The 57,671-nt window shown below is 45.6% G+C and carries 57 protein-coding genes, 1 tRNA gene and 1 pseudogene (1 of these 59 running past the window's edge); 35 read left to right on the top strand and 24 right to left on the bottom strand.

Annotated elements, in window-relative coordinates:
- The 14 genes from CALK_RS07295 to CALK_RS07230 form a co-directional block, all read left to right on the top strand.
- A protein-coding gene (locus tag CALK_RS07295) for an FAD-dependent oxidoreductase (RefSeq protein ID WP_022637035.1) crosses the window boundary here: on the top strand, positions 1-923 show its 3' portion. 430 nt of this gene lie to the left of the window's left edge; 923 of the gene's 1,353 nt are visible here — the last part of the coding sequence; its start codon lies off the left edge, out of view; the stop codon is at positions 921-923.
- Between the two features lie 7 nt (positions 924-930).
- Complete coding sequence (gene trmB, locus CALK_RS07290; RefSeq protein WP_022637034.1) at positions 931-1,569, top strand: tRNA (guanosine(46)-N7)-methyltransferase TrmB; 639 nt, start codon at positions 931-933, stop codon at positions 1,567-1,569.
- Between the two features lie 152 nt (positions 1,570-1,721).
- Positions 1,722-3,893 (top strand): S1 RNA-binding domain-containing protein, encoded by a 2,172-nt coding sequence (locus tag CALK_RS07285; protein ID WP_022637033.1) that lies wholly within the window; start codon positions 1,722-1,724, stop codon positions 3,891-3,893.
- An 86-nt stretch (positions 3,894-3,979) separates the two neighbouring features.
- Positions 3,980-4,915: a glycosyltransferase family 2 protein gene (locus CALK_RS07280; RefSeq protein ID WP_022637032.1), complete on the top strand. Its 936-nt coding sequence runs from the start codon at positions 3,980-3,982 to the stop codon at positions 4,913-4,915.
- Positions 4,912-6,363, top strand: coding sequence for a penicillin-binding transpeptidase domain-containing protein (locus CALK_RS07275; protein WP_022637031.1), 1,452 nt, complete (start codon positions 4,912-4,914; stop codon positions 6,361-6,363). Before CALK_RS07280 ends, CALK_RS07275 begins: the two co-directional genes overlap by 4 nt.
- Positions 6,356-7,273 (top strand): GTPase Era, encoded by a 918-nt coding sequence (era, locus tag CALK_RS07270; RefSeq protein WP_022637030.1) that lies wholly within the window; start codon positions 6,356-6,358, stop codon positions 7,271-7,273. Before CALK_RS07275 ends, era begins: the two co-directional genes overlap by 8 nt.
- Before the next feature lie 41 nt (positions 7,274-7,314).
- The gene (locus CALK_RS07265; RefSeq protein ID WP_022637029.1) at positions 7,315-9,456 is read left to right on the top strand and encodes a KamA family radical SAM protein; all 2,142 of its coding nucleotides are present in this window, start codon (positions 7,315-7,317) and stop codon (positions 9,454-9,456) included.
- A 65-nt stretch (positions 9,457-9,521) separates the two neighbouring features.
- Positions 9,522-11,270: a penicillin-binding protein activator gene (locus CALK_RS07260; protein ID WP_022637028.1), complete on the top strand. Its 1,749-nt coding sequence runs from the start codon at positions 9,522-9,524 to the stop codon at positions 11,268-11,270.
- Positions 11,271-11,275: 5 nt separating this feature from the next.
- On the top strand, positions 11,276-12,118 hold the full coding sequence (locus CALK_RS07255) for a cell division protein FtsX (RefSeq protein ID WP_022637027.1): 843 nt from the start codon (positions 11,276-11,278) through the stop codon (positions 12,116-12,118).
- A 53-nt stretch (positions 12,119-12,171) separates the two neighbouring features.
- A complete protein-coding gene (locus CALK_RS07250; RefSeq protein WP_022637026.1) occupies positions 12,172-12,939 on the top strand; it encodes a formate/nitrite transporter family protein in 768 nt (255 codons plus the stop codon).
- An 86-nt stretch (positions 12,940-13,025) separates the two neighbouring features.
- Positions 13,026-13,391 carry a response regulator transcription factor gene (locus tag CALK_RS07245; RefSeq protein WP_022637025.1) on the top strand — a complete coding sequence of 122 codons (366 nt, stop codon included), beginning with the start codon at positions 13,026-13,028 and terminating at the stop codon, positions 13,389-13,391.
- Positions 13,392-13,516: 125 nt separating this feature from the next.
- The gene (locus CALK_RS07240; RefSeq protein WP_022637023.1) at positions 13,517-14,362 is read left to right on the top strand and encodes a peptidylprolyl isomerase; all 846 of its coding nucleotides are present in this window, start codon (positions 13,517-13,519) and stop codon (positions 14,360-14,362) included.
- Between the two features lie 410 nt (positions 14,363-14,772).
- On the top strand, positions 14,773-15,102 hold the full coding sequence (locus tag CALK_RS07235; protein WP_022637022.1) for a hypothetical protein: 330 nt from the start codon (positions 14,773-14,775) through the stop codon (positions 15,100-15,102).
- 102 nt (positions 15,103-15,204) lie between these two features.
- Positions 15,205-16,110: a leucine-rich repeat domain-containing protein gene (locus CALK_RS07230; protein ID WP_022637021.1), complete on the top strand. Its 906-nt coding sequence runs from the start codon at positions 15,205-15,207 to the stop codon at positions 16,108-16,110.
- Positions 16,111-16,910: 800 nt separating this feature from the next.
- On the opposite strand, the gene CALK_RS07225 is transcribed toward CALK_RS07230, so the two are convergent.
- Both CALK_RS07225 and CALK_RS13365 read right to left on the bottom strand, forming a co-directional pair.
- Positions 16,911-18,980, bottom strand: a complete 2,070-nt coding sequence (locus CALK_RS07225; RefSeq protein WP_022637020.1) for a discoidin domain-containing protein — start codon at positions 18,978-18,980, stop codon at positions 16,911-16,913.
- A gap of 97 nt (positions 18,981-19,077) precedes the next feature.
- Entirely contained in the window at positions 19,078-19,200 is a 123-nt protein-coding gene (locus tag CALK_RS13365) for a hypothetical protein (protein ID WP_022637019.1), read from the bottom strand.
- Between the two features lie 29 nt (positions 19,201-19,229).
- Here CALK_RS13365 and CALK_RS07220 point away from each other — a divergent pair, with 29 nt between their 5' ends.
- The 10 genes from CALK_RS07220 to CALK_RS12210 all read left to right on the top strand — a co-directional run bounded on the left by CALK_RS07220 (position 19,230) and on the right by CALK_RS12210 (position 27,503).
- The gene (locus tag CALK_RS07220) at positions 19,230-19,694 is read left to right on the top strand and encodes a hypothetical protein (protein WP_022637018.1); all 465 of its coding nucleotides are present in this window, start codon (positions 19,230-19,232) and stop codon (positions 19,692-19,694) included.
- Between the two features lie 17 nt (positions 19,695-19,711).
- A complete protein-coding gene (locus CALK_RS07215) occupies positions 19,712-20,749 on the top strand; it encodes a hypothetical protein (protein WP_022637017.1) in 1,038 nt (345 codons plus the stop codon).
- Positions 20,742-21,365 carry an SRPBCC family protein gene (locus tag CALK_RS07210; protein WP_034637235.1) on the top strand — a complete coding sequence of 208 codons (624 nt, stop codon included), beginning with the start codon at positions 20,742-20,744 and terminating at the stop codon, positions 21,363-21,365. Before CALK_RS07215 ends, CALK_RS07210 begins: the two co-directional genes overlap by 8 nt.
- A gap of 1 nt (position 21,366) precedes the next feature.
- A complete protein-coding gene (locus CALK_RS12215) occupies positions 21,367-21,939 on the top strand; it encodes a class I SAM-dependent methyltransferase (RefSeq protein ID WP_022637015.1) in 573 nt (190 codons plus the stop codon).
- A complete protein-coding gene (gene pyrF, locus CALK_RS07200) occupies positions 21,905-22,603 on the top strand; it encodes an orotidine-5'-phosphate decarboxylase (RefSeq protein ID WP_022637014.1) in 699 nt (232 codons plus the stop codon). The genes CALK_RS12215 and pyrF overlap by 35 nt, the downstream gene beginning before the upstream one ends.
- 11 nt (positions 22,604-22,614) lie before the next feature.
- Positions 22,615-24,270: a hypothetical protein gene (locus CALK_RS07195; protein ID WP_022637013.1), complete on the top strand. Its 1,656-nt coding sequence runs from the start codon at positions 22,615-22,617 to the stop codon at positions 24,268-24,270.
- 168 nt (positions 24,271-24,438) lie between these two features.
- The gene (locus CALK_RS07190) at positions 24,439-24,786 is read left to right on the top strand and encodes a hypothetical protein (RefSeq protein ID WP_155851826.1); all 348 of its coding nucleotides are present in this window, start codon (positions 24,439-24,441) and stop codon (positions 24,784-24,786) included.
- Positions 24,780-25,490 carry a CDP-glycerol--poly(glycerophosphate) glycerophosphotransferase gene (locus tag CALK_RS07185; RefSeq protein WP_022637011.1) on the top strand — a complete coding sequence of 237 codons (711 nt, stop codon included), beginning with the start codon at positions 24,780-24,782 and terminating at the stop codon, positions 25,488-25,490. Before CALK_RS07190 ends, CALK_RS07185 begins: the two co-directional genes overlap by 7 nt.
- A gap of 84 nt (positions 25,491-25,574) precedes the next feature.
- On the top strand, positions 25,575-26,711 hold the full coding sequence (locus CALK_RS07180; RefSeq protein WP_022637010.1) for a CDP-glycerol glycerophosphotransferase family protein: 1,137 nt from the start codon (positions 25,575-25,577) through the stop codon (positions 26,709-26,711).
- A 12-nt stretch (positions 26,712-26,723) separates the two neighbouring features.
- A complete protein-coding gene (locus CALK_RS12210; RefSeq protein ID WP_022637009.1) occupies positions 26,724-27,503 on the top strand; it encodes a glycosyltransferase in 780 nt (259 codons plus the stop codon).
- Here the strand turns inward: CALK_RS12210 and CALK_RS07170 are convergent.
- The 5 genes from CALK_RS07170 to CALK_RS07150 are packed head-to-tail and all read right to left on the bottom strand — an operon-like array spanning position 27,496 to position 33,142.
- Entirely contained in the window at positions 27,496-28,386 is an 891-nt protein-coding gene (locus CALK_RS07170; RefSeq protein WP_022637008.1) for a lipid II flippase MurJ, read from the bottom strand. The genes CALK_RS12210 and CALK_RS07170 overlap by 8 nt on opposite strands.
- Complete coding sequence (locus tag CALK_RS07165; protein ID WP_022637007.1) at positions 28,383-29,015, bottom strand: lipid II flippase MurJ; 633 nt, start codon at positions 29,013-29,015, stop codon at positions 28,383-28,385. Before CALK_RS07165 ends, CALK_RS07170 begins: the two co-directional genes overlap by 4 nt.
- Before the next feature lie 55 nt (positions 29,016-29,070).
- On the bottom strand, positions 29,071-30,342 hold the full coding sequence (locus CALK_RS07160; RefSeq protein WP_022637006.1) for an O-antigen ligase family protein: 1,272 nt from the start codon (positions 30,340-30,342) through the stop codon (positions 29,071-29,073).
- Positions 30,329-31,519 (bottom strand): Wzz/FepE/Etk N-terminal domain-containing protein, encoded by a 1,191-nt coding sequence (locus tag CALK_RS07155; protein ID WP_022637005.1) that lies wholly within the window; start codon positions 31,517-31,519, stop codon positions 30,329-30,331. Before CALK_RS07155 ends, CALK_RS07160 begins: the two co-directional genes overlap by 14 nt.
- Positions 31,520-31,540: 21 nt before the next feature.
- A complete protein-coding gene (locus tag CALK_RS07150; protein WP_022637004.1) occupies positions 31,541-33,142 on the bottom strand; it encodes an SLBB domain-containing protein in 1,602 nt (533 codons plus the stop codon).
- Between the two features lie 103 nt (positions 33,143-33,245).
- On the opposite strand from CALK_RS07150, the gene CALK_RS07145 reads away from it, so the two are divergent.
- On the top strand, positions 33,246-34,106 hold the full coding sequence (locus CALK_RS07145; RefSeq protein ID WP_022637003.1) for a ligand-gated ion channel: 861 nt from the start codon (positions 33,246-33,248) through the stop codon (positions 34,104-34,106).
- Between the two features lie 113 nt (positions 34,107-34,219).
- A pseudogene (locus CALK_RS07140) lies at positions 34,220-36,352 on the top strand (diguanylate cyclase domain-containing protein); the annotation flags it as partial.
- A 10-nt stretch (positions 36,353-36,362) separates the two neighbouring features.
- Here the strand turns inward: CALK_RS07140 and CALK_RS13280 are convergent.
- The 10 genes from CALK_RS13280 to spoVG form a co-directional block, all read right to left on the bottom strand.
- Positions 36,363-37,106, bottom strand: a complete 744-nt coding sequence (locus tag CALK_RS13280) for an RsmE family RNA methyltransferase (RefSeq protein ID WP_022637001.1) — start codon at positions 37,104-37,106, stop codon at positions 36,363-36,365.
- Positions 37,099-37,302, bottom strand: coding sequence for a hypothetical protein (locus CALK_RS07135; RefSeq protein ID WP_022637000.1), 204 nt, complete (start codon positions 37,300-37,302; stop codon positions 37,099-37,101). Before CALK_RS07135 ends, CALK_RS13280 begins: the two co-directional genes overlap by 8 nt.
- A 112-nt stretch (positions 37,303-37,414) precedes the next feature.
- Positions 37,415-38,803, bottom strand: coding sequence for an argininosuccinate lyase (argH, locus tag CALK_RS07130; protein ID WP_022636999.1), 1,389 nt, complete (start codon positions 38,801-38,803; stop codon positions 37,415-37,417).
- Positions 38,804-38,890: 87 nt separating this feature from the next.
- Positions 38,891-39,343, bottom strand: a complete 453-nt coding sequence (rplI, locus tag CALK_RS07125) for a 50S ribosomal protein L9 (protein ID WP_022636998.1) — start codon at positions 39,341-39,343, stop codon at positions 38,891-38,893.
- 17 nt (positions 39,344-39,360) lie between these two features.
- The gene (gene rpsR, locus CALK_RS07120) at positions 39,361-39,582 is read right to left on the bottom strand and encodes a 30S ribosomal protein S18 (protein ID WP_022636997.1); all 222 of its coding nucleotides are present in this window, start codon (positions 39,580-39,582) and stop codon (positions 39,361-39,363) included.
- On the bottom strand, positions 39,582-39,947 hold the full coding sequence (gene rpsF / locus CALK_RS07115; protein WP_022636996.1) for a 30S ribosomal protein S6: 366 nt from the start codon (positions 39,945-39,947) through the stop codon (positions 39,582-39,584). The genes rpsR and rpsF overlap by 1 nt, the downstream gene beginning before the upstream one ends.
- 39 nt (positions 39,948-39,986) lie before the next feature.
- Positions 39,987-40,556 (bottom strand): aminoacyl-tRNA hydrolase, encoded by a 570-nt coding sequence (pth, locus tag CALK_RS07110; RefSeq protein WP_022636995.1) that lies wholly within the window; start codon positions 40,554-40,556, stop codon positions 39,987-39,989.
- Positions 40,557-40,568: 12 nt separating this feature from the next.
- A complete protein-coding gene (locus CALK_RS12205; protein ID WP_022636994.1) occupies positions 40,569-41,123 on the bottom strand; it encodes a 50S ribosomal protein L25 in 555 nt (184 codons plus the stop codon).
- A 70-nt stretch (positions 41,124-41,193) separates the two neighbouring features.
- Positions 41,194-41,270, bottom strand: a tRNA-Gln gene (locus CALK_RS07100).
- Positions 41,271-41,354: 84 nt separating this feature from the next.
- Positions 41,355-41,669 (bottom strand): septation regulator SpoVG, encoded by a 315-nt coding sequence (gene spoVG, locus CALK_RS07095; protein ID WP_022636993.1) that lies wholly within the window; start codon positions 41,667-41,669, stop codon positions 41,355-41,357.
- 161 nt (positions 41,670-41,830) lie between these two features.
- On the opposite strand from spoVG, the gene argF reads away from it, so the two are divergent.
- The 6 genes from argF to CALK_RS07065 all read left to right on the top strand — a co-directional run bounded on the left by argF (position 41,831) and on the right by CALK_RS07065 (position 45,832).
- Positions 41,831-42,757 (top strand): ornithine carbamoyltransferase, encoded by a 927-nt coding sequence (gene argF, locus CALK_RS07090; protein ID WP_022636992.1) that lies wholly within the window; start codon positions 41,831-41,833, stop codon positions 42,755-42,757.
- Positions 42,754-43,527, top strand: a complete 774-nt coding sequence (locus CALK_RS12200) for an RAD55 family ATPase (RefSeq protein ID WP_022636991.1) — start codon at positions 42,754-42,756, stop codon at positions 43,525-43,527. Before argF ends, CALK_RS12200 begins: the two co-directional genes overlap by 4 nt.
- A gap of 5 nt (positions 43,528-43,532) precedes the next feature.
- Complete coding sequence (locus tag CALK_RS07080) at positions 43,533-43,826, top strand: hypothetical protein (protein WP_022636990.1); 294 nt, start codon at positions 43,533-43,535, stop codon at positions 43,824-43,826.
- Positions 43,827-43,828: 2 nt separating this feature from the next.
- Positions 43,829-44,122 carry a hypothetical protein gene (locus tag CALK_RS07075; RefSeq protein ID WP_022636989.1) on the top strand — a complete coding sequence of 98 codons (294 nt, stop codon included), beginning with the start codon at positions 43,829-43,831 and terminating at the stop codon, positions 44,120-44,122.
- A 3-nt stretch (positions 44,123-44,125) separates the two neighbouring features.
- Positions 44,126-44,500, top strand: a complete 375-nt coding sequence (locus CALK_RS07070; RefSeq protein WP_022636988.1) for a response regulator transcription factor — start codon at positions 44,126-44,128, stop codon at positions 44,498-44,500.
- A 75-nt stretch (positions 44,501-44,575) separates the two neighbouring features.
- The gene (locus CALK_RS07065; RefSeq protein WP_155851824.1) at positions 44,576-45,832 is read left to right on the top strand and encodes a phenylacetate--CoA ligase family protein; all 1,257 of its coding nucleotides are present in this window, start codon (positions 44,576-44,578) and stop codon (positions 45,830-45,832) included.
- Here the strand turns inward: CALK_RS07065 and hydG are convergent.
- From hydG to CALK_RS07030, 7 genes are all read right to left on the bottom strand, one after another.
- Positions 45,829-47,319 carry a [FeFe] hydrogenase H-cluster radical SAM maturase HydG gene (hydG, locus tag CALK_RS07060; RefSeq protein WP_022636986.1) on the bottom strand — a complete coding sequence of 497 codons (1,491 nt, stop codon included), beginning with the start codon at positions 47,317-47,319 and terminating at the stop codon, positions 45,829-45,831. The two genes, CALK_RS07065 and hydG, sit on opposite strands and share 4 nt — an antisense overlap.
- A gap of 129 nt (positions 47,320-47,448) precedes the next feature.
- Entirely contained in the window at positions 47,449-49,233 is a 1,785-nt protein-coding gene (locus CALK_RS07055; RefSeq protein ID WP_022636985.1) for a hypothetical protein, read from the bottom strand.
- Positions 49,233-49,865 (bottom strand): ABC-type transport auxiliary lipoprotein family protein, encoded by a 633-nt coding sequence (locus tag CALK_RS07050; RefSeq protein ID WP_022636984.1) that lies wholly within the window; start codon positions 49,863-49,865, stop codon positions 49,233-49,235. Before CALK_RS07050 ends, CALK_RS07055 begins: the two co-directional genes overlap by 1 nt.
- On the bottom strand, positions 49,865-50,779 hold the full coding sequence (locus CALK_RS07045; RefSeq protein ID WP_022636983.1) for an MlaD family protein: 915 nt from the start codon (positions 50,777-50,779) through the stop codon (positions 49,865-49,867). The genes CALK_RS07050 and CALK_RS07045 overlap by 1 nt, the downstream gene beginning before the upstream one ends.
- Positions 50,770-51,573 carry an ABC transporter ATP-binding protein gene (locus CALK_RS07040; RefSeq protein ID WP_022636982.1) on the bottom strand — a complete coding sequence of 268 codons (804 nt, stop codon included), beginning with the start codon at positions 51,571-51,573 and terminating at the stop codon, positions 50,770-50,772. Before CALK_RS07040 ends, CALK_RS07045 begins: the two co-directional genes overlap by 10 nt.
- Position 51,574: 1 nt before the next feature.
- Entirely contained in the window at positions 51,575-52,564 is a 990-nt protein-coding gene (locus CALK_RS07035) for an ABC transporter permease (RefSeq protein WP_022636981.1), read from the bottom strand.
- A gap of 160 nt (positions 52,565-52,724) precedes the next feature.
- The gene (locus tag CALK_RS07030) at positions 52,725-54,914 is read right to left on the bottom strand and encodes a glutamine synthetase III family protein (RefSeq protein ID WP_022636980.1); all 2,190 of its coding nucleotides are present in this window, start codon (positions 54,912-54,914) and stop codon (positions 52,725-52,727) included.
- A gap of 172 nt (positions 54,915-55,086) precedes the next feature.
- Between CALK_RS07030 and CALK_RS07025 the strand changes: the two genes are divergently transcribed.
- From CALK_RS07025 to CALK_RS07015, 3 genes are all read left to right on the top strand, one after another.
- Positions 55,087-55,686 carry a rhomboid family intramembrane serine protease gene (locus CALK_RS07025; RefSeq protein ID WP_022636979.1) on the top strand — a complete coding sequence of 200 codons (600 nt, stop codon included), beginning with the start codon at positions 55,087-55,089 and terminating at the stop codon, positions 55,684-55,686.
- Between the two features lie 201 nt (positions 55,687-55,887).
- Positions 55,888-56,154 carry an RNA recognition motif domain-containing protein gene (locus tag CALK_RS07020; RefSeq protein WP_022636978.1) on the top strand — a complete coding sequence of 89 codons (267 nt, stop codon included), beginning with the start codon at positions 55,888-55,890 and terminating at the stop codon, positions 56,152-56,154.
- A 582-nt stretch (positions 56,155-56,736) separates the two neighbouring features.
- On the top strand, positions 56,737-57,671 hold a 935-nt coding region (locus CALK_RS07015; RefSeq protein ID WP_155851823.1), incomplete at its 3' end, for a hypothetical protein.

Here is a 57,671-nt window from a genome sequence, read left to right as displayed (position 1 = left end):
CCACGGGAAGCACCTTGACAATCCCCTTCGACACCTCAAAATATACGGGATATCAACCGGGAGAATCCTATTTTGCCCCCCCGCCGAAAAATGTAGGAACACAGGTGGTAATTGCGGGAGCATCCTTTGCCGGTCTTGAACTCGCCCAAATCTACACATCCTTGGGCTACACGGTACATGTTATCGAGAAATCGGACACCGCCCTTGCCTGCTTTGACCGCCCCCTTCGCAGACGCCTATTTTCGGCACTACGCGCGCAAAATATTACCATCTCCCTCTCCACAGAAATTACGGCAGCCCGGAACACCTCCGTTACGTGTATTGGACCGGAAGGACAAACCACTGTACCTGCAGATATCCTTCTATGCTGCTGCGGGAGGACCCCCTCCATGGATGCCCTTCGCCGCCTCCCCCCCCATTCTCCCTTAATCGCTCCCCATGGACAAAAAAACAGGGAAAGCAAAATCTTTCTTCTTGGCGATGTTGTCGGCGCAGAGATGACCGCCCACGGTGCAATTGCAGACGCAGAAACATGTGCAGCCCTGTTGCGTGATGCCCCGCTCCCCCATTATGGATACCCTATTCCCAAAATACTCTACACAACACCGGAAGTGTTCGCGGTAGGACTCACCCAAGAAGAGGCACAACGCCGCAATATTTCCTGCTATACCCGAGATATTCCCCTGGGACATACGGGGAAGTTTTCCGCAGAATTTTACCCCATGAGTGGAACCGCCCGCGCGATCTTTTCTGAAAACAGAGAGGAAGTTCTCGGCATACAAATGGTTGGGGCTGGAGTCAGCGAGCTCTGTACTGCCGCCACCATGATTGTACAGTTAAAAATTCCCCCGAGACAGATACAAAATCTTATATTACCACACCCCACCATGGGAGAAATTTTCAAACCCTTACTGACCCCGTAGGAAGATCATGCGTCAAAGAAATATTAAACACGCCCCGGACGTTCTGGCACAACATCCCACCCTTGTCTGCATGAACCCGGATACAACCTTTCATGCACCCTCGTTTTTTCCCCAATCAGGCCCGCTTCATTTAGAAATCGGTAGCGGTAAGGGGGCATTTCTTGCGGGAATGGCTCATCGCTTTCCCCATATCAATTTTTTGGGTATGGAACGATTCGACTCAATCCTTATTCGCTGTTTGGAGAAAACACTCGCCCTGGCCCTTCCCAATCTCCGCTTTATTAAGATGGATGCTCGCAACCTAACAGATGTATTTGCTCCCGGCCAAATCGATACTATCTATCTTAACTTTAGCGACCCATGGCATAAAAAACGCCATGCAAAGAGACGACTGACCCACACCAGATTTCTTTCGCGCTATAAGGAAGTTCTCTCCCCCAAGGGAGAGCTTATCTTTAAAACAGACAATCGGCCCCTCTTTGAATTCTCTCTTTTGGAAATGCACCGTTTCGGTATGACACTGGATGAGATTTGCCTTGATCTTCACGCGCAAGAGCCGGAAGATAATATCCGAACAGAATACGAGGAGAAGTGGAGTGCCCGGGGAAGCACCATCTATCGTCTCAAAGGATGTTTTAGAAAATAAATTTGACAGGCTATTGCCATGTATTGTATTTTGCACGGGAGATAAATAAGGGTGGACCGCGTCAAAAATGCACTCACCGCTCTACAAAACGACTCTTCATAATCAAATAATGAACAAACAAACGAAATATAAATCTACAAAAAAGGACCTAAATGGTTGAATTTGCTGGCTATATAGAGGATAACTGGGAGCTTCCTTACGAAGTTGCCGAAGAAATTTGTACGCTCTATACCGAGGGAAACTCGAAATATTTTGTACGGAACTACGTTCCCACCGTATCAGCCTTTGTGACGACGGATATACTCTCTGAGATATACCGATTTCTCCGCAAACAGGAAGAGCTTGTCACCTTACGTGACCGAGCCCGTTCTGTCCTGGAAAAGGCTGAACTTCTCGATGAGGAAAATGAAGAAAAAATCATTTATAGTATTTCCGAAGCAGAAATTGAAGACGTCTACATCGGACATAGAACAAATGTGCGCACCAAGGGTCGTGTTGCCCTTGAGCGTGGCTTGCAACCTCTTGCAGACCAGATTCACCGTGGAGAATGTACTGACTTTGACGCTGCAGCCCAGGAGTACCTTCGCCCTGATGAAGAGCTCAAATCAACCGATGATGTTCGCAAAGGTGTTGTGGATATCCTGGCAGAACGTTACGGCTTTGACGAAGAAGTTCGTATTATGCTCCGCGATTTTGCAGAAGATGAAGGAATGGTCTCCCTTCATTTTAAAAAGAAAGCAAAGAAGAAATATGATAAATACACCGATGAGAACATGCTTTTCTCAGACCTTGAGAGCAAGGAAATCCTTGATCTGCGAAAGGATGAAGAAGCTGGTGATATTAAAGTAAAAGTAGCGCTTCCTCCCATTCATGTCATGGAGTTGATGAAGGAACATTTTTGGGAAGATGCAGCTCCAGAAGAAGATCAGCTCATTATGGAATCCTTGGAAGATGCGTGGAACCGCCTTATTTATCCCATGGTGGAAACCAGTGTGAAGGATCATTACTATGAGCAGGCTGAAAATGAGCTGATAAAGGAGATGAAACGGGACCTTCGTCCCATGGTTGAAGAGTATGCCAAGAGCACGAAAAAAACACTTCTCTTTGCCTCGGCTTACTCCGAAGATGCCCTTGACATTCTTGTGGTAGACAGCTTAGGAAGTATGCTACGCTGCACCAGAGAAACGATCCGGCAATACGGACGTCCCTTTGTATCAAAAAAGATCAAACAACTCTTTACTCTCTACCACCCCAACCGCATTGCTGTTTTAAACAATGACCATGGGGAATATGTAGAGTCCGTAATTGATCAAACATCGAAGGTAACAGTATCAAAACCGGAAGTTGAACGCGTTCCTCTAACAACAAAAACCAGCGCACTCATGAAATCTGCCTATTTTATTGAAGAGACCGAAGGCCTCTCAGAGGAGATTTCTAAAAATTTAGCGTACGCTCTCTCCGTGATGAAACCCTTTGCTGTTATTAGTAAAGTTGGGGCGCACTGCTTTTCAATACATCCGCAGGAAAAACTTCTGGACTGTTCTGTCATTGGTGAATTAATTGACGACCTCTATGTTGCTGCAGCCCTTGAATACGGTATTCAAATAAATGGAGCCAACGACTATCTTCTCACCAGTCTCGAACTTGATGAGTCTCAGCTGCGTGAACTTCGCCGTGCAAAACAGCAAAAACGGATCTCATCCAAACAAGACTTGAAAGATCTCGACTGTTTGGACGCAGTGCAATACAATAACATATCCGGTTATATCGTTTTTCCAGAGTCAGATAACCCCTTGGATAAATCGACCGTTCATCCTGAAGAATTCGGCTTGGTACAGTCGGTCTGTGACGAATTGGGTGTTACTCCGGAAAAACTTATTCGCACCACCGCCTTACTTCAGGATTTCCATGCTGACGACAGCAGGGTTGAAGATTTTATTCAACAAAATATTGCAAACCAGTTGAAGGTGGCAAAACGATACATTTCTCTTTCCAGTAAGCCGGCGCGACCCTTGCGAATCAACGAGTTGCGAGAAGGAGCGATTCTCGACGGAAAAGTAACCAATATTACTAATTTCGGTGCCTTTGTGGATATCAACTCCTACTCCGATGGATTGGTTCACATTTCTGAATTGGCCAATGAGTATATTGAGACTCCTGATCAAGTGGTGAGCGTGGGTGACCCTGTGCGTGTGAAAGTTGTAGAGGTAGATAAACGGAAAAAACGAATCTCTCTCTCCATGAAGCAGGTTGAGAATGCGCCACGAAAGGTTCGGCCCTCTCAAACACAGCTGGAAGATCTGGTAAGTTTCTTCAACAAATAAGAAAAACAGTACCGAATACCTGTAAGTGCTGATATTCCGGGGGTAAAAAATGTATATTTTTACCCCCCTTTTATATTGGATTTGCCATGATAACAGTTGTCATACCTCTCTTTAACGAAGAAGCAAGTCTTACTCCCCTCACGGAGAAGATCCGTACTGTTGCACACGAACACAGCTACGATCTGGAGATTCTCTTTGTAGATGATGGCAGTACCGATTCCTCGTTACAAATTATTCAGAAACTTCATAGAGCATGTCCCAGGGAAATACACTATATTTCCCTGGGACGAAACCAGGGTAAATCCGCAGCCCTAAACGCCGGCTTCAGTCACGCCACGGGGGATATTATTATCACCATGGATGCTGATCTACAAGATGATCCTGCGGCAATTCCAGACTTCATTGACGCAATCTCGGAGGGGTGGGATGTTGTTTCCGGCTGGAAGCAACACCGAAAAGATCCCTTTCTTTCTAAGAATCTCCCTTCAAAAGTGTTTAATCGCATCACCTCCCTTTTTGGAAAAATCCGCCTTCATGATTTTAACTGCGGATTTAAGGCCTATACCCGAGAAGCGGCTCGTTCCTTGGATGTGTATGGAGAACGCCACCGGTTCCTTCCCCTTCTTGCTCATTGGAACGGCTTCTCAGTTACGGAGATACCCGTTCCCCATCATAAACGAAAATACGGCAAAACAAAATTTGGCGCAGATAGATTCATCAACGGCTTCTTTGATCTTATAACCCTTATATTCCTTCGCAAATATATGACGAGCCCCCTCCATTTTTTCGGCATATTCAGCCTGATACTTTTCGCCATTGGCGGATCAATACTTACGTACTTTGGCATTCAATGGTTTTCTGGCTCTCCCCTGCATGTCCGCCCCATTATTCTCTTTGCGGTAACAGCCATTATTGTGGCTGTCCAATTTTTTTCCCTGGGGCTTCTTGGTGAGCTTTTTATTCATATGGGGAAAAAACGTGCTCCCATGATAAAAGACCGAAGCAGTGAGGAGTTGGTATGACAAAAAACTATGGACACACTCCATATAAACATCGTCGGTACGGAAAAAGAAACGGTTCTTCAGGCCCTCCCCAAAAGGGGCGTATTCGCCTGGTTCTCTTTCTAATACTCGTGAGCTTTTTCTTTTCCAGGGTCATTATCCCCAGTTTTAGAGGAGAGGTGGAACCTCCCAAGAGAGCAGACCAAACGCCTGTCAAGGACGATGCACGCCCTGACACAACCGAGCCATCCGACACTGTACCAACGCAGGAAGTAGCCCTTGATACCTCTGCCACACTGCCACCATCGTTTTCCCTTACCCATGATGATCTGCCACAATTGCTGAAATCAGCATCACAGGATTTTACGGGCACCCCGGACACTCTCGTCTGGCAAGATCGCTCTATGATAGTACACTACAGTATGAAACCACGCCTTAATCGATTAGGGAAAAGTTTCATGGAAAGTTATCGCCCCCGTTTCGGTGCAGTGGTTCTCTTTCAACCCAAGACCGGGCGTATCCTTTCACTTTCCAGTTACGAAAACCCGGATAATCCGGAATCAATGAGCGAATTCTCTACCCCCGTATATACAAATGCGTCCATCCCAGCAGCATCCATTGCAAAAATAGTCACCGCAACAGCTGCTGTAGAAATATTGGGGCATACCGAACAACATGTACTTCGATATCATGGTGATAAATATACCCTTGAGGAGGATCAGCTTCAGCAACACCTCAGTGCTGGAATTGATATTAGCCTCAGACGTGCCTTTGCCGAATCGATAAACCCAGTCTTTGGCACCATGGGTATTTTTGAATTAGGAGCAAACAATCTCTATACATACGCTCAAAACTTCGGGTTTAATACCAAAATCCCCTTCATGCTTCCCGTAGACACAAGCGTCTTCCACTATCCACAAACAAATCTTGAGATTGCGCAAGCAGCCTCGGGATTCTCCTATACAAATACCATCTCTCCCATTCATGGGGCTCTTATGGCCGGAGCTATTGCAAACCAGGGAATAATGCTTACTCCAACCATTGTTGATTCCGTAATAGACCTTGAAACAGAAAAACAGGTTTACGCCCGCTCAGACAGTTACTGGAGAAGAGCATTTAAGGCAAAAAACTACCCTCCATTAAATGAGATGATGAAGGATGTTTCACGCTATGGCACAGCCACGAGCGCCTTTACCTTTGTACGAGACTCCCCCCGATTTAGGGACTTTCATTACGGCGGAAAAACCGGAACGCTCACCATGGCCGGGTATGGCCTCGTTGACTGGTTTGTGGGCTATCTTCTTGATGAAGATGATGTAGAACAAAATGTTGCCTGCGCTGTGGTAATGATAAAACCCCCACGTTGGCAGGGACGATCTTCCTATATTGGTGCAGAACTTATGCGACGCCATGTCATGAATCTGCAAGAACAAGTACAACATGAACAAAAGGATACTGCTCATGAGTGACTCTCACTCTTTCAAATCTGCCTTTATTGCTCTCATAGGGCGTCCCAACAGTGGTAAATCAACCCTGTTGAATGCAGTGCTCGAGGAAAACCTTGCCATTGTATCGCCCCTGCCCCAAACGACACAAAAAAATATGAATGGTGTCTACACAGAAGAGGACCTCCAAATAGTTTTTGTGGATACCCCAGGAATCCACATGGGAAAGCATCGCCTTAATAAAAGCATATCTCAATATGGCCTTTCTATGCTTCATGATGAAGGTATTACCATCGTCTGCTATCTTATTGATATCTCGAGAAAAGCAGGGGCCGAAGAGGCTCATCTTGCAGCGCTTGCAGAAAAAGCGCGTACATCAAAGCAAGTTGTTCTCATATTCAACAAGGTCGATCTCTTCACACTTCCAGAAGTTGAAGAGCGTATTGCGGCCTTTCTTGCAGATTACCCCGGTCTTACAGAGTGCCCTCGTCTTATGGTGAGTGCAAAAGCACCGGATGCACGGGACGTTTTTGTCGACTTTCTCCGGCCCTTTATTCCCGAGGGACCACGCTACTTTTCTCCCGATGAGATTACGGATGCACACTTACGCTATTTTGCCGCTGAATATGTTCGTCTACAAATTATTGGGCTTACCTATCGTGAAGTTCCGCACGCCTCCCACGTTGAAATCACCTCTTATACGGAGGAGGAAGGGGTACACCATATTAACGCAGACATTCATGTGGAAACAAAGGGACAAAAAGCCATCTTGATTGGAAATAAGGGAACGACCATAGGAAAGATCCGTCGTCAGGCTGAGTGGAGAATGCGTAAACTCACCGGTGAGAAAGTACAATACCAGCTCTTTGTTAAGGTAACACCCCATTGGCGAGATAACGCCTCTCAACTGAATGAATTTGGCTTTATTGAGTAGAACCGATTGGTGCGCCAATCATTTTAGTACGGAGAATGAATATGGATATTACAAAAATGAGTACACACAAAGAGATTTCCTCCTGGGTTACCACCCTGCCCTATCTCTCTGATATTGTCTCTCAGGCAGACTCCTACACGGAATTCAAGATGCTTCTCCAGGATTATGTGGACACCTATTTTTCCTCCAATCCCCATGCTCTCTCCTACAGCAGATATCATACCGTTGGGTATGCAGCCTTTCAAAACCTCAGCTGGCAAGATTATGGGTGTATTACCCTCTACCACCTTCTTGAAAACGAAGGAGAGTCTTTTTTTGATGGGAACTATCGCGAAACCATCACCAGTACACCCTTGAAGTGTTTTTGGGATACCCTGGAAAAAAAGAACAAGTTAAGCAGAGCTCTTTGGCAAGAGTTGCGTCATCTCTTTGAACAAGCCGGCGGACATAACAGCCCTGACACAGTAGGACGCGACCACCTTCATGAATGGATGGATAGACATCCCACCGGTCTTGATGACCACATTATTGCTCGCCGAAGAGAAAACAAGGCACGTATTATCGCTGCCATTACCGATGAAATTGAACGCGGGGAATGTCCCCAAAAATATGCCTTTGATCCATCCCTGTCGCGACAAGAGCGAATCGCTCAGGTAGAACAATGGTGGAAAACCTCTGCCTTTCACCTTGCCTTTGCCGTGCGGGATACGGCACGCCTCTTCTCTCTTTTGGGAAACTCCCTCGATACAAAAACAGCCCGCATTATGAGAGAGGCCGAAGAACGGGGGATCCCCATTTTTGTCAACCCTTACTACCTCTCTCTGCTTAATTGCGGTAACCAACAGGATCTTGGGGATGACCTTGCGATCAGACAGTACATTTTCTACAGTGAAAATCTCAACGAAGAGTTTGGGCATATTCGAGCATGGGAAAAAGAAGACAGCGTAGAAATAGGCAAACCAAACGCCGCCGGTTGGCTTCTTCCCTCCCATAATATTCACCGACGCTATCCTGAAGTTGCTATATTAATACCGGAAACCATCGGACGAGCCTGTGGAGGATTATGTTCTTCATGTCAACGAATGTACGGGTTTCAAAGCGGCGACCTCAATTTTGATCTTTCAAAACTGGCACCGAAACAGTCGTGGAAAGATAAACTTGAGTGTCTGCTGAACTACTATGAGGAAGATTCGCAATTGCGGGATATCCTTATTACCGGAGGTGATGCTCTCATGAGCAAAAATCGCACCTTGCGATACATTCTTACCCGCGTATTGGAAATGGCTCAGCGGAAAAAAGAAAAGAATGCCGCCCTGAAGCGGAATTTTGCAGAGATTAGCCGTATCCGTTTAGGAACACGGCTTCCGGTCTATCTTCCACAACGGGTAGACACAGAACTATGTGATACCCTTCGCTGGTTTAAAACAGAGGCAACCGCCCTTGGTATTGACCAATGTGTAATTCAAACACATTTTGAATCAGCCATGGAAATTACCCCCGAAGCAGAACAGGCCGTGCAGAATCTCTCTGAAACTGGCTGGTATATTACCAATCAGCAAGTATTTACGGCCGCGGCATCACGACGGGGTCATACGGCAAAACTTCGTAAAACCCTGAATGAGTGCGGGGTAATCCCGTACTATACCTTCTCCGTGAAAGGTTTTTTTGAGAATAAAGAGAATTTCGCCACAAACGCACGAATCGTGCAGGAGAAGATGGAAGAGAAGAGTTTTGGCTATACCAAGGACGATCTGTCCTTTCTCGTCACTCGCACCACAAACATGGCCGAAGAGGCCCAGGCCTACATGAAGCAAAAAGATCTCCCCTTTATTGCTGTTGATCGCAGCGTGCTTAATCTTCCCGGGGTGGGAAAAAGCCTTACCTTTCGTACGGTTGGGTTTACTGACGATGGCCGACGCATTCTTGATTTTGATCACGACCACAACCGTGTGCACAGCCCCATAACAGAGAACATGGGGCGGGTGATTATTGTGGAGTCAAAATCTCTTTTGGAATATTTGCAAGAACTTGAGACCATGGGGGAAGATCCACACGAATACAAGGATATTTTCGGATACCGGCTCTGTGAAACTGAGCCACGAAACCCGTTCTACGAATATCCTACATATACCTACTCCGTAAGTGACCATCTAACAAATTTCAAAATGCCCGGGGAAAATTAGAAGAATATGCATTGCTCAGAAAGATATATTACAGAAATGGTACCATCATAATGAAAGGGTAACTCATGAAGTCTGTCCTCTTTGTTTGTCTGATTGTTTTTTCACTTATCGCCGACGATATGGCCGCAACTATTCGCCAACATCTCAGCGATGGCTCCTATGCCACAGCCCAAGAAACTGCCGAAACGGCATTGGAAGATGCGGCAGATCCACAGATTCACGCGCTTCTTCTTGAAAGCCTGCTGCAACAGGAACAGTACGCCGCTTTCGACAGCCTTACAAAGCGCTTTGAAGCAGAGCATTCCGACACACCGGAAATGGCCCGGGTTGCCTATTTAAAAGGAATTGGTGCTGCCAAGCGAACCCTCTTTACGGATGCCTTTGAAGCATTTAATGATGCGGCAAAACGAGTCGATCCCGAGACACGTCGTATGGAGATTCTCATTACAAATGTGGAACGCCTTCTGGAGCAGTATCTTCACCCAGAAGAGGTTCGCGCAATCTCCCATGATGACCTTGCCCCCGCCCTCACGGAAACCGTCACATTCTATCAAGCTATCCACACCAAAAGCGTTGATCACGCCAAGGCGCAAGATGCCTTGCGCGAATTTATGCGAAGGTATGAAGAAAGTGCCTATGACACGAGCTTAGTTATTGGCACCGAAGCACCACCGGCAGACCGTGCACCGCGCAGCACGCTCTCCCTGGCCCTTCTTATTCCCCGCACCGGCAGTGACAGTATCCTGGGAAGACATGCAGAGCAAGCAGTGGAACTTGCCCTTCATTCAATTACCGAAGAGACCGGTTCTGACATATCCGTAACAATTCTTGATAACGCAAGCAACAGTGTTACCACAGCGCGAAAAATGCGTCGCTTGATTGAAGATGATACAGACGTTATTATTGGCCCCCTCATGAGTGACCGCGCAACCCTTGCTGCGGCTATGCTCATGGATCATCCCGATATTCTTCTTATTAGCCCCACGGCCACCGATGGGGGCTTGGCAGAACTGGGGGAAAATATCTTTCAGTTGAATATTACCCCGCAGGTAATTGCCGAGCGTATCGCTCGCTATTCCGTGGAACAACTCTCAATCTACGACTTCGTTGTTCTCTCAGAGCTTACTTCCTACGGCAACATTGTGACAGAGTATTTTATTGACGAAGTTGAACGCATGGGTGGTTCCATACTCCATACAGAGCATTTCTCTCCTTCCGCCAGCGATCATCGAGAACAGTTTCATGAAATTAAACGGTTCTTCGCTCTTCAGGAGCTGGGAAAAGACAAAGAAGATGAGCTGACCTCTCGTGAGCGAACCTTTGTTGAAGAATTTGTGGAAGACTCAACCGTAAATTTCGGAGGACTCTTCATGCCCTCATCCGTATCAAATGCGGTAAAGCTGGCTGCGCAAGTACCCTTTTATAAAATTCAAACTCAAGTTCTCGGAACAAATAGTTGGGACAGCAATAATCTCATTCTGGATGGGGGTGATTATGTGCGAGATATGATTTTCTCCACCGATTACAGCCTTACTGAAGAGCGTGACCGCTGGGATCGCTTCACCGCTTCTTATGAAGAACAGTTTGGAGAATCGCCACAACGCCTTGTTGTTCCCCTGACCTACGATGCAGTTCACCTCATCTTTGAAGGAATGCAACGGGGAAGAAATGTGGAGGATGTGCAAAGCCATCTTGCCTATACACGCGGGTATAACGGCCTCTCCGGCATTATATCTGTTGATCCTGAAAGCGGACGAAATACCGCCGTCATGATAAAGCGAGTGGGAAATCGTGAGTTTATCCGCATTGATTAGGCATAATGAATAAACTGCGGTACTGTATTGTTGAAGCATTCCGCTCACTCCGTGAAGCGAAGATGGTTACGGTCGTGTCTATTATTACCGTTGCCGTTACCATCTTCTTGCTCACGGCGATTCTTCTCAGTCTATACAACCTTCACTCGTGGGTTTCTCTGCAACAGCAGGAGCCGCTTATCTCCGTTTTCTTTACTCCGGAGACCTCCGATGAAACAGGCAAAGATCTCGCACAAGAGCTTCGCCAATTGGATGAGATCGGCACGGTCCGTTTTTCTTCCCGCAGTGAAGAGTATACGCGGTTTACTTCGCTATGGGGAGACGAGTTCGTGGAAGACCTCGACCAAAACCCCTTCCCCCCTGCTCTCTACATCTCCAGCGTAGATGCCTCCATTGCACCGGAAGAACTGGCACAACAGATTCATGATTTTCCGGAAGTTGAATCGATCCACTACGCGCAAGAGTGGCTTCGCACCCTTGAGGAGTTTCAAGGGCGTATCACCCGAGTGCTGCTGGGAGCCTTTGCCATTATCTTTCCCGCCCTGTTTTTTACCATTGCCAATACGGTAAAACTCACCATCTATGCCCGCAAAGACTTAGTAATTAATATGGAGTACCTTGGTGCCTCATACTGGTATATTCGCATGCCCTTTATTATCGAGGGGCTCCTCCAAGGAACCCTCGGAGCAGCGGCGGCGTGGCTTGCTCTGCAAGGAATACGCACCACCCTTCTTCCCATGGAATATCTCCTTTGGTTTGATAACTTTCTGGCGGCAGCCATGCTTATTTTCGGGGCCTGCACGGGCGTATTAGGTAGCATGACCGCCCTTTCGAAAATAACACAATAGTTTTTGTTATCTTTTTCACATAATGTATTTTCCTTTTTTTAAGGAATAGCTTCGTGTATCAGGAAACCCTCCACTACTTCACCCAAAGCGGTAAAACAAAAGCAGCACTTCTCCAAGAAAGCCCCCTCAGCTACTGGATATACGCCATGCTCGCTGGTATGTACATCACCATGGGTATTGCCGTAAGCTTTTCTGCCACTGCCATGGTGCCCGCTTCGTCTCCTCTCCAAAGCTTTCTTCCCCTGCTTATCTTTCCCTTTGCGCTCTCCTTCATTGTAATCGCCGGAGCGGAACTCTTTACAAGCACAATCCTAGCCGTGGGAATTACCTATCTGCACAAACAAATCTCTCTGCCAAGAAGCATCTACCTCTGCACCGTCTGTTATCTGGCAAACGCTGCGGGTGTCATCCTTACGGCTCTGCTCATACAGCAAGCCGGGCTCTTTTTACCAGGTCATGAATCCTTGAGTGCTATTGAACAACTGGCCTCTAACAAGGCACACTATACCTTCCTTCCCCTCTTTTTTCGAGGCATCCTCTGTAATATCTGTATCTGTCTCGGTGTGTGGGCAGCAGCGAGAACAAACTATGAGACCGCAAAAATTCTGCTTCTCTACTGGGCTGTCTTCGCCTTTATGGTGGCTCGTTTCGAACACAGCATAGCAAACATGCCAATATTTCTTATCCCACTGATTAACAGCGACTTACTGACAACAAAACAATGCATGGCAAATCTCATCCCCGTTACTCTGGGCAATATACTGGGTGGTCTCTGTATTGCTGGAGCCTACTCTATATGCCTTCTTCCACGGACACGGTAAAAATGTCCACAGGGAAGAAATAAAAAGGCATACTATTTTCACAGGGTATCCGAAAATATACTATATTGTTCTTTTTCGGGGCGACAATGAAATCGGTACTACTGATTGATGACAGTTCTGTGCAACGCACGGTACTCAAATCATACTTTCAAAAATATTTTCCCTCCGTTGCCATCTCCTTCGGTACGGATGGCCAAAGCCTCGTACGACTTTACGAGGAACACACCCCAGATCTTACGGTCATTGATTTGCACATGCCCTATATCAGCGGCGACGAGGCGGCCATGGATCTCTTATCGGTGTATCCTGACGCACAAATCATCATTAGTTCTGCCGCGGACAGCCCCGAAGACTTCGATCGCATCTCCCGCGCCATGCTCCACGGTGTTGCAGGATACCTGATAAAACCTTTTGGGTATCGTGAATTTATAGAAACAATTGCGGAACTCTAAAGCCCTACACATTCGCGACGTTCTTCTCCCTGCACAATTTCCTCTTTTTTGTAATTTCCTGAGTCTTTCTTTTGCACAGAACATATCTTTTTGCCACGTGTCTTTGTTTCAATAAAGGATGAAAAATGGCAGAAGCAGTAGCTTGGGTAGAGAACCGAGAAATTACCCGTGACGATCTTGATCGCATGGAACAAGCCTTTAAGCAGCAAAATAAGAAAGAATCCGTGACAGAAGAAGAGCGGAACATGCTTCTTGAAAACCTTATCGAAAACAGCTTACTTCAGGAAGAGAGCATTCATCGTAACCTCAGCGTTACCGATGAAATGGTAGAGCGCCAAATGGAACAGCTCTATGCACAATATGGCGGCAAAGAGAAAGTTGTTGAAATGCTTGCAGACAGTGATGTAACGGTGGATACCATTGCAGAAAACATGCGCCGTGACATGTCTGGCCAACTTACCGCCGAAGATGAGGTACAACAAAAGCTCTCCCTTACGGAGGATGACTTACACGCCTTTTATGAGCAAAATAAGGAGCGTATGAAAAGCGGTGAAGCCCTCCGCGCTCAACACATCCTCATCTCTTCAGATACAGAACGGCCTCGTGAGACTGCCGAAGAGATCCATGGAAAAATAGATGCCGGTGCCTCCTTTGATGAGATGGCGCAAGAGCACTCAGACTGTCCTTCTGGAAAAAAGGGTGGTGATTTAGAGTGGTTTGGGACGGGCCAAATGGTCCCTGCCTTTGAAAAAGCAGTGCTCGATCTTTCTATTGGTGAAGTGAGTGCTCCCGTAGAAACTCCCTTTGGATACCATATTATCAAAAAGACAGATCACCGGCCATCAAAGGATCTTTCCTTTGAAGAGGCAAAGGATCAAATTAAAGAGTTTCTCACCCGGCAAAAAAGCCAAGAGATTATTGCAGAGCTGATTAAGGAGCTTCGCAAAAAATATACCGTGACCTATGCCTAAGAAGAGGGTATCAAGGCTCATACAAGAACTCCCCATTCCGGGAGTTCTTTTTTTTAGGTACTGATAGGTGAGTCATCCTCACACGGTTACTTTTCCCCTACCGATAATTTTTCGTCGCAAATAATCACGAGAGCACCGCCAGTTAAAGATGCCCCCGCCCTTGAAACAGAGAATTTTTAATTCTTACCACCATGGTATATACTGGGATAAGTATACATCATGTATCTTACCTACGGATACGCAGTATATCTAACCAGACAAAGGAGGAGCAGGTCAATGTGTACAACTACTCCTCCCATTTTTCAAAGTCCTGTGATGATATATACTCCCCATGCGCTACGCATGACTACTTCCAGTGATCATAATCTGCAACGGTATATATATAATCCATCTACGAGAAAGGAATTATCATGCATGGAAACATTCCTATAATACAGATCTGCCTGCTGTTTTTGCTGATTGGATCTGCAGTCTATGGGCAGAATATCGATAGTCGCCAAGGGGACTCCTTAGCATTGGTGGCAATTCAAACTGAAAATAGGGGAAACGAAACGCAAACATCATCAGTAAGATGTTTTCTTTTTCCCAATGATACAACACCAAGCGTTCTCGAATCATTGGATGTTACAACTCCCATCACGACGTGGGAAGGCGTCTCTATTAACTCTCTGGGACGCGTCGAAGCACTGATACTTCCAAGGCTGGTATTTCCACTCTTCCGAGAGATATGGCCAACTTGAAATCACTTCAAAAAGCTGGACCTTTCAAATGGTACCAAGGGCAACGATACTAGGAGGCATGATGCACTCCCCCCGTTTCAAACAGGATTTGGAGCACCCGCAATGCGGGGAGCAGGAAGTATCTCTTCACCTCACAATCGCAATATACTTACGGAGTTACCCGAAGAAATCGGAGACCTTAGGGCATTGACGAACCTATCCCTTGCATCAAACAGAATATCCGCCCTTCCTCATACTATATCAAATCTCTCGCATCTGAGAAAATTAGACATCTCATCGAACAGATTAGGCAAACTTCCCTCTGAAATGAGTTCACTTACCACGCTTACCGAATTGTATTTAGATAATAATTCTTTCACCTCCTTTCCCGGGGAGATTCTCTCCCTACAAAACCTTGAAACCCTCACACTTCATACCAATACCATAGGATCAATACCGTCGGGAATCGAGAATCTCCGTAATCTTGTGATACTACGACTCTCTTATGGAAAAATCACGGAAATATCCCAAGAAATTGGCGCTCTGCAGAAGTTGGAAGTTCTCTCTTTGGCAGAGAATGATAACCTCGTGCTCCCGTCAAATATCTGGTCTCTCAAGAATCTTACTACTCTTAATCTAAACTCTCTGAATATCACAGAACTACCACCTGAAATTGCGGGGCTTGTCAATCTTCAAGAACTTTCTCTTTTTGGAAATCAATTATATGAATTGCCGGAAGAGTTTAGAAACCTCAAAGCACTAAGACGGTTAAATATTTCAAACAATTCCTATACCTCCTTTCCCCCAGAACTGATAGGCCTGCCAGAATTAGAAATCCTCTCAATCTATTCCAATAGGTTGCAGTTGCTACCACCTGACGTGTATACAATGAAGCGCTTAACCTATCTCTATCTATCGAATAATGAACTAACACAACTACCCAAAACCATTACAAAAATGCCATCCATTCTCGGTATTGATGTATCCCAAAACCCTTGCGTGAATATCCTACCATTGATCAATTCATAACAAAACCGACTCTATACATAACAGAACGGATTGAATAATCACTGCACAAACCTGGTTTACGGCTCACTGCGCATTTAGAGGGTTCCAATGAAACAATCGATAGTACCGTTTCAAGATGCTCTTGTTTTATATACGGCTTGTTGAAAAACATCGTATTGTCTTTGCTGGCTGACACTGGAGAGTTACATCCCCATTTTTAACTATATGTCCACCATTTGCGGGAGGGTCTCAATCAACGACACCGACCTGGAAAAAGAGCTGGATGAGCGCAAAGAGTAGAAGCGCTGCCTGCTTCAGAAGATGTTTGTATGAGGGGGTACACGAACATTCTTAAACGGTGGATACATTGAAGGTTATTCATAAGTATTTCGTGGTTCGTTCCAAACCTTATTGTTTTTATATTGGCTTGTTATTTTCTCAGGGTGATAATGACCGATGATCTTTTTTTCCTGAAATAGTTTCTTCTATCGATATCGTATAATGGAGTTCACAAACATTTTCTTGATTGTGAGCGATTCGGAAAAAAATGATCAGCAATCATCGAAGAAGCTAAAAGTTCTAATGCACCAACAAAAGAAAATGGCATAGGACATACAAGAACCGTCGATACCGTGTTTTTTTAGGATATCCCGTCTTGTTTCCGAGGCTCTTGGTAAGTGCATTTTTTTCACCACAGACATAAGTTAGATGCATCAAAGGGGCTGGTGTGCCTCGTGTACACACAAGGCGGGAGCTGAAGAAAAAATTAAGGCCTCGTTTACAACGAGGCCAAGACGAAATATGCACCAGTACCCACGTCCTTAGGGAGTTATGAGTCGGGAGATCGTGTGTCCCTGAGGTGTATCAAGAGAAATAAGATACACCCCGCGTGAAAGCATTCCTGAAGGAAGGTCGATCTGGGACGCTCCTGCTGATACAGTAAAAGAATAGACTGTTCGTCCCGATGGGGTACGGACAGTGCCCTGCACCGTTTCAGAAAAAGGACGGGAGAGGAAGAGCCTGTCTTGTCCAACCGCAATCTGCACCCTGTCCCGGGACTGTTCATATTTCTGTAATGATACGGGATCGTCCGTGTCATCGGGCATGTACCAAATACCGATATCCGCGGCCGAGGAATTATTGTTCGTGCCCTCCAGGGAACGCAGACGAATGTATCGAGCCTCTTCAAGGGTTGGGAAATATGCATTTTTCACCCCAGCGGTATTCCCCCACTCTCCCACAACAAGGGGGTCTCCCCACGTTTCTCCATCGACACTTGCATACACCTCATAGGAAAGAATACGCCCGTTAACTCCCTCTTGACGCGGGGTATACTCAAGGCCTCCCACAGTATACAGAGAATCTACGGCGAGAACAATATCATGGGGTGGCGGATTATCGCCCCACTGTGAGTGCCAGATTGTACTAAGATCACCGTCCAGTACGTGGGAAGCATCGCCACTGCCGGGCTGATAGCTACTCACCGATTCTATGGAGAGTCGCTCCCGAGGGATGCGTTTGTAGGGAGGAGCAACACGAAAGTAGACAACTCCTCGATCACGAAGCCCGCGACTATTTTCTATTTCGTAGAAAAAGAAATCCTCCGTCCCCCAAGGGGTGTCCCCCAGGTTAATTTGGGGAAGCCCTGCGTCAGAAGAAGTGATAGACAAGCCCTTGGCCGTTGTTGAATCGAAAGAAACAAGGAACAAGGAGTCTCCATTCGCATCATGATCATTTTCCGTCGGGTCAAGCTCAAAGACAGTTGTACCCTCCATTATTTCGTACAGGCCAAGCATGGCATAGGGGGGATAGGAAATGCGTTCCTCTAGGCCCACCGGATGAACGTGGCGATCTGAAAAATAGGTATCCCGATGTGATAAGAAGGTGTGTACCGTGGGGCCACTGATACGTCCAAAGGAGTTACCGCTCATAATTGTTGCCCCTTCGGGCACGCCCCCGTCACTGCTACCGGCATGCCAATCAGCCGCGCCCCAGTTATGCCCCAGTTCATGACGAAAAATCACATCAAAATAGCCGTCGTTTCCCCCGGAATTAATGGAGGCTATACCCGGCATATACGCCATACCTGCCCAGCGGGATGAAACGTAGGCAACATTGGTAAAGGAAGGGGCACTCGCGGCATCTCCCCAAATATCTCGCAGGGTACTTAAGACGTCTCCTTGATCAAGCCCTTCATAGGGACAGTGATCCTGCGAAGTCCGCAGCAAGATTTGCCCAAGACGCGGAGCAAGCATGGCATCTCTCACATAGAGAGTGTGTACCGCCGCAAGGCTAAACTCAATATAGTCCACAACCTCCTGTGAAGTGGAGAAGTCTTGATAATAGTCATAAGAAGCATCCACGGCAAGTATAAAGGAGTACACCTCATCCGTGGAAGATTTATCACGATACTGGGCCATATTGGTGGCGGGAAAGGTAAACTCTGCAGCTTCCCAGCCACGGCGCTGCACCACCGAATCATCCACCACAAAGAGGGTGGCTCCACCCTTGAGATACACCCGTGCATGAACCGAACCATCGGCCATTACAATGGCCGCAGCAGATCCGTATGGATCACCTGCTACGGTGCCGAAATACGTGCGGGACGGCCCCGGGGTGTAGGAGGTACGCTCTCCCGACTCCTCTTCCACAATGACCTCAAACTGTTCTCCCCGTATGGAATATCGTTCTAGTTTGAGGGTGTATTCTCTGCCGTCAGCCAGAAAAGTATGTATGAGAGAATCTTCCTCCGTTGCAGGAGACCCCCCCCCATTAGAACGCCCCCCTTCGCTGTCCATGGAATAGCCCACCGCACCACCATAGGAGTCATGAACCGGCACAGCCCATGTTGTCATAGAAACCATCAAAACCAAAGAAAAAAACAGTACCATAGATTCTCCTCACATAAAAACTTGTTATACCCATGTAGTAATATACTGCATACATATTACGTTGCCCAAATTTTATATACTTGAGAAAAAAAACCACCTATACCCCCATGCCATGGCGTGCAACACTGTCACATTTTTCCCACACTGCCCCGAGGCCGCTCATCTGCATAATAATTACGGATTTCTTTTCTCTTCTCCCCCCGATGAAATATTTTACCATCACTGCTCTTTTTTTTCAGGGAGATCTCTGTGAAACCCGTACTATTCTCTATGTTCCTCCTTCTGGTAAGTATCTCCTGTACCAAGGATACGGTAGAACTGACTCGTACCGATCCAGAGGTGGAACCCACCTATGCAGAGCTACCTCCTGAAGATGAGCATACCTATCCCAATCTTCGGCTCTTTTTTGACTCTCAAAGTACCATGCACGCCTTTCTTTCTCGCATGGAGGAGGCCATATCTCCCGCCATGTGGGAACAATGGAAAATGGGGCAGGATACTCTCTTTATCTCCCGAGCAGACTACGACACCCTTACCATTCTCGATGAAGCGGAGTTTCTTGAGCTTCTTCCCGAAAAAGATTCTGTCAGGGACAGGGAAGACACGACGCACCGCTTTGATACCACAGCACATATCCGCATTGCCACCCCTTTTTTTCCCCCCTCTCCCTTTTCCAAAGTCTTAGTGCTCCCGCTTCGGATGACATCAATATAACACAAAATGGCCGGGAGGTGCACCTCTCCTTTTCTCATCATCTTCTCACAGAGAGCAATACCATTGAGTTGGTAAGCCTCTGGAACAGGCTCTTTCAAAAAGACCCCCCCCTCGCTCAGGCCCTTCTTGGCATGCTTACGGGAATAGAAGATATTTCCACACAAGGACGAATTACGGGCCTGCGCCCCGGTGCACATGACAGCATAACACTCCAACTTACCGAGCCAAAACGACACGGCTTTGCCCCCGCTCTCATAACCTATCTTCCCGGACTGCAAAACCGCTACAGAAGTAGTCTGGAAGGAAAAAACATTGTGTATACCATCGCTGATACGACACAGCCTCCCTACGCGGCAGAAATTCGCCTTGAATATCAGGAGCAGTACGACCCCCTTATTGCCCTCTCGCTCAACCGAGTTGATGCAACCCTTCTGTATCAAGATGACAATATTGATGCCATGAAACGCCGGATTGGCCCACAACAGGTGGAGCAGATAGACGAGGCCATACTCTTTCTCTCCTTTGGGGACGGCCTTTCACAGGAAGAACGGGAATTTCTCTGGGGAGTAGTTCGCTCAGAACCTCTCTTAGATCAATTGTCACAGCGAGGAGAAAATCTCGACCGCATACTCCCCCGTGAAACACCTCTGCCATACATCCTCGCCTCACCTCACGGTATTCCCCCCCAAGCTCCAGTGGAACTGCTCTACAGCTCCTTTGACCCCCTCACCTACGCCACGGCCGTCGCCCTTTCCTTCCAGCTCCAGCAGCGGGGAATACAGACACGGCTGATTCCCCAGGAGAATCGATCCAGAGAACGCATGGATGGGACCCACATGATACAGGTGGGGCGCGTTGACCGCAGTTTTCTGTCCCGTGACAGGGCAGATGTTTTTCTGGCGGACTACTGGTTTCAAGGCCGGCGTACGGAAGATGAACGAATCCAGTCATTTCGACAAAAGACCCTCTTTTCCCTCCCTCTCTATTTGGCCATACAAGACGATTTAGTCCTTCAAGAAACTGGAAATATCTATCGCCGAAACGATGATGAATAAAGGAATTTTTCTCCTAATTGTTCTTCCCCTGTGGCTCTTCGGAGGAGACCTTTTTACTCCCTTCTCCGATGAAATAGAGGAAGCTCTGCATGCCACGGATGACACCCGGGCAGGACGGGTTGTAGAAACGAGACCGGAAACATTTTTTTCCTACTCCTTTCGCACCATCGCCGCCCCCCGTGACACCGTCCTTGCCCATGTAGAAGCCTACCACACCTATGACACACTCTTCTCCTGGCTGAAACGCTGCATTGCCCTTGAAGAGGAACCACCTCTCTACTTTTTTGAACTGGGAAAACTCTTCTTCCGGTATTGGTCTATCATTGAAAAGGTGGATCGCCATGAGACAGAGTATGTAGCCATTACCTTTCGGCAAAATCGGGACGAGCATCTCAATGATCTCTGGCGCGAGGAGGAAGAAGGGCTTGTCACCGTTGAAAACAAGGAGTTTCAGCTTCGTTGGATCATCGACTCCCGCGGCACAGACCACACCCGCCTTGGTCTTGTTCTCTACGCCGTACCTGATACACGTATTCCCCGCTGGCTAACCCGCATGGCCATGCGTATTGCCGTGCCCGCCTGTACAGAAGATATTGCCCAGGCGGTGCAGAAGTAAGATGGGGAGCCTTGCCGCATATCTGCTGCTCTTCGCCACGCTTTTTGGAGCCTTCTCCTTGATCATCACCACCATACGTGGTGACAGCCCGCCCCTTCCCACATCGTGCTCAGTGCGAAGAGAAATTCTTCAGGCCATACCCTCTCACTCAACCCGATTTGTCGATCTCGGCAGCGGCTGGGGAGGCATGGTTCACGCTGTGCAGCGACACAGGCCATCCATGGAGGTATGGGGATACGAACACTCCCTGCTTCCCTACGGTATTTCCCGTCTTCGCACTCTCTTATATCGGGGCGTACATCTACGGTTCGGCTCTTTTTTTCAGCACTCCATAGAAGAAGGAGATTGTCTTTTTGCCTATCTCACCCCCTCGGTAATGCGACGCCTTGAGGCGTGGATATCCCCCGACAGAGATATCTCGTTTACCCTCATTTGTCACACCTTTGGCGTATACCACAAAAAACACTTTAAAAAAATCTACGCACAGGATATTTTTAGAAGTCCCGTGTACATCTATCATTTTACCCATGAGGCCCCCCATGGAGAAGAAACAGAAAATCGCCCTAGCCCTTGATAACATCTCAACCCCCGAGGCTGTAGATTCCCTAATTGCTCAAACTCATCCCTACGTTGGGATCTACAAAATTGGGTTTGAGCAGTTCATACGCTTCGGTCCGGCCATTCTTCGCCCGGTAAAAGAAGCGGGGGCACAGATTTTCCTCGACATGAAACTCCACGATATACCCAACACTGTGGCAAAAGCCGTAATTTCTGCCTCGCAGCTGGGCGTTGACTACCTTACACTCCATACATCGGGCGGAGTGGCCATGATGCACGCCGCCGTTGAAGCAGCCCAGTCCCAGCCCACGGCTCCACGCCTTCTCGGGGTTACCGTCCTAACCAGTATTGACGAAGAAACCCTTTCCTCAGAACTCAATATCCGTCTCAGCCTCAGCGAGCAGGTGGTCCATCTTGCCCGCCTCGGGCAGAAAGCTGGTCTTGCAGGGATGGTATGTTCCGCCGCCGATCTTGGGGCAGTACGGCCCCATCTTCAAGAAGGGTTTGAAGTAGTTACACCGGGCATACGCCCCGCCGGGGTTGCCGCGGGAGACCAGAAACGGGTCGCCACACCAGCAGGAGCAATTGCAGCAGGGGCGACCATGCTGGTTATCGGCCGGGCTATCACCCAAGCCAATGACCCTCGGGCAGCGGCTAAAGCTATCTATACCAGTATTTAGGGGAGGATGCAGTGAAGGTTGTATTTCTGTTCATCATGGCTCTTGTTGCTCTCGCTCCTCTTTCGGGAAAAGAGAGTGACTACCAAATACATCTCAGCGAAGAAACAGCTCTGCGCCTGATACATTTTTCAAACAGGTATGACACTCCGCTTCCCCGTGATTTTTTCAGCCGCCCCATGGGAAAACAGTCCCTCATTACGTTTTTAGATGCTGTCCTTGAACAATCAGATTCGCCACAGGATACGCACCTTATTTCAAATCTCCGGGACCGAATTTTGAGGAAACGCACCATCCATACAACATCAGATACCGCAGGTTCTGCCCTACACCTGAATTTTCTCAACCACGGCACAGCCCATATTACTCAACCTGATTCTCCTCGTCTCCTCGGGCGAGGTACGATAAATCCGCAGCTCCATGGCAATATCCAAGGCTTTTCCTACTATTCTGATATTAGTATCCTCACAGAATTTGATACAGACACCACTTGGGGTCATGGCCATTACTATCCCTACAGGGGAATACCCTATAATCTTTTCAACCCAGAAGGAAGTAGCAACATTCGCACCTCCGATGTATTTCGTGCAGGTATTTCCTTTCACACCCACCCATGGCTGAGTTGGGAATTCGGTGTTGATTATCTAAGCAGTGGTCCAGCCCAATTTACCCCCCTCATTCTTAATACTGCCTCAGCTCCCATGCTCTATATGCAGGCTGACATGCGTTTCAAAAATCTACGCTACGTTCATATGGCGGGAAAGCTGAACAGCCTGCGCCGATATGATAAATTCATCCATTATCACCGGTTTGATTTTACCCTGCGGGATGACCGCATTGTCCTTGGATTTAATGAAGCCATTGTCTATGGCTCCCTCCCCGATTATGGCAAAGAAACCAGTGAGTTTTTTGAGGCGCACGAGACACCGGAGGGACCACAGCAACACCATATAAATCCACGGGCTTATCCGTACGATCGCTCTTTTGAAGGAATTTATATGGTTCCCTTCGTCCCCTTTGTTTTTGCTGAACACCTTAACGGAGACCGGGACAAGGTCACCATCTCCATGGATGCCCTCGTTCGCTTTCCCGGCCCCCTCACCCTCTATGGAGAGTTTCTCCTGGATGACCTCAGCAACCCCTTCACCCTTTTCAGCGATGACTGGCGCAATAAATGGGCCTTCACCGTGGGCGGCACTTACTACACAGATCTCTTTCCCCGTGATCTCCTGTTCTTCTTTGAGTACGCACGGGTTGAACCATGGGTCTATACTCACTTTAAGGGGGCAAGTCATCGCCATACCCATTTTGGCAAAAGTATTGGTGCAGAAGCCGGCCCCAATAGTGACCAACTACACCTTGCGGTGGAAACAGGGCTTTCTGAAAAACATCGTTTCTTTCTCAATTTTACCAATACCCGTACGGACCAAACCTATCGTGGCGGGCATATCAACCATATCTACATCACTGAGTATATGGCAGACCATGTACGGCCAGACCTCTCCGCCGATTCCGACACAAAGACCTTTCTTAAAAATCCGGAAAGCGAACAAACCTACTCCCTCACCTGGAACCTCTTACCGTACCAGTTCTATGAGATGCATTCCACCGTGGGTTATCATTCAGATGACGGTGTTTTTCTTACACTCCAAGGAGTATTCACCTTCTGAGCTCCCGTGCATACCTGAATATGTATCATGAAAAAGAGACAAACGGCGGGGGCTTGGGAGCACTTTGAGAATATCTATGGATCTATGCCATAAAGTATATTTCACTGATTTACGTACACGGTACAAATCCGCAGCATGGTGCTGTGAATTATACGTGGAGGCATTGAGTTGAGAAGAAAAGTGAAACTGCTGAGGGATATGCTTGTACTTATTACCAGCATGGTGAAGTATTGCCTGGCGCGGATATATACCCTAAGCACACCGAAAAGAGAGCTCTATCTTGTAGGCTCTACCTACGGAGAGGTTCGCAGTGATAATGCCATTGCTCTCTACACCTACCTAAAGGCTGAGGATAAAGCGGTCTACTTCATTGAAAACAGAAACAGCGGACAGCCAGATCATGTAAAACGAGGCAGCTGGAAAAGCTTTATCCTTTTTTTCAATCGCGCGGCGTCTTTTTTTCCCATAGTTTTTCCGATATACTTCCCTGCTTGCATAAAGTTCCCCCCGTGGTAAATGCCTGCACAACCCCTACAAAAGTCTTCATTCAGCACGGTGTTATCGGAATTACCCGAGGAGAAGGATTATCATTCACAATTCAGAACTATGTACGCTCCCTCAACGGAACCATCGATATCTTTTGCGTCAGCGCAGAGAAAGAGGCTACCGTGGTTGAACAGATGGGCATCCCCCGTGAAAAGATGCAGTTTACCGGTCTTCCCCGATGGGATAATTTGGAGCAAAGTATCAATACGGAGATCCTCGTATTTCTCACCCACAGTCCGAAAAAAGAGTATGAGAAAAAGATTAATGACATTCTCTCAACTCTTTCCCAAGAACACCTGAAACAGTACGGGTATACAATCCATGTGGCCATCCACAACATGATGAAAGAGCGTATTCATATACCCCGGGGGGGGTCTGTCATAACGGATAACCTCGCCCAGTACATTCAACGGTCATCCCTGCTTATTACAGACAACTCCAGCGTTTCCTGGGATTTTATCTACAAAGGCAACCGGGTTATTTTTTATAAACCAGACCAAGATTTCTGGTACATACGCCCCCCCTATGTCGAAGAAAGTGTTGCCACAAGCCCTGAAGAGCTTATGGAGAGAATTGACGATGCAGTACAGTCAGGATGTCTTCGAAAAACCCCCGATTTTTTTGCCCACGTAGATAGACACTGCTGCGAACGTGTATATAGAACTGTGAAATAAGTAAAAAGAGAGGCTTTTATTTTTATCCGCACCTCGAAAAAGATACTCTATCGACTTCCCGTATGGATATATGAGCTCACGGAAATGACGCTCTATATACTTATTGCGCATATCCACCCAAAGAGAAAGCGTTTTCGCAAGGCTTGGCTTATTTCTGACAACGGCACCGCGGCAAATGATAATGGCTTTGCCTTCTTTCAGCATATGAGAAGAGAGCACCCTGATATTCCTGTTTTTTTTGTCATATCAAAGAAAAACACCCTTCACTATGAAAAAGTAGCCGCCCTTGGAGATCCCATCGAATTTATGTCCCCGGAACACAAACTCGCCTTCATACTCTCCACGGCAATTATTTCGGCCCATATGTGGCATATCCAGCCCTGGAGCTACAAATTGTATAAACTCCTCTTTGATCGTAAAGATCAGAAGAAGGCCATCTTCCTGCAACACGGGATTACCCATCACGACATGAGCTCCTCCTTTTCAAAGAAAAAAACCCATAACGATCTTATTACCACTGCGGCAAAACAAGAGTTTGATGCCTTAAACCAACCTGAATATGGATATACACAGGGGGAAATCGTCCTTACGGGCTTTGCCCGCTACGACAATCTCCACGGGGTTACAACAAAAAAACAGATTGTCTTTATGCCCAGCTGGCGAAATACCTTTGTCTCACCAACCTTTTTCCACAACAAATGGATTTCTCAAAAAGAGTTTTGCACCACAAACTATTTCAAACGCATACAGAGTTTTCTCCAAAACAGTGACCTCCATACACTTCTTGAAACCCATCACTTCGATTTTATCTTCTATCCTCACTATAAAATGCAGCGCTATCTCTCAAATTTCCACACTGCTTCACCACACATTCACATAGAAAACGCACATGAGAGTGATGTTCCAACACTATTACGGGAATCACAACTGCTTATCACCGATTTTTCCAGTGTGTTTTTTGACTTTGCTTATATGAAAAAACCGATGATCTATTATATGTTCGACCCTGTACACTATGCCCCCAGCTATTTTGACCATCACACTGACGGATTTGGAAAGATCATTTCCCTGGAAGAGGAGTTGATACGGGAAATTGAGAAACAGATCAACCATGGATGTGCCATGGAGGACACCTATTTACAACGGGTTGACTCCTTCTTTCAATACCGTGATACCAATAATTGTGACCGCATATTCCATGAAATCATATCTATCTTATAAAGGAATACCAGCATGACAACGGCCATACAATCTCTGTGGATCGGAAGGAAACTCTCCTTAATAGAGCAGCTCTGTATTAAATCCTATCTTGCCCTGGGATACGAATTTAAGCTCTACATCTACGATACGGTGCAGAACATTCCCGAAAACACAACAATCTGTGATGCAAAGACCATCCTCCCCGAAGATGCCATATTTACATCCCGTACGGGTAGTGTCGCTCTCTTTGCCGACTGGTTTCGCTGGAAACTCCTCTATGAACAGGGTGGAATTTGGGTTGATATGGACCTTATCGGCCTCAAGCGATTTAAGAAAACCCCCGATATCCAATTTGGCTGCGAAGAGTTCGGCGTACCAAGTATAGGGTATTTAAAATTCCCCAAAAAACATGCCCTCCCGCGCTTCATGGTAAATGCCTGTGAACACCCCAATAGATTTTTACCCTATGATTCACCCCGCACACGTGTCAAAAAAGCCATACGCTATATTCTGGGCAACAATCGGGCAAATGTTGGCTGGGGAGAATCGGGAGGACCAATTGGATTTGGAAAGGCCCTGCGATATTTTGACCTTATGGACCGGGGAGAACCCTATACAGCCCATTACCCTGTACCGGCAGCGTCGTGGCGCCACATCTTCGATGACACCTTTGCTCATTATCCCGGCATGATTGGCGATGCCTATGCTGTGCACCTCTGGAATGAACACATACGGAGATCACAGGCGAAGGATAGCATCAATAATTACTCAGAAAAGTCTCTCTTTGCGTATTTACTCAAAACTATCACTTAAATCTTTTCCCCAGGGTTTCCTCGAGGAAAGTACGAAGACGCAAACCTGTTCTTAAGCGAAAGAGTATAGTAAGTAAAAGAATACCAATCCCATAGAGAGCAAAGAGTATCCCCAGCTGCCATAGAGTACCCACTGTTGTCTCAGTATTAATATGAATGCTTAGAAGGTACACCGGAAGCATGCTGAGACATGCCACAAAACAAATTTTTTCAATGCCCCACAGCATGGAGGAAAAGATAATATTTTCATTTACCTTGTGTAGGTTGTATGATTGGAGAAAAAATCCCGTAAGGAAAGCTAGGGAAGATGCCGCGGCAATACCGTATACTCCCCAGAAGATGAAAAATATAACATTGAGAACAACATTGAGGACAGAGGCAATAACTGAATAATAGGTTGCCCGACGGGGTTGGTGGGAGCTGTAATAGGCGTTTGCAAAATAACTACCCAGGGGGGCACATACCATCATGAGACTGTAAAAGCGAAGAATATTTGCCACAACCGCCGTGTCTTTAGGCAGAAAGGCTCCGCGCTGAAAAAGAAGGCGCACAATATCGGGGGCAAAGACTGTCAAAAAGAGCGCCACGGAAAATGACGCAAGAAAGAGGAGTTCAAAGCCTTCAAAGATTGTATCAGCATGGCCTTTCTGTTGTTCTGAATCATTTGCTCGTTGAGAAATTATGGGAAAATACACCACAAGTATCCCCACGTACAGTTGATCTAAATTACCAGTAATTCGTGTGGCATAACTAAGATACGATACGGCCCCCTCTTCCATGAATGACGCTAAAAACACATCACTGATTTTAATTAGACGCATGAGAAGACGTCCCACAAAAATGGGAGCAAGAAAGGCAATATAGCCTCGTACATAGGAATTCATTGTTGGTAAAGGGGAGAATAATTGATACCCCCTACTTTTAAAAAAGGAAAATAAAAAGGGATTATGAGAAGCATAGAAAATACGTGCGCTGTGGGGAGTGAGAAAATCCCGATATATTGTGAAAGCAGGAGTACAAGTAGCAGGAGCAAGGTTGTCTGGTAGAGCCTGATACGCGCAGCAAAGGGTGCGCGAAGATTCATTTCTATGAGGGCATTGCCCAAGGCTACAAAACTTGATATAAAAAGATACACTGAAGATATTCGTAATAGTTGAGATGCTAGATAGGAAGGTGAGGAAGCAAGGCCCGGGGCAAATATACGTATCAAAAATGGTGAACAAAGCCAGACCACAAGGGAGATTATCATAAATCCTTTTATATTAAAGGATATAATGGCCGACACTGCACTCTTCTTTTCCTTCGTACCTATTCCCTGTATATACGGAATTAAGGCCTTCGGCTGAATATTTGTTAACAAGGTGTATATGAGGGTAATAATCGTTATGGAAACAACATATGAATCCATCTCATCTGACGCGCCAAAGGTGTAGGCCATAAAAACGCCAAAGAGGAATTTGAGAACGATACTCAGCAGTTGAAAAAAGGAGGTACCCAAAATATTTTTTACCATTACAGCCATCTTCTAAAAATATGGAAGTAGCTACATTACCAGTTAATACTACGTTTTACGCCCTGTGTATTCTCAGCTCCCCCTGTTTCTGTGGTGGTTGATACACTCGTTTTTTCAAGGGAGGATCATAATATATAATTGATAGTGCCAATATTATCCAATAGGATGAATCGTTATCAAAGCTATGATAAATAATTCCGTGTAACATAAATATAAGAAGAGAAATACCTAAAACAGCATGGGGATCTTTCGCTTTGTAGCCACGCCTAATTCGGGCCAAATGATGATGGATAAGGCCAAAATTCAACATAAGATATACCATAAGACCAAAGATACCGATCTCGGCCCACATACCAATGTAGATATTATGTATGACATGTACAATTTGAGCTGTAGGAAGGTTAATATCATAATATTTAAAATAAAGTTCTGCAAAACGACGATACCCAACACCGAAAAGAGTATTATCTTCTATCATATTAATTCCTGCCCGCATAAGAGAAACACGGGTAAGGTCAGAGTAGTTAACAATATCCATACGATCTTGTTGAATCCGCTGGAGCGTCATAATCGCCACAAGCGCAAGAAATACAGGCAATATACACAGCACTATATAGAAAATGCGTTTATTTCCCGATATAATAGTTACCGCAAGCATGGCCATTCCATATATAGCATAGCCGCCTCGAGACATAAGAAGAATCACGTGTGCCAAAATAACAAGCAAAATAAGGATAGTTCTTTTCCGAACCCTATTGTTTTCATATGCACGAATTAAGGTAAAAAACTGATACATGGAAACAAAGGTATAAAACCGAACAGCTAAATTACGATCAGCAAAAAGCCCTGAATTACGAAACAAAGGGAGAGATATTCCCGTAATGATATCAAACAAACCGGTAAAAACACTTACCAATGCATAGATCGTAAGTAAGGAGAATATGCGGTTGAAGTCACGCTTTCTCAATACCAAACTGATAATAAACCCCATAATCAGTACATCGGAGACATAATCCATTCCCCAGAAAATCATTGACAGGGGTGCTCTGTTGACAACCAGGGAAATAAAAATAATGGTAAGATAGGCAAACATTAATACATGATACTTTGTAAGGGGAACGACTGCTCTGTTTTGCACAAGGTGAATCAGATAGAAAAAGACGGCAACACCCATAACGGGCATATGAAAGGTCATACGTATTTCTCTGGGAATAAGCGACATGGAAATCGCGCCCGATATGAGAATGTAGAAAAAGAGGAGCGTGCGAAGCGTGAATACGTCAAGACACCGCAGAAAGAAATCGAATCGAGAACTACTCTTTTCCAAAGAAAGCCTTCTTACAATCACGAACTTTTTGCTGAAACACAGCATCCTTGCTCATTTGCTCACGTGTAACAGCACGCCCTACGGTGAGCAATACGGTAACACTCATATAAACAAAGGTAAGTACGATAACAATAAGTGCTTTACTGGGGCGATGTTTCCACTGAGCTGGACGGGCCCGGTCAACCGTAAAGAAATCGGCAAAATCACGGGACTTACGCAACTCTGCCTGCAAGATCTGCTCTTTTATTAAACCAATTATTTTTTCTGTCGTTTCTACCTCACGGCTTAAATCAATGAGGGTATGAGTCAATTGAATACTTTCTTGAAGAGGCCACCCAAAGCCATCGGCCTTTTCATCCTGAATACGCTCTATACGACGCAGATATTCCGTACGTTTATGACGAAGCTGTTGGATCGATGGGTGGGAAGGATTTTGGTTTCTACTTCGCGCGCGAATCTCAACCTCCAAGCCTCCTGCCTTAGCTTGGTATGCGCTAATTTCTGAAATTAATGCCTCTATCTGAGATGAAATCTGGTATACCTTATGCTCCTGTTGAAACTCTTTCAATTTCTGGCGGTATGCGGTTAAATCAGATTCTTTTCTCGCCAACTCTCTGCGAAGGTATGAGAGCACAGCCTCGTGATCTTCTCCAATAAAAGAGACCACCCGTTTTTGTAACTGCTGATACATAAAATTAGCCATATCTGCAGCACGGTGAGGGTCTTGATCTTCCACGACAATTTTTACGGCAAGAACATCGGTTACACCAAGCCCGCCCTCTTCAATCTCGTGAATTTCTACATGGGATGCGAGACGTTCGAGTGCGAGATCGAGAGAGTTCGGCCGTTCTGAAATTTCGTACACTTCTATCAAATTGAATTCCTGTATCACCGTTTCTCTCAGTTCACGTGAACGAAGAATCTCTGAATAATGCCGTGGCCTAAGAGGGATATCTCCCAGAATTTCTCCCCCCACATTCCCTGCGAGCCCCATCATAAGGTTATTTCCGGAGCGACGACTACGAGGGACAAAGGTAACCTCTGATTTATACCACTCAGTAAAAAGAAAGGAGATACCGATAGCAATGAGAGAAATACATAAAAAGTGCAGTAGCAAGGAGACCTTTTTTCTCCCAAGAATAATCAGAATATCGAGAAGTGATAGTTCGGTTTTCATTGCATGCCTTTCAACGATGTCTTAGTTATCATCAAGGTATCTCATTACCGTAATAGAGGCGGTAACAATAGTAGCAATCCCCCCGAGGATTGTGAGAATATCCTTTGCCGCTTCAACACGATCAACGTACTCACGTTCAGGAACCCAGATTGCGTCACCCATTTCTATCTCATCAACGTCACTGGGGTCAAGCCAGTTTTCAGTGCCTCCCTTTACAACTTTCGTACGACGACGACGTGCATCTTCGGTGTAGCCTCCGGCAACATCAATGTAGTAACTCAGATCTGCCCCTTCTTGATATTTCACCAAGCCAGGACGAACAACTGCTCCCATCACATTTACCGTGAGAGCTCGTTGCGCGATATGTATAGAGTCTTTATTCCGTAATACCACATCGTATATTCCTTCTAAATCATCTTCTTGAAAGAGTGTGTTAAAATCTATGCTGAGACGGGAATTTGAGGTTGATTTGCGATACCGCAAATAATTTCTCTCCGCCGGAGAGAGTTCTGAATAGACCAAGTTACTCAAACGTTCATATTCTGCCCGCCCCGCATCAATAAAATTTTGTCGGACAATACCGCTTCCACTTAAGTATGCTTTCTCCGTAAGCCCTCCGGCTTGATCGATAACCTCAGAAAGACGGGTTTGATCATCACGAATCGGATATTTTCCCGGCGAATTCACCTCTCCTGAGATTGTTACATAGCGGTGCTCCCGATAGCGATGACGTCTTTGTACAACCAAGCGGTCATCACGTTCAAGAACAATACTATCAAGGACAGCATAATCAAGGGAGGTATGAATCAGTGAGTCTTTGTCATCGACAAACCGCACCAATAGAACACTGCTACTATCCGCTTCACGGGTAAAACCGCCACTTAAGTATAATGCATCTCGGACTGTTTCACCAGAAATATAGGGATATGTTCCGGGGTTTTGTACCGCTCCCGTAACTGACATATACTGATGTACGGGACGTATAAAAACCTGATCTCCGCTGAGCAAATAGGGATCCTCTGCCTCATCTATACCGCGTGTAACCGCAAGGACATCATAGCTATTTTGTGTACCCCGCACACTATTGCGCACTTCCACGGTTCGCTTGGACGCCCGTGATGAGAGCTCCAGTTCTTGAATTAATGCCGAAAGTCGCGTTGCCCCCGAAACAACATGCGTCTCTTCTTTTTCGACTTCGCCGAAGACGGGAACCTGTATTGTTTTTACTTCATCAAGAACAATATCAATTCGGTCCGTTCGATAGACCCGCTGTAATTCTCGTCGAATCTCTTTTTGGGCCTCAATGAAAGTACGGGATGCTACCTCTATTGCCCCAACAGTAGGTATAATTACCAGCCCGTTGTGGGTCACACGTAAGGAGAGCGTTTGTTCATCGGCTCCCCAGATATACGCTTTCAGACGATCACCAGATCCAAGAACATACAAATCATCTCGGATATCAACATCGGCAGAAATACGTTCGATGTCACTACTCCGTTGTCCCCCAACCGCCGGTGAAAATGACTGATAATCAGGAAGATCAGCAGAATGCTGAACCGGTGATAATGACTGAGCAGAAATAAAACAGACGAGTAGAATAGACCAAAGGAGCGTGAACTTCATGATAATCCAAATCTATTTTTTAAAACACGCAACAAAATAATTATTTTATTATATCATATGTATAATATATTTAGTGTTGAAACAAAAATTCAAGGAGTATACCATGACCATTTCAAAGATTCTTTGTGCCCTTCTACTTATTTCGAGCCACGCCATGGCCTTTGTCGGCGCAGGATTACACTGGGGCTTTGATTTCTCTACAGCCTTGGATGATACGGAAACTGCGTGGGGCAACTCTCTAGGGGAATCAACCGACCTGGACTTTCTTGCTGATTTGGGTATTTCTCAAGATAATCTTGGTGACTTCGCCGATCTGCACCCAGCCTATATCTCTATTGCAAATTTTGAACGAAGTCCGATTAATTTCGGGGGTAAAGTATATGTTGACCCACCCCTTGTACCCTTTGCGGTGGAGCTATCCATGAACTTTGGAACGTGGCTCTATGACGGCTCTATTTCTTACATTAACCCTGAAGAAATTCTCGCCTACGGGGGAGATTCTCCGCGGGATGACCTTTATGAGGAACTTGTCCTTGATGACGGAAGCTATTTTGGTATCGACGAGACGCCCTACGGGAAACTTCATTTAGACCTTACCATAAAACGGGATATGAGACTTCCCATTATTTCACCGCAGATTGGGATTGGCCCCTCCCTTCATTTTGAAACCCCTGTTCTTTCAGCCGATCTCATTGAAGATGCCGTGGGAGATATAGATGATCTGCAAGAGTTAGTCCAATCGAATCCTTCAGCAGCACGGGATGACATTCTTGATGAGATTACCGATGGCGCCAAAGAACCCAAAATGGGTATGCACTTTCTTCTGGGCCTCTCTGTTAGTCCTCCCGTTATTCCTCTCGGTGTTTACGTAGATGGAAAATACCATGTGGTTTTCAATAATGATGACTATGAGACTGACACAAACGGATTGCTTCTTAACGCCGGCCTCCAAATCGGTTTCTAAAACAAAAATTACGTGATATGATACAAAGCACGGAATTTTTCCGTGCTTTTTTATTGCCCATTCTTCACCCTATGATATACTAAGAACAACCTATTCATCGGTGGGGGTGTATAGTGGAGAAAAAACTCCATTTTGCTATTGTTGTTTCATCTCTGGAAGAGAATTGCCAACACCAAATGTGGAAAGGCATTGAGTCCTATTGCAATACACATCGCATAGAGACCACCCTTTTCATTGGTACTGTTCAAGGCCATTTAGGCACCTTTGAATGCCACTATGATGTTATTTTTGATCTCATAAAATCAAGTTCCTGTTTCGATGGGTACCTCATTTTTGCAGGCTCTGTTGCAGATGGCGAATCACCGCAAAAAGCCATAGAGTACTGCCATTCAGTTACTCAGAAACCGGTGGTGTCCCTTTCCATGCGCGTTCCCGGCGTCAGTAGTGTATGCGTTGAAAACCGCAGTGGCATACGTGCCATGATTCAGCATCTTTACGAGCAACACGGTAAACGAAAGTTTGTCTGTATTACAGGCCCTTCAACTCATCCCGAGGCGATGGAGCGTCTTTCCGCATACAAAGATACTCTACTGGAGCTGGGAATACCGTCTCAGGAAGAGCGGATTATCCCAGGCTCATTCTCAAAAAAGTCGGGGCATCACGCCATCGCCTCTTTACTAAAGCAGAATATTAGCTTTGATGCCGTGGTATGCGCAGATGACTTTACGGCCCTTGGTGCTATTGAAGAGCTGTACTACCAAGGCTTCACCGTTCCCCATGATATTGCCGTGACCGGTTTTGATGACATAGCTTTATCCGGACTGGTTTCTCCATCTATCAGTACGGTAACACAACCGTTCTTAGAAATTGGCTCCCTTGGCGCACAACAGCTACATTCAGAAATAATATCTGATGCCGCGCCTCACAACTATCTCATTCCCTGCACCCTCACTCTGCGCCAATCATGCGGATGCATATTTCATGGAACCACAGACCAAACACCTTCTCCTCCTGCATCCTCACTCAACCTTCTTTTCGCCGAGCACCATCTGGATACGTCCACGGTACATGAATGGTATGAAACTCTTCGCCACGCCTTTCACCCTGACAGGCACCATTCTTTTATTTTTCTGCTCAGCAAGTACTTAATTGAATATGATCAAATAAGTCATAATTACGCGCCGTGGTATACTCTTTTTCGCTTATTATCCCAAGAAATCCCCTCTGTTGCTGCAGAGTATTTTGAGCAGGAGAGACTACATACCCTTCTCTTTGATGCCCTCATGATTGTAAAAAACATGGAACTCAACAATAAACAACGAACTATCGAAGAACAAAATACCCGCCAATGGGAAATTCGTATTGCAACGCATGAAATACTAACCTCCTTCGGTACAGAAGATTTTTACCAAAAACTGGGCAAAACCTTCGATGAGTTACAAATTCCCGGCGCTATTCTTGGGCTCTACGAAACGCCCATACGCCACGGTGATGAATGGCGCCCTCCTGAATATATCACCCTGCCATGGGAGTATCCCCACACACGAGAATACTCTCCAATCCCTGCTCCACGTATCGCCTTTTCTTCATTTTTTGAAACAGTACAAAATACTGACGTGGGAAAGTATGTTCATCGTCTCACTCTTCCCCTCTTTCATGGACAAGAGCAGTTTGGTATATTGCTTATACCATATCAAAAACACCATCCTATCAACGTATACGAAACCCTACGTATCTCTATATCAACTGCTTTACAAGAAACCCACATGATAGAGGAGATTCACGAGTTAGCCGTAAAAGACAGTCTCACTTCTCTGTATAATCGAAGGGGATTTTTCAACCTTGTTGAAGCACACTTGTTACGAATTCAGCGCGATAAAAGCACCGCGGCCCTTCTGTTTCTTGATATGGATAATCTGAAAGTAATCAACGATACTCTCGGGCATGAACAGGGCGATGCAGCTATTTGCAATCTCGCCCAAGTCTTACGCCGAAGCATACGTGATGCGGATATACTTGGACGATACGGAGGAGATGAGTTTGTACTGTTTCTTCACACCACAAAGGGGGCAAAGGAAGTACGAAAGAGGATTCAACACGAGCTTGATACCTTTTCTCAAACCCACGACACTCCCTATACAATATCTTGTAGTATAGGCATACTTCCTATCACCGAAGAAAATGCGCACAACTGCTTAGCAGACCTTATCTCAGAAGCAGATGCCCTGCAGTATGCAGAAAAACAGGCAAAAAAAATCAGGAGACGATGTGAGATACTAATTCAGCAGCAGCAACTGCGGCTATTTCTGTACGTAATCGATACTTTCCCAAGGAGAGAAAGGACGCTCTCCGAAAGATCTGAAGCTGCTCCACCTCTCTTGGGGAAAATCCCTCGGGGGGGCCAACAATGAGAGCACAATGCGAAGAAGCTTGCCCGTGAAGTGTTTGTAGCCTGCTCCCCCGCTCTCCATCAAAAGAAGCGATATAGTGTTCATGTGCGCGGGTGGATTCTCGCAGAGAATCGAAAGCAACCGGAGCAGAAATCTCTGTAATATACGGATTGTGAGACTGTTTTACCGATGACCGGATAAGACGCTCATACCGACGAATGGCAGACTTCCAACCTGCAGACCACCAATGCTTTTTAGAATTTTCCCCATAAAAAGGAATAATTTTTTGTACCCCCAAAGGCGGAAGAGCCTCACAGAGAAGCTCAAAGCGATTCTTTTCCGGTATCCCAATATACGCATCAATACGTACAGAAGGAGGAGGAACAGTTCTACATTCCTGAACGGTGCAGAGGGCTGTACCCTTTTTTATTTTTGAAACAACACCGGAGAATATCATCCCCGCTCCATCTGTTGCCTGAATAGGGTCTCCTTCAGCAAAACGCAACACCTTTACGGCATGTTCTGTCTCAACCGAATCAAGGAGAAACACCTCCCCGTCTGCTTCATGTGCAAGAAAAAGAAACTCTGCAAAGCGCTGTGCCTTATCCATACATCTCCATACCAATACTGTCACTCATTTGAGGAGCAAGATCTTCTACCAACCCGTTCATTACCTTATTAGAAGAGTAATACCCGGAGCTGACTCTCCGGCGTATTTCTTCAATTTCTCGAGCGCGATCATGGGGATCGCCTTTCCATAAAAAGCGCCCCTTACGTTTCCCCGTCCTGGGGTTAATATTTGACATGATAACATCCTTGTTCGTGCCACTCTCTCTCCTTTTTGTCGGTTCATGGACGACAAACCTTAAGGGTAAAGGAAGAGAATGCCACGCAAAGAGACAAGCACTGCTCCCTGTATCATGCGTTATTGAGGAGTTCACGCGCTTTTGCAAGCTGCTTCTCCACACTGCCTGGGCCAGTCCCGCCATAAATATCTCTCCCTTTCAAGGCTGTCTCCCACGAAAAGAGAGCCTGCACATCCTCGCCAAAATGGGGAGAGTATTCACGCAGCGCTTCTACGCTCAGATCGGTCAGCTCTACCCCGCGGGCAATACAATCTCCAACGAGACGTCCCACAATATGGTGACATTTTCGAAAGGGAACCCCCTTGCGCACAAGGTAGTCTGCCACGTCTGTGGCAAGCAAAAAGGGATTTAATTTTTCGGCAATAGCCTCTTTCCGTACCGCCAGTGTTCCAAGAACATGCTCACACACAGAAAGTACAAGGTTCATTTCCTCATAGCTATCAATAAAGGGCTCTTTATCTTCCTGCAAATCCTTAAAGTAGGTTAACCCTATGCCCTTAAGGGTCGTGGCAAAACGGGTATAATTACCCAAGAATCGTCCTGATTTTCCCCGAATCAATTCCAAAGAATCGGGATTTTTTTTCTGCGGCATCATGGAAGACCCCGTTGACCACTGATCATCAAGCTCTATAAAGCCAAATTCATAGGTGGACCAGACAATGAGATCTTCTGCATAGCGACTTATGGTTATTCCCAAAGATGCTATGGCGTGAAGTGCTTCGAGAACAAAGTCACGAGCGGCAACCCCATCCATAGAGTTATCGGTGATCCGCGAAAAACCAAGCTCTTCAGCTAAGGCACTCCGGTCTACGGCAAAGCCACTTCCTGCAATGGCCCCTGAACCAAGAGGCAATATATCAGCCCCTTCAGAGGCTGCATGAAGTCGTTTTTTTTCACGATCTAAAATAAAAAAGAATGAGAGCCAATAATGAGAAAGTGCAACGGGTTGTGCCTGTTGATAATGCGTATATCCTGGAATTATCACATCTCTGTCACGTTCTGCCATGGTAAGAAGAACCTTCTGCACCCGGGTAAGGCTATTCACCAAAGTTGCCACACTATTTTTAACGTACAGACGAAAATCGGTCGCCACTTGATCATTGCGCGATCGCCCCGTATGTAGTTTTGCCGCAACCTCCCCAATCTCATCGCCAAGAAGTCGCTCCACGGCCATATGAATATCTTCATCGGAAGCAGTAAAAAGCTCTTCTCCAGCACGGTATCGTGCTGAAATTGAATCTAAGCCGGAACAGATCAGGGTAAACTCTTCTGCTGTGAGAACGCCCTCTTTCAAAAGCCCACCGGCCCATGCCTTTGAACCGCGAATATCCTCTTCAATTAAGCGTTGGTCAATGGGAAGAGAGTTGTTAAACCGCTCCATTAGCTCTGCTGAAGGCCGTGAAAAGCGCCCATCCCACATTTTATTTTTCTGTTCTGCCATGACTCTTTCTCCTTTTTACTCTGATCAAACGAAAAAAAGGGCTGCCTGCATTGGCAGACACCCCTCGATACAGAAATCGACTCACCCTTACTCCTCTTCGCGTACAACCCAGAGTTTCAGAGTCGCCTCAATACTTTTATGCAGCTTAACCGTAATATCATACACACCGAGATTCTTGATTCGCTCTGGAATAAGAACGGAGGAATGATGAACGTCAATCCCCTCAGCCTGTAATGCCTCTGCGATATCAACAGAAGAAACCGAACCGTAAATTCTTTCGCTCTCTGCTTTTGCATTTCGCTGTAATGTTACGGTCAGACCAGCTACTTTTTCCGCATTTTCCTGTGCAAGGGCAATGGCACGCTCTTCATGCTTATGAGAATATTTTTTCATCTCTTCGGCATGCCGTAAATTCCCCTTGGTTGCCATTACGGCAATTCCTTCGGGAATAAGATAGTTTCGTGCATATCCCCGCTTTACCTCAACCACATCATTTTTGCTACCCAGTCTCGGGTAATCTTTTATTAAGATAATCTTCATTATGTCTCTCCTTAACCCTACTTATTAATATTCTCTGCAACAAAAGGCAACAGGGCAAGCTGTCTGGCTCGTTTAATTTCACGTGCCAATATTCTTTGATGAGTTGCGCACACACCGGTAATTCTACGGGGGAAAATCTTACCGCGAGATGTGATCTTTGACTTCAAATTTTCTACATTTTTATAGGAAGGAACAATCTTGTCCTCGCAAAACATGCATACTTTTCTTTTTCTTGGCATTATTCTTCTCCTTCAGATCCGGAATCATCACTTGTTGGAGCTGCAACAGCACCACTCTCGCTCTTCTGCGCTACCACGGGAGAGTCATCAGCAATAACAGTCATGGTACGAAGAACATTATCGTTATACCGTACAGAGTCATTGATCAGCGCATTTGCATCTTTATCGTACTCATATACAAACAGGCAGTAAAATCCACTTTTTTTATCATTTATCGGATACGCAAGGGTTTTCTTACCCCATACGTCAACAGTAACAAGGGAACACTCTTTTTTGATAAGCCCTTCAATTCCTTGCTGCTCCTTTGCAATGGTCTCTTCGGGCAGGGCGCCGTCAAAAACCATAACAGTTTCATATTTTTTCATTCTATTTCCTCCACAATATTTCCGAAACGGAAAATATTTTTAACAATTATATCTATTCATCGTCCTGTCGATGCCCTGATCGAAATATACGGTACACGCCTCTGCGGCACGCTTCTGCGTTTTTACCATACAGTCGGTTTCATCTGGAGAAAATTCCCCAAGCACGAAATCAACCACAGTCTGTGACACCGGCACCGGGCCGATACCTATTCGTAAACGGGCAAAACACTCACCAACATATTCTATTAAGGATTTCAAGCCATTATGACCGCCATCACCTCCGCTTCTGCGAAATCGTATTGTTCCAAGGGGAAGATTAAAATCATCCACCAGCACAAGGAGATTCTCCACAGAAACATCGTATTTTTCAAGCAGTTCAGCCAAAGCTACACCAGTCCGATTCACATAGGTCTCAGGCTGAACGATAAGAACTCCCCGCTCATGAGACTTCCAAACCCGAGAAAACCCACACTCTTGCTCTTCCCATGACGGGAAGAAGGGATGGCTTCGCAAAGTGTCAAGCACCATAAAGCCTGCATTATGCCGAGTGCATTCATATTGTTTTCCTGGATTACCTATGCCCACAAGGACATGTCGTAAATCAGACAAGGGAAATACGCCTTAGAATAAACGAGCTAAAACCTGATTTTGAGATCCCGCAAGAGACACTCCTTCAGGAAGCTCAAGGGCCGTTGCAGAGATCGTATCACCCTTAGCTTTCAAAGGTGCAATATCAAGGGCAAGTTCTCTAACAAGATGCTCGGGAGCTCCGGTGATCCGCACAATGTACGCCGCTTGGTTGAGAATACCCCCTTGAATAACCCCTTCACTGGTACCTACAAGGTTCAGCTTAGCAAAGGTTGTCACGGGACGTCCCTCAACGACTTTTTGAAAATCGATATTGTAGTATCGATCGAGTTTAATGGGATCATTATCAAACTCGCGAACCACAGCCACAGAATTTCCGGGGATACCTTCGCCCTTCAGTTCGATGAAATTGTTGTGACGTTTTTGTTCTACCAGCTTTGCAAACTCTTTGTAATCGACTTCGATTGTAAGAGCTTCAACACCGTAACCATAAAACGTAGCGGGAATCCATCCGGAATTCCGTAATTTACGGTTGTAACTTTTTCCTGTACCGTTTCGCGCACGGGCAGTCAGCGTAATAGTCTCCAACTGTTTCCTCCTCACAAAAAAGAAAGCGCAAATAAATTAATTGGATTGAGAATATAAGAAAGAGAAAAGATGGCTGGGGTAGGAGGATTCGAACCCCCGAATGCATGGACCAAAACCATGTGTCTTAAGCCACTTGACTATACCCCAGTACTTTTCAAACATCGGGCTCTCCACCCTTGTGTGACCATAATATAAAACAGGAAACGCAATAATGTCAAGAAAAAAACTTTTTTACTCTTCTTGATACTCCACAGATACTTCATTTCCCTCGGATACCTGCCCATTTTCTTCTGCGGCAGCCTCTTCATAGGCATCGAGAACGGCGCGTTGAATAGCCATGCGCATATCATTATTTATGGGGTGCGCAACATCTTGATATTTTCCTGTTTTACCCTTCCTGCTCGGCATAGAAATAAAGAGCCCCTTATTTCCGGCAATAACCTTTATCCCACGAACAACAAAAGCATCGTCAAATACGATGTTTGCAAAGGCAAGAAGTTTCCCATCCTTTTGTCTCGGCATAACTTTCACTTCGGTGATATCCACAGGATCCTCCGCTCAATATGTTAAATGAACATAGATTTAATATAATAGGATACTCTTGCGCCTGCCTGTTTTTCATTCTTGCCCTATGAAAAAGTGGGGAATGAACCTTGTTAAACAACCACATTTAACGTATATTTATATTTTAAAGGAAGCAAGGATTTATGAAAAGAGATTTTTTAACCCTGCAAAACTTTTCACCCGCTGAAATCACTGAAATTGTCACCATGGCTGAAACGCTTAAGAAAGATCGTTACACGGGTGAACAAAAAGAGATTTTCGGTGGAAGAAGTGCAGTACTCATTTTCGACAAGCCATCCCTGCGAACAAAAATCACCTTTGAAACAGGCATATTTGAGCTTGGAGGAAATGCTCTAAGTATGGCCGCAAACACCGGCCGTCTTGGAGAGCGTGAATCCATTGAGGACATGGCCAAAAATTTAGACCGCTGGGTGCACCTGCTTGTGGTGCGAACCTTTTCTCACCAGGCCGTGGAAAAACTTGCACAAAGTGCGCATATCCCCGTCATTAATGCCTTAACCGACGAGTATCATCCGTGTCAATCAATTGCCCTTGGGCTTACTCTGCGGGAACACTTTCGGGGTGAGACCATACACATGGCATACATCGGTGACGGAAATAACGTTTGCGTCTCTCACATGTTTTATGCCGCCCTTACTGGGCATACAATAACCATCTGTACTCCCCCCGGCTATGAGCCGCCAAAATCCGCCGTGGAAAAAGCACAATCTCTGTGTCGCCAAAGTGGCGGAAAAATTCACCTTACCACCTCTCCCACTCAAGCAGTATCTCACGCCGACCTTGTCTATACCGATGTGTGGGCCAGCATGGGACAGGAAGATGAAGCTCAAGACAGAAACACAATCTTTGCACCCTACCAAGTAAACGCAGAACTCATGAAGCATGCGCCAGATCATGCTCTCTTCTCGCACTGCCTCCCAGCTCACCGTGGAGACGAAGTCTCTGCAGACATTATAGATAGTGGACGATCCATTGTGTTTGATGAGGCAGAAAACCGCCTCCATGCACATAAATCAATTATCACCTTTCTCCTTGAGGCACACCAATGAGTTCTCACCGAGCAAAAACAGGGATTCAAGCCTTTGACAATATGATCAGCGGTGGTCTTATTGCGGGGTCTGCAAATCTCATTGAAGGAGCACCCGGGACGGGAAAAACAACCTTGGCAATGCAGTTTATCTATAATGGCATTGTAAAATACAATGAACCGGGTCTTATCATTACCTTTGAGGAGTTTCCGCAACAATTCTACCATGACGCCCTTGAATTGGGTTGGGATCTACGAGCCCTTGAGAAAGAGGGTATGTTACGGGTCATCTTCTCAGATCCAGAAACAACCCTCCATGAAATTGAAAATCCTGAAGGAGATTTCGTCTCCCTCATTGAAGAGTACGATGTTAAACGGGTTGCCATAGACAGTATGACCCACTTTGAATATCTCACGCGAGACCATTATGAGGTACGCGATATTGAGCGGCGATTTATTAACGCCCTTAAAAGAGAAGGGGTTACCTCAGTTCTTTTGAAGGAAAACGATGCCTTACTGGGACAGGTTCCAAATAGCATCACCAGCAAAACCCCCTTTGTGGTTGATACGTATATTCTTCTTCGCTACGTTGAGGTTGAAAGTGCCATTCGTAAAGCCTTACTTATTTTAAAAATGCGCGGAAGTCAACACGACAAGGATATTCGCCAGTATGCAATTACCCCTACGGGAATTGAAGTCGAAGAGACTTTTGAAGGCCATGAGGGGATTATGAGCGGTATCACCCACCGAAAACCGCAAGAAGCCTTCATGAACGTATTCGGAAAAAAGTAGTACCCATGGAAACACTCACACTACCCCTGCTCTTTGAGTCCCTGTACCTTCTTTCTATTGTAGGAATACAGGGGTTTCTGTATGGGATCGCACAATTTTATAAAAAGAAGCTGGATTCAGCAACGTTTACCCGTGGCTTCCTTATTGCCATGGTCTGCCTTATTGCTGCCATGGCCCTTAACTTCATAGGCACCCCCCTTGCGCAACACGGAACCTCCTTCTTACTTGCCGTGGGAGCCATTCTTTCACTCTGGAACGGCATTGTCTTGTATTACACCATGAAACAGATTCGGAAGTAACTATGGATATGATATACCTCCTTGATCTCAGTTTTGTGGCGCTTCTTTTTGTAATCGCCTACCTTAGTCGCCGTATTGGCGAAGCCCTGATGATACAACCACATTATAAACTATTCTATTTTTCCGCCTTCCTGATCACAATAGCGTCCCTCTTGAGTATATTTGCAAAGGGTGTGGACGGCATGGAACGTGTTCATCTTATAGCCCTTGGTATACGAGGAGCTTCATCCCTACTTTCACTGCCCGTAGCGGTACGCTACTGGAGCTGGCTCTTTAACGAAGATATGCGAGGTTAGTCTATGATAAAAAAGCGAATTCTCATTGTGGAAGATGATGAAGATATTACAGAGATCATGACCATGGTCCTTGAGACGGAAAACTTTGATGTATACTCTGTAAGTAATCCTCTGAACGCACTTGAAGAAGCACGAAAATGCAACCCTCAGGCGATTCTTCTTGACCTCACCATGCCCCAAATGAGTGGATGGGAACTCTATAAAAAACTACGGAGTGACCCCGACTTTTCCACAATACCGGTGGCAATTGTTACGGCAAAATCTGAAGAGTTTGATGCCGTAGTAGGGCTTCATGTCATGCGTGCCGATGCCTATATCACAAAACCCTTTGGCAAACAACAACTCATAGACAGTGTGAAGAAACTATTTTCTGAATAATACAGTTCTTCATCACTCTTTGCCTTCTTTTATGATATACTGCTCCAAAGAAACCTCCTGCTATGAGGGCTGCCAATGACATTTAAACCACACTTCTCCTGGGACCTCCTCTCGTACAATGAAATACAAGAGCGGAGCATGCGTGCCTTTGGAAACCATATCACCCACATGCGGGAACGCTATTCCCATAACTCAAAAATGCGCTCGTTCCTTGCACAGGGAACACTCCCCGAAGAGTTCCCCTGCATGAGCCATGCAGAGGCGGTAACACTTCTGGAACAAGAGTATCCTCAGTATGGTTCGGTACGGGAATCAATCTGTATAGAACACAAGGCAGAAAAAGCACCCATCTTGCTCATGCTTGACACATCCGATGTCGATCGGCGCGCCTACGACCTCTCGCTCTTTCTCCATATGAATGGTATTGAACAGGAAGATCGTGTCCTACAAGCCCTCTCTATTGAAGAAGGAAACTCTCTCGGTATTTCAACCATGAAAGCCTTGGAATCGCTTCATACGAACACCCTGCGTCTCTCCGTGAAGCCCACACAGAAAAGTATCGCCTTGGCAAAACAATTTTCAGCAAATGCCTTTATCGGGACAACACAGACGCTCCACGCCTATGCCCAACATCTTCCCATGAAGAAACTACGCACAATTGTTCTTCACGATATATTCGCTCCGTTAAAATGGAGAAAAGAATATGAACAACTTCACGGGGACTCAGCTATAGAAATTATCCACTTCCCGCTCTGTTCAACCTTTATCGCTCAATGCCCAGAGAAAACGGGGTTTCACATCCATCCGGAACTCGGGTATTTTGAAATTGTTTCTCCGGAAGGCGCTCTTTTACCAGAAGGAGAGACAGGCGAGATTGTTATTACCCCCTTTGGTATACAAGGGTTCCCCCTTCTGCGCTGTAAAACAGGAGTTCATGGTGCAATTACCACAACTCCCTGTGCCTGCGGACGCACCTCCCCGCGGTTACAAATCTCCCCTTCTGCGATATGGCAAAGAGAAGTTGCCGTAACAGAGACAGTTACCCCGTCGGAAGAATGCCAAAGCACTCACCCCCGATCCCCCTTGGTAGACTATCTTAAAAAAGATGAGCGCATTACAAACTTTCTCGTGCTTCTTGACCCTACATCAAAAACAAACCCTATTCAGGTACATGCCGTAACTAAGGCCGCCAATGTGGGGAGCATCATGCAAGGTCTTCGTAAGGAATTCGGCGAATACATACCGGTTCTGACGACAAATCAGCCAACCTTGGAAAATGTGCAGCAAAAGCTCCACCAAGCCGGAGACCATATCTATGAGGGAAAACTCTAAAAGTAAAGATCCCGAGCACCCTCTTTTGTTTTTTCATAATACGATATTAGAGCCTTATACATGGCAGGATTCTTTCGTTTCACTTCGCGTATTTCCTCTTTTATAATTGGCTCGGCAATACGCCGCGTTTCCTCTGAACCAAAATCATCAAGCCATTCCCGATACGTGATAATCGCATTGAGTTTACAAAACTGCCCTTCATGGCCACTCTTCAAAGCATCCATAATCTTCTCCCCCGTTCTCCCACAACGGTATCCCGCTGTACAGAAAGAAGTAATCATACCCTGCTTGGCAAGGGCACGCACAACTTCATCCAAGGAACGGGTATCACCCAAAATAAACTGTTGCCGATGTGCTTCTTGGGCTGTATCTTTCTGCGCATACGCCCCCAAGCCAATTCGTGTTGAGGCATCAGTCTGGGTGATCCCTAAAGGAATGACCGCATCACGTAAAGCAGCATCTTCACGAGCCGTTAATATCATTCCTGTGTAAGGAACAGACAGCCGAAGTGCTAAGACTGCTCGTACAAACTCATGATCTGTCACATGATAGGGGGAACTTTCCGCAATTCCCGGTGCATTATTGGCTGGTTCTAACCGGGGAAAACTAATGGTGTGTGGCCCAACACCATAACGGTCTTCTAAATGACGGGTGTGCGCAAGAAGTCCCATAACTTCAAATTTCCAGTTGTAGAGACCAAAGAGCGCCCCGATACCGACATCATCGATACCAGCTTCCATGGCCCGATCCATGGCATACAGTCGCCAAGCATAATTTCCCTTCAAGGTATTTGCGGGATGCACACGGGCATACGTTTCATGATGATAGGTCTCTTGAAACACTTGGTAGGTACCAATACCAACATCTTTCAGAGTCGAAAGGTCTGCAATAGAAAGGGGAGCGGCATTAATATTCACTCGACGTATCTGCCCGTACCCTTTTCGTGTTGGGTATTTTGCACCATAAATGGCCTTCACCGTTTCTGCAATATAGGAAACATCTGAATCTGGATGTTCACCGTAAACCACAATAAGCCGTTTATGCCCGATTTCACCAGCAAGGGTCTGTATTTCTCGCTCAACCTCGTCTAAACGCAATACACGGCGAACCGTGTCTGCATTCTCTTCTCGAAATGAGCAGTAGGTACAGTTATTGACACAGGTACTGGACATATACAGAGGGGCAAAAGTAACAACCCGATTATCATAAACATGGCGCTTGATGGCCATGGCAGCTTCTTTCATTTCTTCAATGAGTTCCGGGTCGGTTACATTGAGGAGGGCTGCTGTCTCCCGAGGTAATAAGGTTTCCAGGGATTTTGATTTGGCGATAATATCACGGATATAGGCCGGATCCGGCGAAGCATTTTCCCTAAGGGTTTGCTCAATTTCTGTATCGCGGATAAAATCGTTACCGTCTGATTCTAAATATCGGGATATCTCTTCAGGCCGAATAACCTGATCAACCCACTCTTTTACTCTACCCATACATGCTACTCCAAAAAAAGGTGTACCCTTATACAACCTGCGGCAGTAGTATTAATGAGTACTCCCTAAGCTCAGAACATCCTTGCCGCAGGAGATAATCTGTACAACCAATATATATTTTTTCAGCTTCTACCGAGAAAGAGAAAATCTGAGTAGAACCCGATGTCGGGAAAAGCGAGTTCGTAACTCTTCTTCATCAGCCCGAACACGGCGATACGTGTAGTCATAATCAAGAACAAGATTTCCCAATAAGTGCAAACTGAATAAATTGCTCAAGGTAATATCCGGACGTCGAAAACGATCAACCGGAGCAAAGGCACGAAACTCCGTGGTCACCGATGCCACCGCTCCCAGATTCAAGGTGTTTTGTAACATAACTTCAGGACCGGTATTAAACCGTTCTGTATCAATATTATAGAGGATGGTATGGGGAGTTCTATCTAAATATTGTTCATAAAAGGTGCTGGACGAATCAAGTACCTCATATTCCGTGTCAGAAAGTGTTCCTAACTCATCCCATCGGCGTTCATAGGTAATACCAAACCCCGTAAGCACCCGCGTATTGATAACGGGAGTTCGAAACAATTGAACATTTCCTCCAATGCCCCCTTGAATTGTCAAAGGGGAAAACGCAGGCTTACTCTGATAACTTTCAGAAAGACTGTCTATTTCTCGTGGCTCCACCGTATCAAGGGTGTCAAAACGCTCATCATAGAGGAGAAAGAAATGCTTTTCGTCAGCATCACGCCCATCATTGTTGGCATACACACGGGATGGTACAAATCCAGAGACATATTCTCCACGACCATACGGGCCGAAACGCTCGTAGAGTTTATACGTAAAGATGGTGTTGAAACGCATTTCATCGAGGACCGTGGTCAAGGTAAGATTATCAAGTTCATCTCGATTCACAGCTAAGGACACATCAAATTTTAAGAGATTATCCAAGGTGATCTGTTCACTTGTATAATAACTACGATCGTAGAAAATAAGAGACAAACCAAGGCTGGTATGAACACTATCACGAAGATGATTATTCGTCTGGCTTAAATCGGCGCTTCCCCCGAAATTAAGAGAGTGGCGCCAGGCAGACCTCGTATCATCACGGTCTCCTGTGCCGAGAATCCCACCTCCGACAATGGTTGATGTTGCTTCTTCCTGCACGAGAGTATAATTCATAAACTCACCGGGTTTGACACGAAAGGTAATGAAATTTGTAATTGTGTTAAAGCTCATACCTGGCGAGACAACCTTGTATGTTCCCGGTTGTAAAAGCCATACGGAGAGACCTTCTGCAAGGGTTATATCACGACCCCGGCCACGCCCCAAATGAGTCATAGGGTCCATACGCGCCATGTCATACTCACCTCGTATTGGTGTACCATCTTTATTAATCACCTCAAAGCGAACCCCGCCCCATGATGGCATAACCGGAATCATTTTAGATTCTTCTACAACCACATCCTCAATAAGCGGGCGCTTGGGGATATTACCCACTCCTACAGAATAGGTTCCCGGCTCAAGGTTATACCCTCGACCCGTTGTGCCAGAAACGACCACCTCACCGGACTCATCCAGAATGTATACTTCGGGCTCATCCTCAGGACTTTTGCTCATGGAAGGCACAAATATAGCGCCCATACCAATGCGAATTGCCGTGGTATCATTTGAAATCTGTTCAGAAAGAGGAGGCGCTTCCCACGTCTGAGACACTGAATCAAGCCATTTTAAACGAGGCAGGGCACGGGGCTCACGCGGAGTTCGAGACGTATCATCCTTCTCACTCCCCATCTCCACAGAGCTACTGATATGACGAAAAAATCGATCTGGGTCAAGTTCTTCTCCGGGAAGCTCATCTGCTATACCTCCTGTACTGAAATACAAAAGATACAGGAAAAGGACAATCGTTTTCATCAGCTCTCCTCACGATCAAGGCTCTGATACTCTTCCCAAAAAAGATCGTCAAGATCTTCCATGAGGCGGGTAAAGGTATAATCTGCAATTTGCGACATAGTACGAACCACAGACTCCGGTGTCTTTTCAGGAGCTCGTTTGCGCAAATCAAAATGCCGTGAATAAATGGTTTTTCCATCGGAGATACGCTTCACTCGAATATGGTATTTTAAATAAGCAAACCAGACATCTTCACTATTATACTCTTCAATCGCTTCGACCCGACCGGAAAGCTCATAATCTGCCATTCTCTCTGCATCATCAAAGCGATGTACCACCTGATTTACCAAATTAATAGCCGTAATATGAGATGTAAGCAGGTCGGTCATCATATCGGAAGGGTGCACCGCCCAGTGACGAAAACCGTAATACTGCAATTGATACGGACTTTTCCGGTACACAATATTGTGTGTTTGATAAATCTTCTCAACATCAAACCGTCGAATACGCAATAAAAAGGGATAAGGGGCTTCACTATTTCGATCCACAAGAGGCTGCGGACGATAGTTTAAAATAAAAAACTCTTGCTGAAATGTGCGTGCACACCCCGCATAAAGAAGAAAGACACAGAAAGATATGGCAATACGTTTCATCAGTTAATCTCCCGTCGTTGAATATTTCTTCCACGCAGTATGAGAGAGGGATTATCCCGCAACTGTTGTGAGAGGATATTAATATTTACCGAGGCATCACGGAAAGAACGGGTTATTTCAGAAATATCCTCGCGGCTTTGCTCTGCCGTCATGGAAAATTTCTCCGCCACATCACGCATTGCCACAAGTGCACCGTCCACATTATTCATTAGTCCAGCAATATCTGTTTCTTCTGTCACAGTTCCAACCATGGCATCAACCTTCATGGCAATCTCCTCTGTATGGGCGAGAGTACTCTGTATAGAACGCGCCATAGCCCCCACAGAATCGGTGACTGTATTAATTGCCATGGTAATCTCCTCTGTGTTTTTTAGGATATTTACTACGGCCGACTCATCTCCTGTGAGGCGTTCTATATTTGTTATAACCTCATTAATGTTCCCCACAGTAACATTCACCTGCTCAAGAAGCTCCTCAGCATGATTTGTAAACAGAGACATAATCGACTGTTCTGTTGGGATATATTCCCCCGGAGATAATCGTGTGGCTGAAGGGTCACTCCCCCCCACCAGATTTACATGTTTTTTGCCTGTGATCCCCTCCACCACGGTCTGTGCTTTCATGTCAGATCGAACAGGAAAGTCTTCCTGTACCTTAATCTCAACCTTTAAGCGGGAAAGATCTTCCACATTATAGGAGATATCCTCAATATACCCAATGGGAATTCCATAAAACTGGAGCGATGCCCCCCGGGAAAGCCCCGAAAGTGACTCCCCTTCAAAATAGGCGTAGTATGTGGTATAATCTGTCACAAACCGTGAACCGAGGGCTATTCCGATAAATACAAGGGCGACGATACCCATGAGAACAATGAAAAGTATCAGTCGCATTTTCTGGAGTGCTGTTATGGCCATAGATTATACCCCTCAAAGGTAAAAAGCGGTTGTTTTTTCTGTGTGCCGGTGTTTCCTGCGGTATATTTCGTATCGAAGAAATCCCGCACCGGCCCTTCATTCATGGCGAGTGCCTCGGTCAATGAACCGTCATAGACAGCTCGTCCCCGTTCTAAAAAAAGGATTGAGTCTGCAATTCGACGAATCGACTCTGTCTCATGGGTAATAACCACAATAGTTATTTGCAACTCCTCCTTCATCTGTAGAAGAAGTTCATCAAGACCGCGAGCCGTAACAGGATCAAGCCCCGCAGAAGGCTCATCGCAAAAAAGAATGGGCGGATCCATCACCAGGGCCCGCGCAATGGCAACACGTTTACGCATCCCCCCCGAAAGCTCATCTGGAAAAAGATTATATGCTCTTCCCAGAGAAACCTGCTCCAGTTTTACACGAACAATCTCTGAAATTACCGCTTCAGGAAGGCGTGTATGCATGCGTAAGGGTAAAGCGACATTGTCACACACACGCAACGATCCGAGAAGTGCCCCATATTGATACATCATCCCAATATTTCGAAGGATTTTTTCTGTTGGTTTTTCATCAAGCTCTCCCATCTCCTTGCCGAAAATACGAACGGTCCCGCTTGCAGGTTGAATTAAGCCGATGGTATTTTTTAAAAAGGTTGTCTTTCCGCAACCCGAGGTGCCTAAAATAACCTTAATTTCCGACTCATAAATTGTTGTCGACACATTATGCAGTACCACAGTGTCACCGTATTGTGCGCGTAAGTTCTGTACTTCAATCACTGTATTCATATTAAAACATCTCATACACAAAGGAAAATAGCGCATCGGCAATAATGATAACAAAGAGCGAAGCAACCACCGAAGCGGTGGTTTTCTTACCCACTTCTTCAGCCCCACCCCGCACGGTAAAGCCGTAATATGAGGCGACCCATACAACCAACCACGCAAAGACAAAGGATTTAATGAGACTAATCAGAATATCACGAAAAATAAGAGATTTTTGAAATTCTGTGTAAATAAAGCTCCACGACTGCCCGCCCAACCAGCGGGCAATAACCGCACCGCCAAGAATTCCGAAGGCTGTTCCTAAAATAGTCAAAAAGGGTATAGTTATCGTGGCAGCCCAAAATTTTGGGACAACAATAAACTGAATATGATTAATCCCCATGGTTTGTAACGCATCAATCTCCTCCTGCACTGACATGGTGGCGATCTCTGCTGTAATGGCGCTCCCGGTTCTTCCGGCAAAAATAATAGCCACCATGAGCGGCCCCAGTTCACGCACCATACCCATGACAACTAAGGACATCGTGTATACACTCGCACCGAACTTCTCCATCTGTATAATTGATTGAGCAGCCACGGCAATACCGATTAAAAATGTAAGAGCTATGACGATGGATGTTGCCTTGTACCCCAACTGATACATCTGTTCCCACAGCACACCCTTGCGATAATTCCGTCGAAACAACATACCCACACTTCCCCAATAGAGCATCTCCACAAGAATAGAGAATACTGCCGGAAGCTCATGGAAAAAGGCGCGTACACTTTGAAATACACGTTCTGAAAAGGCCTGTGCGTGCGAAACCGCTATGTCATTTTCTTGCCAATGCCGCTCCATACGCTCAAGGGCGGGGCGCACCTCTTCTCCGGCGTTGCGCACACGTACTCGACACCCATTCTGAGATAAGACTCGTACAAAGGCAAGGCCGGCCGTATCAATACGGTTCGTCTGAGAAAAATCAAGGAACACATCCTCGTCATGAAGCTTGCACAAATGTGCATTCTCTTCAAGCCACGATGCGGTACACTTTTGCGGAAACTCTATGACGATACCACCCTACCTTTTTAGCATTTTCTTAAAATACAATAAGTATATATTGAAAATACAAAAAAGGGGAGAAAGATCTTCTCCCCAAAGCAATATGCTTTTCAGGCTATAAATTAAATAGCATCTCTCGGTATTTGGGTAACTCCCAAAGATCATCGGCAATGGTGGATTCAAGATGATCAACATGTTTACGGATATGCTCAAAATGCGGCGTTAAATCATTGGTTAAATAATCGGCACGCTCTGCTTGATCACTTTTTTTAGAAATAATCTTCAACATATCGCGGAGTTTATGAATATGTTTGCGCACGATGTAAATGTCTTCCGTAATATGAGCAAACATCTCAATACGATCTTCAACAGCATGAATTGGGAGTGGAATAGAGTCATCCTGATCCATATCGCGCAGTACGCGGAGCGATTCTCCCACTTCCCGCTGAAATTTATATGCTGTGGGGAGCACCTCAGTCTGAACAAGTTCTTCAAGGGTTTCTGCTTCAATAACAAGCAGATTGTTATAGAGCTCAAGCCAAATCATATACCGGGCGTGAAGCTCACTGGAATTCAAAACTTCATAGCGTTCAAACAGGGAAATGGTTTTTTTCGAGATATATGCCTCAAGGGCTTTTGCCGTGGAAACCACATTGGGCAAATTGCGTCGTGCCGCCTCTTCCTCCCACTCACGGGAATAATTATCCCCTTCAAAGAGGATATCCTTACTTTCCTGGAGAAACTTCTGAAGCACCGCTGTGATAGCTGTAACCGAAAGATTTTCCCCAGCCGCTTCAAGTGCATCGGAAAGAGCATCAAACCCCTCAGCAACAATGGTATTAATAACCATAAGAGGGGTGGAGATATTCATTTCACTCCCCACAGCTCGAAACTCAAATTTTGCGCCGGTAAAGGCAAAGGGAGATGTCCGATTACGATCCGTTTGATCCCGTTCTATATCAGGAATAAAGGAAATTCCCGTTGACATGCGATTATCATCATCTGCACCCACAGGGCGGCCATTCACAATCGCATCAACAATATTACTCAATTGACTTCCAAGAAAAATGCTCATAATTGCCGGCGGTGCCTCGTTTGCACCCAAGCGATGCGTATTACCAGCAGAAGCCACCGAAGCACGCAGAATATCACCATGCGTATACACCGCAGAGATAATCCCTGTAAGCAAGGTAAGAAACTGAATATTATCGTGGGGAGTTGAACCGGGGTTTAAGAGATTTCCACCGCGGCTATCAGCCAAAGACCAGTTAATGTGCTTACCGCTCCCATTTACGCCCGCAAAGGGTTTTTCGTGCAGCAGACAGACGAGACGATGCTTCCGTGCAATTTTTTTCAGGATATCCATGAGTAACTGATTATGGTCTGCTGCAAGGGCAGAGTCTTCAAAAATCGGAGCAAATTCAAACTGACTTGGTGCAACTTCGTTATGACGCGTGGTTATGGGAATACCGAGTTTATACGCTTCTTTCTCGACATCGTTCATAAAATTCAGAACGCGATCTTTAATAGAACCAAAATATTGATCTTCCAGCTGTTGCCCCTTGGCAGAAGGAGCTCCGAGGAGTGTTCTTCCCGTGAGCTGAAGATCTGGGCGAAGACGGTAATACCCTTCATCAATAAGGAAGAATTCCTGCTCAGCACCACAGGTCGTTTTTACCGAGACATCATCTTTAGAGAAAATCCGCAAGAGCCGCTCTGCTGCTTGGGTCACGGCCTTCTCACTCCGTAATAAGGGAAGCTTTTTATCGAGGGCCTCTCCATTATATGACACAAAAATACTGGGTATACAGAGAGTTTTACCAAACTCAACTTCTCGTATAAACGCAGGGGAAGAAGGATCCCACGCAGTATATCCACGGGCTTCAAAGGTTGTACGCAAGCCTCCCGAAGGAAGTGAAGAGGCATCGGGTTCACTTAGAATAAGATTCTTTCCAGAAAACTGCTCAATCACCTGTGCTTTGCCATTACGCGAAATAAAACTGTCGTGTTTTTCTGCCGTAAGTCCGGTCATTGGCTGAAACCAGTGAGTATAGGATGTTGCTCCTTTTTCAAGGGCCCATTCCATCATAGCTTGGGCTATTTGATCTGCAAAGGCGGAACAGATCTGTTCGCCGCCGTTCTGCCACTCCTTAAACGCCGTAAATACTTTCTCCGGAACGCGCTTACGCATTTTATCCTCGGAGAACGTATTGCTGCCATAATAGGTGGAAACCCGTTCAACCTCTCGCACATGTCCGGGGCGGGACTTATCAATATGTGCTGCAACTTCCCGTCTGTTTGACATCAAAAACTCCTGATTGTAAATACTGCCATTGCTTAGTAAAATATGTAATGCAGCACGGCTGCACACTTACTTTCAATAATTTTCTCACGAGAAAAAGAAAATACACATCACCCTGGCATAGGAATAAAATTATTTCTATATTGTTTTATACCACATACCCCTTGGAGGACCCATGAAACGTGCCATAAAGATCTCCTTTGACTCCCCTGTAACTCTCGTATTTGCCATAACAGCATTTATTGTGCAGGTCGTGGAAACAAATTTCCAACTCGGCCTAACCCTCCAGTTTTTTTCGAGAAGCGGAAGCATGACCTGGAACGACCCTTGGGAGTATCTCCGCCTTTTTAGTCATAGTATTGGGCATGCAGACTACGAACACCTCTTAGGCAATCTTTTTGTCATCCTCCTGCTTGGCCCCGTACTTGAAGCACGATATGGAGAAAAGAAGATCTTAGGAGCACTGCTACTCACAGCGCTGAGCAGCTCCTTGATACAACTGCTTTTGTTCCGTGGGGCTATTAATGGGGCAAGCGGAATCGTTCTTCTCTACATCATCCTCGTCTCTGCAGTAAATCTTAAGAAAGGAAGCATTCCTCTCTCATTCATACTCGTCTTTCTCATATTCATTGGAGGAGAGGGGCTTCGCGCATTCCAAACAGATGGCATTTCTCAAATAGCTCATATTATTGGGGGAGTCTGCGGTGCTCTGTTCTTGCTTTTCACCGGCGGCAAGGGACATGACAGCGAGGAAAATAAAAAACACCTTTTTTAAATAAAAAGATCTCTTTGTACATCCGTAGAGTATATTAGTTGTGTCTGGATGGTACGTATGTTTTGCTAGATCATTATTCAAAATCCAAAACGAACATATTCACCGAAGGATCGCAAAGAGGTATACGCGATGTATTGTACCGTGATAGAGCGTGTGCCTGTGTAATTTTTTTTACAAACGGTACGTTTCAGGAGTTTACGTATGAATATTTATGTTGGTAACATCTCTTGGGGTGTTAAAGACGAAGACCTTCGCGATGCATTCATGGCATATGGCGAAGTTGAATCAGCCAAAATCATCACAGACAGAGAGTCTGGACGTTCAAAGGGTTTTGGATTTGTAGAAATGCCGAATGATGACGAAGGACAAGCAGCAATTGACGCCCTTAACGATCAAGAACTAGACGGACGTCCTCTTAAGGTTAACGTGGCTCGTCCCCGTAGACCTCGGGCTGAAAGCTGGAGCTAAGAATTCTATTTCCATAGTGAAATATAGGGAGATCCTTTCGGATCTCCTTTTTTTGTGTCTACAAAATTTTTTATATTGGAGTAGAAGATACATAAAACACATACCATCATTCCATAAGAACTGATATAGCAGACGATACACGCTGACTGTTTGGTAAATACCTCAGTTTGTCTTCAAACGGTTCAAGACACAGTAGATAAAACAGGATTTCCAGAACTCACAAAACATTCTGATATGAACACATTGTAGCTCACCCGTGAGCAACACCCCCTCTTATTTGTTCAACATAATCTTGGAATCACAAAACATACCAATGTTGATAACACTACATAGGTATATTTCTCGCTCTCATAAAAATATCAATGACTATGTATTAATCACAACCACTTATTGGGATTTTGCAAACTTTTTTGACAAAACAACTACGTAAATTGTATCTTTTGCGAACACACATTCTTTGGGGGTCCGTTCTTGCGATATACTTATAGTAGGTTATTCTTTTCTTTTATTGTGACCTTATTTGCTTTCTCATGCTCCCTCCCAACCGAAGAAGATGCGGTGTTTTGGGAGTTCTCTGGCACAATGCCCCTCATAGAAGATTCTATTTTCATTTCTCAAAAATCTGACTCCATAATTACAGAATTTTATCAAGACGTATCTCATACTAATACAAAAATCATAGACACCGGCGAACAAGTAACTCTTCAACACCAAGACACTTTTACCGGGTCTTTTGATCTTCGCCAATATCTTACTGAGGCACATACAACGCATGAAATATATACCGAAGCAATTGAACTGAGAGGGTTGGATGAAGTCCAAAACTTCTTTGCTGCCGACTCAGCAAACCTTGAGAACCATGAAGATCTCAAGATTTCTGAATTTTCCATCCCCTTTCATACAAAGGAATTTGAATATGCGCGCTTTTGTTTTGAAACCCCACCAATAAAGATACACGTCAAAAACAAATCAACTGCTGCGCAACTTGTTTCAATTTCCCTTATAGTAGAAACAAGGCATTATTCTGACACATTCCAAACATTTGCCGAATCCATGGATGTAATTAAACCGGGAGAAAAAGATTCCTTTTCCCTTCATACTAAAGATTTTATTATGTCAAATGAAAAGACCTCTTTGAAGTGGCGTCTTGCATTCTCTGGGGATGATACCCTTTATGCTGCTGATATATCATACTCCCTCAATGGTCAACTAGTGCAAGAGGGCATGCTTCATGACCGGCATCTTCCTGACTCAATATTTGACCAAATAGCACTCCCTTTTGCAGACTCAATACGTTTTGACACCCTTGATTTACACAGATATATCCTATCTACTAATATCTCAAACCCTCAAGGGTTTACATCAGATCTTTTATTAGAACATCATAAGAAACCGTTTATCCCTGACACAATATCGATGAAAGCACGCACGACAAGCAGCTATTCAATACGCAAAAATGATGTACGCGGCTTACCACGGTGGGATACGCAGACGCACAAAAGCATCATCGATATTAA

The sequence above is a fragment of the Chitinivibrio alkaliphilus ACht1 genome, from assembly GCF_000474745.1.
Classification (GTDB): domain Bacteria; phylum Fibrobacterota; class Chitinivibrionia; order Chitinivibrionales; family Chitinivibrionaceae; genus Chitinivibrio; species Chitinivibrio alkaliphilus.
The sequence above is the reverse complement of the archived record's forward strand: the minus strand, read 5'-3'. Positions and strand labels throughout refer to the sequence as shown.

Excerpts from the sequence above, each read along its gene's own strand:
- trmB (WP_022637034.1), top strand. The coding sequence starts at position 931 with ATGCGTCAAAGAAATATTAAACACGCCCCGGACGTTCTGGCACAACAT.
- CALK_RS07285 (WP_022637033.1), top strand. The coding sequence starts at position 1,722 with ATGGTTGAATTTGCTGGCTATATAGAGGATAACTGGGAGCTTCCTTAC.
- CALK_RS07280 (WP_022637032.1), top strand. The coding sequence starts at position 3,980 with ATGATAACAGTTGTCATACCTCTCTTTAACGAAGAAGCAAGTCTTACT.
- CALK_RS07275 (WP_022637031.1), top strand. The coding sequence starts at position 4,912 with ATGACAAAAAACTATGGACACACTCCATATAAACATCGTCGGTACGGA.
- era (WP_022637030.1), top strand. The coding sequence starts at position 6,356 with ATGAGTGACTCTCACTCTTTCAAATCTGCCTTTATTGCTCTCATAGGG.
- CALK_RS07265 (WP_022637029.1), top strand. The coding sequence starts at position 7,315 with ATGGATATTACAAAAATGAGTACACACAAAGAGATTTCCTCCTGGGTT.
- CALK_RS07260 (WP_022637028.1), top strand. The coding sequence starts at position 9,522 with ATGAAGTCTGTCCTCTTTGTTTGTCTGATTGTTTTTTCACTTATCGCC.
- CALK_RS07255 (WP_022637027.1), top strand. The coding sequence starts at position 11,276 with ATGAATAAACTGCGGTACTGTATTGTTGAAGCATTCCGCTCACTCCGT.
- CALK_RS07245 (WP_022637025.1), top strand. The coding sequence starts at position 13,026 with ATGAAATCGGTACTACTGATTGATGACAGTTCTGTGCAACGCACGGTA.
- CALK_RS07240 (WP_022637023.1), top strand. The coding sequence starts at position 13,517 with ATGGCAGAAGCAGTAGCTTGGGTAGAGAACCGAGAAATTACCCGTGAC.
- CALK_RS07235 (WP_022637022.1), top strand. The coding sequence starts at position 14,773 with ATGCATGGAAACATTCCTATAATACAGATCTGCCTGCTGTTTTTGCTG.
- CALK_RS07230 (WP_022637021.1), top strand. The coding sequence starts at position 15,205 with ATGCGGGGAGCAGGAAGTATCTCTTCACCTCACAATCGCAATATACTT.
- CALK_RS07225 (WP_022637020.1), bottom strand. The coding sequence starts at position 18,980 with ATGGTACTGTTTTTTTCTTTGGTTTTGATGGTTTCTATGACAACATGG.
- CALK_RS13365 (WP_022637019.1), bottom strand. The coding sequence starts at position 19,200 with ATGGTAAAATATTTCATCGGGGGGAGAAGAGAAAAGAAATCCGTAATT.
- CALK_RS07210 (WP_034637235.1), top strand. The coding sequence starts at position 20,742 with ATGAATAAAGGAATTTTTCTCCTAATTGTTCTTCCCCTGTGGCTCTTC.
- CALK_RS12215 (WP_022637015.1), top strand. The coding sequence starts at position 21,367 with ATGGGGAGCCTTGCCGCATATCTGCTGCTCTTCGCCACGCTTTTTGGA.
- pyrF (WP_022637014.1), top strand. The coding sequence starts at position 21,905 with ATGGAGAAGAAACAGAAAATCGCCCTAGCCCTTGATAACATCTCAACC.
- CALK_RS07180 (WP_022637010.1), top strand. The coding sequence starts at position 25,575 with ATGACGCTCTATATACTTATTGCGCATATCCACCCAAAGAGAAAGCGT.
- CALK_RS12210 (WP_022637009.1), top strand. The coding sequence starts at position 26,724 with ATGACAACGGCCATACAATCTCTGTGGATCGGAAGGAAACTCTCCTTA.
- CALK_RS07170 (WP_022637008.1), bottom strand. The coding sequence starts at position 28,386 with ATGAATTCCTATGTACGAGGCTATATTGCCTTTCTTGCTCCCATTTTT.
- CALK_RS07165 (WP_022637007.1), bottom strand. The coding sequence starts at position 29,015 with ATGGTAAAAAATATTTTGGGTACCTCCTTTTTTCAACTGCTGAGTATC.
- CALK_RS07155 (WP_022637005.1), bottom strand. The coding sequence starts at position 31,519 with ATGAAAACCGAACTATCACTTCTCGATATTCTGATTATTCTTGGGAGA.
- CALK_RS07150 (WP_022637004.1), bottom strand. The coding sequence starts at position 33,142 with ATGAAGTTCACGCTCCTTTGGTCTATTCTACTCGTCTGTTTTATTTCT.
- CALK_RS07145 (WP_022637003.1), top strand. The coding sequence starts at position 33,246 with ATGACCATTTCAAAGATTCTTTGTGCCCTTCTACTTATTTCGAGCCAC.
- CALK_RS13280 (WP_022637001.1), bottom strand. The coding sequence starts at position 37,106 with ATGGATAAGGCACAGCGCTTTGCAGAGTTTCTTTTTCTTGCACATGAA.
- CALK_RS07135 (WP_022637000.1), bottom strand. The coding sequence starts at position 37,302 with ATGTCAAATATTAACCCCAGGACGGGGAAACGTAAGGGGCGCTTTTTA.
- argH (WP_022636999.1), bottom strand. The coding sequence starts at position 38,803 with ATGGCAGAACAGAAAAATAAAATGTGGGATGGGCGCTTTTCACGGCCT.
- rplI (WP_022636998.1), bottom strand. The coding sequence starts at position 39,343 with ATGAAGATTATCTTAATAAAAGATTACCCGAGACTGGGTAGCAAAAAT.
- rpsR (WP_022636997.1), bottom strand. The coding sequence starts at position 39,582 with ATGCCAAGAAAAAGAAAAGTATGCATGTTTTGCGAGGACAAGATTGTT.
- rpsF (WP_022636996.1), bottom strand. The coding sequence starts at position 39,947 with ATGAAAAAATATGAAACTGTTATGGTTTTTGACGGCGCCCTGCCCGAA.
- argF (WP_022636992.1), top strand. The coding sequence starts at position 41,831 with ATGAAAAGAGATTTTTTAACCCTGCAAAACTTTTCACCCGCTGAAATC.
- CALK_RS12200 (WP_022636991.1), top strand. The coding sequence starts at position 42,754 with ATGAGTTCTCACCGAGCAAAAACAGGGATTCAAGCCTTTGACAATATG.
- CALK_RS07080 (WP_022636990.1), top strand. The coding sequence starts at position 43,533 with ATGGAAACACTCACACTACCCCTGCTCTTTGAGTCCCTGTACCTTCTT.
- CALK_RS07075 (WP_022636989.1), top strand. The coding sequence starts at position 43,829 with ATGGATATGATATACCTCCTTGATCTCAGTTTTGTGGCGCTTCTTTTT.
- CALK_RS07070 (WP_022636988.1), top strand. The coding sequence starts at position 44,126 with ATGATAAAAAAGCGAATTCTCATTGTGGAAGATGATGAAGATATTACA.
- CALK_RS07065 (WP_155851824.1), top strand. The coding sequence starts at position 44,576 with ATGACATTTAAACCACACTTCTCCTGGGACCTCCTCTCGTACAATGAA.
- hydG (WP_022636986.1), bottom strand. The coding sequence starts at position 47,319 with ATGGGTAGAGTAAAAGAGTGGGTTGATCAGGTTATTCGGCCTGAAGAG.
- CALK_RS07055 (WP_022636985.1), bottom strand. The coding sequence starts at position 49,233 with ATGAAAACGATTGTCCTTTTCCTGTATCTTTTGTATTTCAGTACAGGA.
- CALK_RS07050 (WP_022636984.1), bottom strand. The coding sequence starts at position 49,865 with ATGAAACGTATTGCCATATCTTTCTGTGTCTTTCTTCTTTATGCGGGG.
- CALK_RS07045 (WP_022636983.1), bottom strand. The coding sequence starts at position 50,779 with ATGGCCATAACAGCACTCCAGAAAATGCGACTGATACTTTTCATTGTT.
- CALK_RS07040 (WP_022636982.1), bottom strand. The coding sequence starts at position 51,573 with ATGAATACAGTGATTGAAGTACAGAACTTACGCGCACAATACGGTGAC.
- CALK_RS07030 (WP_022636980.1), bottom strand. The coding sequence starts at position 54,914 with ATGTCAAACAGACGGGAAGTTGCAGCACATATTGATAAGTCCCGCCCC.
- CALK_RS07025 (WP_022636979.1), top strand. The coding sequence starts at position 55,087 with ATGAAACGTGCCATAAAGATCTCCTTTGACTCCCCTGTAACTCTCGTA.
- CALK_RS07020 (WP_022636978.1), top strand. The coding sequence starts at position 55,888 with ATGAATATTTATGTTGGTAACATCTCTTGGGGTGTTAAAGACGAAGAC.